The sequence below is a fragment of the Streptomyces sp. NPDC058469 genome (genome assembly GCF_042721125.1).
GTDB lineage: Bacteria > Actinomycetota > Actinomycetes > Streptomycetales > Streptomycetaceae > Streptomyces.
Genome location: NZ_JBHXME010000072.1, coordinates 1 through 49,876, shown reverse-complemented (window position 1 = coordinate 49,876; position 49,876 = coordinate 1). Strand labels below are relative to the sequence as shown.

Below are 49,876 nucleotides of genomic sequence, written 5' to 3'. Positions count from 1 at the left end.
CGGTGGGCCCCGGTGCCCAGGGTACCTCGGAGAACTGACGGCGGGGGACCTCGCACAGTGTTAACCGGATCGGCGCCGGGCGACGTACTGTCGCCCGGGGCCGTTCCGTTCGGCGTCGGCGCCTTACTCCTCGGCTCCCGCCGCCAGTGCCGTCTGGATGAGGGACGGCTTGCGGCGGACGATGTGGAGCGCTCGGCCCGGGGGGAGGACGCGGGGTTTGACGTTGCCGAAGACGTAGCCCTCGGACGGGGAGCAGGACATCAGGATGCCCGGGGTGTTGACCTCGTCCATGCGGCGCAGGAGCTGGTCGTTCAGGCCGCGACCCGCGCCCGTGGCCGAGCGGGCGACGACCACGTGGAGGCCCAACTCGTGGCCCAGGGCGAGGTGTTCGAAGAGCGGGGCGAAGGGGTGGTCCATGACCGTGCCGCCGCCGACCATGTCGTAGTCGTCGACGAGGACGAACAGACGGGGGCCCGTCCACCAGTCGGCCTGCCGCATGCGGGCCGGGGTGATCTCCTGGCCGGGCACGCGGGTGCGCAGAGCCTTCGCGGAGCCGCCGACCAGTTGCTTGAGGGCTTCCAGGGCGACCGCGTGGCCGAGGCGGTACTCCTCGGGGACCGCGTCGACCAGGCCGCGGCGGTAGTCGACGACGAGGATGCGGGCCTCGGCGGGGGTGTAGCGGGCGACGACGGAGTCCGCGACCAGCCGCAGGAGGTTGGTCTTGCCGCTCTCCGTGTCGCCGACGGCGACCAGGTGCGGGGTGCGGGAGAAGTCGTGCCAGACGGTGCCGAGGGTCTCCTCGTCCTGGCCGAGCGCGATCTTGAGGCTGAGTCCGTCGCCGAGTTCGGGCTCGGACAGGTCGGCCGCGGGCAGCCGGTGCGGCAGCATCCGGACCTGCGGGGCGCGCGGCCCGTGCCAGGCCGAGGCGATCCGGTCGACCAGGTCCGCGACGCCCTCGCTGAGCGTCTCCGGGTCGGTGGAACCGTCGCCCCGGGGCAGCGCGGACAGGAAGTGCAGCTTGGTCTCGACGGTGAGACCCCGGCCCGGGATCTGGGGCACGGCGCTCGCCTTGCGGATGTCCACGACCGAGTCCATCGTGTCGCCGAGCCGGAGTTCGAGCCGGGTCGCGGACTGGTCGCGGACCGGAGCGGTGAGTTCCAGCCAGCGGGCGGTCGCGACGATCAGGTGGATGCCGTAGTTGAGGCCGCTGGTCGCGATCTGGTTGAACGTGGGGATGAACTGGTCGAAGGTCTGCCGGACCGCCGACCAGCCGTCGATCACCAGGAAGACATCGCCGTGCGGTTCGTCGGGGAACTCTCCGGCCGCCCGGCGGCGCCGGTAGGTGGACATCGAGTCGATGCCGTTGTCGAGGAAGAACTGCTCGCGCTGGGTGAGGACGGCGGTGACCTCGGCGACCGTACGGCTGATCCGCTCGGTGTCGAGGCGGGCCGCGACCCCGCCGACGTGCGGCAGCCCGGTGAGCTGGGAGAGCGTGCCGCCGCCGAAGTCGAGGCAGTAGAACTGTACTTCGCGCGGGGTGTGGGTGAGCGCGAGCGCCATGATGAGGCTGCGCAGCACCGTCGACTTGCCGCTCTGCGAACCGCCCGCGACGGCGACATGGCCGCCGGCCCCGGCGAGGTCCACCACGAGCGGGTCACGGCGCTGGTCGAACGGCTTGTCGACCAGACCGACCGGAACCCGCAGCTTCCCGGCGCCCGTCCAGCGGGACGCGGTCAGACCGCGGTCCGGGTCCTCGCCGAGACCGCCGAGCAGCACGTCGAGCGGGGACGCGGTGTCCAGCGGCGGCAGCCACACCCGGTGCGCGGGCGGCCCGGAGTCACGCAGCCGGTCCAGCGCCACCGCCAGCAGGCTCTCGGCGGTCTCCTCCGCCTCGGGCTCCGGCACGATCGCGGCCGGCGCGGGAGCGCGCGGCACGATGTACCCGGTCGACCAGGGCACCACCTGGGTGGCGACCCGGGCCTGCGCGACGGCACCGCCGCGCCTGCGGTAGGGCCCCGAGACATAGGCGGCGCGGAACCGGGTGAGGGCCTCGATACCGGACTTGAGGTAGCCGCTGCCGGGCTGCGAGGGCAGTTCGTACGCGTCGGGGACACCGAGGACACCCCGCGACTCCATCGCGGAGAACGTGCGCAGACCGATCCGGTACGACAGGTGCGACTCCAACTGGTGCATACGGCCCTCGTCGAGGCGCTGCGAGGCGAGCAGCAGATGCACGCCCAGGGACCGGCCGAGGCGGCCGATCATCACGAACAGCTCCATGAACTCCCGGTGCGAGGCGAGGAGTTCGCTGAACTCGTCGACGACCACGAACAGGCTGGGCAGCGGGGCGAGATCGGTTCCGCCGGCCCGTGCCTTCTCGTACTCCAGCGCAGACGTGTAGTTGCCCGCGGACCGGAGCAGCTCCTGGCGGCGGATCAGTTCACCGTGCAGCGCGTCCTGCATGCGCTCCACCAGGGCGGCCTCGTCGGCGAGGTTGGTGATGACGGCGGAGGTGTGCGGGAGTTCGTCCAGACCGAGGAAGGTCGCGCCGCCCTTGAAGTCCACGAGGACGAAGTTGAGGGTCTCGGAGGAGTTGGTGAGCGCGAGACCGAGGACGAGGGTACGCAGCAGTTCGGACTTGCCGGAGCCGGTGGCGCCGATCAGCATGCCGTGCGGCCCCATGCCGCCCTGCGCGGACTCCTTGATGTCCAGCTCCACGGGCCGGCCGTCCGCACCGACCGCGACCGGGACGCGCAGCCGGCCGGAGCCGGTGTGCCGCCGCCACAGCGTGTCGGGGTCGAGCCGGTGCAGGTCGGCGATGCCGAGCAGCGTGGTCAACTCCGTGTCGTTCGAGAGCGGTTCGACCGCGTCCGAGGTGAGACTCATCCGGTACGGCGCGATCAGCCGGGCCAGCGCCTCGGCGGCGACCGGACCGACCCGGTCGGGGCGGCCCAGGACGGTGGCCTGTTCCTTGCGGCTGCGGTCGGTGCGGACCAGGGAGACCGCGTCCGGGGCGACGTCGAGACGCAGGGTGGTGCGGCCGGGCCGCCAGGTGAGGCTGTCGGAGAGGTCGAGGACGACGGCGTTGCGGTAACCGGGCCCGTCGAAGCGGTGTCCCGCCGGGATGCCCGCGCCGTCCACCACGACCACCACCAGCGGCTCGTCACGGCCGGGCACGGCGTCGGGGTCGAACGCGGGCCGCTCGGAGAACTCGCTGCCGAGCTGGTCCTCCAGATCGGTGAAGGCGGAGGCCACCATGCGCAACGGACCGGCGCCGTCGGTCTCCTGGGGGTGCTGGTTGTGCGGCAGCCACTTCACCCACTCCCACTCGGCGCGCACCTCGTCACCGGCGCAGACCGCGATCCACAGCTCCTCCGGCGGGTGGAACAGGGCCAGTTGGGACAGCGCGGCGCGCAGCATCCCGCGGGCGGCGTCGTGGTCGCCGTGCACCAACACCCGTGACCAGGACCGCAGATACAGCGCGATGGGCTGGCCGGGAACGGTGCTGTAGGCGCGGATGAAGCGGCGCAGGGCGTGCGCGCACAGCGGCTCCAGGTCCTCGACCGGCTTGCTGGAGACCGGAGTCAGCCGCATCGCGAGCTGCTGGTCGCCGACCGCTATCCGCACCTCGCCGAAGTCGTCGTCCTTGACCCGGCGCTCCCACAGCCGCGTGGTGCGGACCATGGTGCGCAGGGCCTTGGGCTCGGGATGCCGCCAGGCGAGGGCGAGCTGCTGCTCGACCACGGCACGCTGCACGGTACGGCGGCTCTGCGCCAAGTAGCGCAGATAGTCACGGCGTTCGCCGCGCAGCCGCTGCTTGCGGTCGCCGGCCTTGCGCATGACCTGACCGATCATCATCGCGCCGGCGGCCATCACCATCATGCCGAGCGCGATGTACATGAAGACACCGCTGGACTGCCCGCCCGACCGCAGGAACAGCATCATCATCGAGACCGACATCATCGCCATCGGCAGATACGTCCACACCGCGGACGTGTCCGGGACGGTCTCCATGAGGGTCGGCGGCTCCTGGAGGACCAACTCGCCGGCGGGCATGTCGGGTCCGCGACGGCGGGCCGGACGACGGAACAGGACCACGCTCAACGCTTGGGGCTCCTAACGGACTTCGCGCACCGCGGCGGTACGTGGGGGGCGTGCACCGGATCAGGCCTCGGCACGGGCACGGTGGAGGACGCTGTCAACACCGTTGGTGGGGACTCCCGTTGACACGAGTCGTAGGGAGTGTCAGTAGTGTGCACCCCGTCAACTCTGTACGTCCATGTCACCCCCTGCTTCACCGGCACGCTGTTTCCCTTAGTTCCCCCCACCCCGCACGCCGCGCCGCGTGCCCCCGTTTCGATGTCCAGGAGACGTGAGCCCCGGTATGACCGACACTTCCGTGACCGGCCTGTGCCATCTGACCGTGCGCGCCCCGGCCCGCACCATCGACCTCGCCGTGCCGTCCGACGTGCCCGTCGCCGACCTGCTGCCCACCGTGCTGCGGTACGCGGGGGAGGAGGCCGAGGAGACCGGTCTCGAACACGACGGCTGGGTACTCCAGCGCCTCGGCGGCCGGCCGCTCGACGACGAGGCGACCCTCGCCTCGCTCGGGCTGACCGACGGCGAGGCGCTCCATCTCCGCCCGCGCACCGAGGCGTTGCCCGAGGTACGGCTGGACGATCTGGTCGACGGCATCGCCGCGGTCACCCGGGACCGGCTGCACGGCTGGAGCCCCGAGGCGGCCCGGCGACTGCTGCGCGGCCTGGTCGCGGCCGCGGTACTGGCCGGGCTGGTCCTGCTGGCCCTGCCGGGCGCTCCGGCGTCGCTGCGCGCGGCCACCGCCGTAGGCGCCGGTCTGCTGCTCCTGGCCGGCGCCGCCTCGGCGAGCCGGGCGGTCGACGACCCGATGACCGGCACGGTCCTCGGCCTGCTCGCCTCCCCGGCACTCGCGCTCGCGGGCTGGCTGGTGCCGGGCGGTGAGCTGAGCGGTCCACAGGCCCACCAGGTGCTGGGGGCACGTCTGTTGGGGGCGGCGGCGGCCTGGGCGGGCGGCGCGGTCCTCGCCCTCGCGGCCTCCGCGGCCCGCACCCCGCTGTTCCTGGCGTCGGCGCTGGTGGCGCTCGCGACAGCGGTGGGCGGCGCCCTGATGACGGTGTTCGACGTACGCGTGGCGGGCGCGGCCGGTGTGGTCGCCGCGCTCACGGTGCTGCTCGGCGGTCTGGTGCCCGCGCTGTCGTTCAAGTTCGCGGGGATGCGCATGCCCGCCCTGCCCACCAACGCGGAACAGCTGCAGGAGGGCATCGACCCCTACCGGGGCAACGACGTGGCCGTGCGCACCGAGCTGGCCGGCGAGTGGATGACCGCGCTCTACGGCGCGACGGGCGTGCTCTCGTCGGCCTGCCTGGTGGCGCTGGCCCGCCGCCCGAGCCTCCCGGCGCTGCTGGTCGCGCTGGTCCTGTCGCTGCTGCTGCTCCTGCACGGCCGGGGTCTGGTGAACACCGCGCAGCGGCTGGTGCTGGTGCTGCCGGGCGCGTGGGGTCTGCTGCTGCTGGCGTTCGGCTGGGGGCTGCGGCTGTCCGGCTCCGGGCGGACGCTGCTGGTCGTGGGCCTGCTCGCGGTGGCGGCGGCGCTCACGGTCGCGGTGTGGACCGTACCGGGACGGCGCCTGGTCCCGTACTGGGGGCGCGCGGCGGAGATCCTGCACTCCCTCCTGGCGATCGCACTTTTGCCGCTGACCCTGTGGCTGCTGGGCGTCTTCGGCACCCTCCGCGGCATTTTCGGCTGACCGCCCGCGAGGGCCGACCCGACCAGAACCTGAACGACCGAGCAGGAGGAAAGCGTGCGGTCGAAGCGCGACCAGGTGCAAGCGCACACGTTCATGATGGGCCGCCTGACCTCGGGCATGCTGCTGGCCGACCCGGACGCACCGGAGAGCCCACTGGGCCGTACCAGCCGGGGCGCACTGGTCGGCCTGATCGTCGCCGTGCTGTTCAGCGCGGGAGCGCTGGTGTTCGGGCTGCTCAGGCCCGGCGGCAACGACGCCTGGCGGAGCAGCGACACCTTGATCGTCAACAAGGACACCGGCGCCCGCTACCTGTACGCCGACGGCAGGCTGCGCCCGGTGCGCAACTACGCGTCGGCCGTGCTGATCGGCGGCGCCGACCTGAAGACCACGTCGGTCGGCTCGAAGTCGCTCGCGGGCACCCCGGTCGGCAGGCCGGTCGGGATCACCGGCGCCCCCGACTCCGTGCCGGGCACCGGCGATCTGGAGTCCTCGCCGTGGGAGGTCTGCTCGACGGGCTCCGGCCTCCGGACGACCCTCGTACCGGGCGCCCCGGTGGAGACGGACCCGGTCGGCGTGAAGTCGGCGCTGGTGGTGAAGGGCCCCGACAAACACATGTACCTGGTGTGGCAGGGCAGCCGCCTTGAGCTGGACGAGGACTCGGGCGCCGCGGAGTCCCTCGGCTACGCGCCTGTGACACCCCGCCCGGTGTCGGCCGCCTTCCTGGACGCCCTGGTGACCGGCCCCGAGCTGGCCACCCCGAAGGTCGACGGCCGCGGCACGACCGGGCCCGAGCTCGGCGGCCGGGCCACCCGGATCGGGCAGGTGTTCCGCGTGGTGGCGGGCTCCGGCAACCAGGAGTACCTCCTGCAGAAGGACGGCCTGCACCCGGTGACGGACACCCAGTCGGCGCTGCTGCTCGGCGATCCGGGCACCCGCAAGGAGGCCTACGACGGAGGGGCGCCGAACGTCGCCACCATCGACGTCTCCGACCTGCGGGCCCATCAGGCACCGGGGTCGGCCGGCACGGACCCGTCGGTCGCCGGGCTCCCGGACACTCCGCCGAGCGCGCTGGCGCCGGCGGCGGGGGAGTCGGTGTGCGCCCAGGTCGACCCGGCCGACGGGCAGGTGCGGGTGACCTCGGTACAGGTCGCGGAGACCGCGCTGTCCCCGGCGGCACAGGCGGACCCGACGGCGCTGACCGCGGCCTGCGTGACGGTGGACCAGATCGTGACGCGGCCCGGACACGGCACGCTGGTACGGGCGTTGGGGGCGGCCGGTGAGACCGTCGGCGACACCACGTTCCTGGTCGGCGACGACGGTGTGAAGTACCGCATCCCGGACGCCAACGCGCTCGCCGCCCTCGGCTACGGCGGGGCGACACCGGTACGGGTGCCGTCCACGCTGCTGTCGATGCTGCCGACCGGGCCCGAACTCAGCGCCCGGGCGGCGTCGTCGGACTCGGGCTCGGTGGGCGGAGCCGCGGGCGGCGCGGCGGCGCAGTGCGGCACGGGAGACGGCGTCGGCGGACGGTCCGGGATCGAGGCTGGCCTGCCCGCGGTCGCCGGGCAGGTCCCGGCGGGCGGTTCCGGTTCCGCCGCCGTACCGCCGTCGGGCTCGAACGCGAACCCCGACTCGAAGGCGGACCCGGCCGTGAACTCGGCCTCGGGAGCGGCGAGCTGACGCATTCACGCCGATGGAGATCGTGTTCACGCCAAACCGGGTTCGCCCCAGAACCGCCGTCCGCGGAAGCGCGTGTTCCGGTCAAGTTGCCTACCGGTAAAAGCCTTTGAATGGAACCGGTCGGCAACCTCAGATCTTCCTCAGTTCGTTGTCAGCGCAACTTCCGTCAATCTAGGCTCAGTTGCACTCGTACCTTAGATCGACTTACGAAAGGTGGGACGATGGCAGGAGACGGCCAGCAGTCAAGCGAAGGTTCGACCCGGAACGGAATCCAGGCCCTGGAGAGCGCCTTCAGCGGCATCGTGAAGATCCGTCAGGACGTCGACGGCACCCGTTCCACTCTGGGCAGCGGCTACCAGGGCAGCGACGGCGGTCAGTACGGCCAGCTGCTCACCCAGTGGGACGACCAGTGCAACGTCATCCTCAAGAACCTCGAGGACGTCATCGACCGGCTGAACCAGAGCCTCGTGGAACACAACAAGACCCAGGGTTCCTCGAACGACTCCATCAACCAGGCGTACAACGCGGCGCAGTCGGCCTTCGACCAGCTGGCCGGCTGACCGACGCCCCGCTTCCCCGTGACCTCGCGGTCACGTCCGATCCCCACATCGCGTAAGAGAGGCAAGCTGTGGCAGACAACCTGACCGACGGTGTCATCTACGTCAGCTACAACCACATGTCGAACGCCGCGGACGACATGGTGGCGCAGACCAAGGCGATCGCCCAGACGCTGTCCAGCCTTGAGCAGGAACTCGGCGAGCTGTCCAAGACCTGGTACGGCAACGACGCCGACACCTACCGCCAGAAGCAGGCGGCCTGGGACGGCGCGGTGCAGAACATGGAGACGCTGCTCACCTCGCACTCGCAGCTCCTCAACGAGATCTCGGACGGCTACAAGTACAGCGAGAACTCGCTCAGTCAGATGTGGTCCGAGGTCACCATCGGCCGCTGAGCCGGCCGGCCCCACCGCACCGACCGGTCTCCTCGTGGTCGGTGCGGTCCAGGCTCCTTCCCGTTCCGTCGCCGCGCCGTACGCCAGGGTCGGCGCGTTCCGCCCGCGGAGGCACCCATGGCAGATCTGACCCACCTCGACTCGACCGCGCTGAAGAACTTCAAGAACAACGACGTCGCCGACTTCATCAGTGATCTGGTGGCCATCCGCAAGGACAACGCAGGCGTCCGGTCCCTGAAGAACCTGATCGCGGAGACCGGTGCCGGCTCGGCCGCGGGCCTCGCCAAGATTCTGCGGATCGGCCTGATGAACGGCGGCGACAGCAAGGACCCGGTCGGCGGGTCCACGCTCGTGACGGCGCTCAAGGACCAGGCGACCGCGCTGGACAAGATCCTCACGAACCAGAAGACGCTCTTCGACGACATCGACGACGCGCTGGACGAGACGATCACCACCCTGCTGAAGACACAGGGCGACAGCCTCGACTCGATCGACGGCGAGAAGCTGCTGGACATCTTCGACACCGTCGACGGCGACATGAGCGGCGGCAGCGACTCCGGCAACTCCTGAGGCAGGTGCGCGGCCCGCAGGCTCCCGCTGAGCCGCGGGCCCCGCACCCCGCTCTCCCTCCGTCCTCGCCCCCACCTCCCCAGCAGCGGAGTTCCGCCCCATGGCCGACAGCACTCCTTCCCCCGGGACCGCCAACTACGACCCGGACGACTACTTCGCCCAGGCCGTCACCGACTTCACCGGCTACACGATCCCGACCCGGTCGAGCCTGTTCACCAAGCTCAGCAGCTCGAACAGCGACGACTTCGCCGACCTCAAGCTGTTCCGGATGGACATCCAGGGCATCGACATGCGGTCGGTGACCGAGGCCGACTACTCGGCGATCGGCGGCTGGCAGGTCAACAAGGGCGAGGACTACGACCTGGCCTTCTACGACGCCGGCGGGGACGGCGCGCACGACAGCGTGAGCATGAAGAAGGCCCGGATCGTGATGATCGGCGTCACCGTCGACGAGAACGGCCGCGCCACGCTCTGGGGCGGCGGCGAGGTCACCGGCGGCGGCGAGTTCGAGGGCTCGTACTCGCACGTCCAGTGGGACTCGGGGCCGATGGCCCAGTACATCTCGGGCAGCAAGCTGGTCCTCGACCACCTGCTGGCGTCGCCGTACACGACGCAGGGCTTCGAGTACAGCGGACTGTCGGTCATCGACGACAACGCCGTCGACATGCTCTCCTTCGAGAACACCGGGCAGTCCTTCGACCGGGTGGTGCAGTTCTTCAAGGACCACTCGGACATCGTGAACCAGTGGATGACCTCGCTCGGCGAGGACCAGGCGGCCTGGAAGGGAAAGGCGGCCAGCCTCTTCTGGCATCTCCTGGACGAGCTGAAGACCAACTACGACGGCTACGTCTCGCAGTTGGGCGGCAGCGACTACACGGCGACCAACAGCACGCTCGGCGGCTACGTCCCGAAGTCGAAGCTGAGCGACGCGCTGGCCGCCGCGCAACTGGCCCTGAAGGACGCGGTCACCGCGCTGCAGGCCGCGTGGAACGACTGGGCCTCGGACGGCCAGCACGACCCGCACTACCACGTGAAGAAGATCCTCGACGAGATCAGTCAGTGGGTCATCAACAACAACATCAACCACGTGCTGTCGTCGACGCAGTCCACGTACAGCGAGTACGGAGGCGGCGACTACACCTCCTACTCCACCGACGCCAACTTCAAGCAGAGCGTCCCCGAGTACGGCGACCTCACCCAGCACACCACCTGGTCGAAGGTCGCCGACGCCGCCGTCAAGAGCTGGTCGGACCACGCGGACTCCAAGCTCAAGCAGCCGTCCATCGACGCGCTCAGCGCCGTGAAGAACGCCTGGGCCGACGTGCAGGACGCCTTCGACAACGAGATCACGAACAAGAACAACGAGACACTCTCCGAGGTCCTCCAGAAGGAGGAGAACGAGATCGCCGAGGACGAGGCGAAGAAGAACAACGACAAGCTCAACGACAACCTCAACAACCTCGGCGACAACCTCAACAACCTCGACGACAACTTCAACAATCTCAACGACAACCTGAACGACAACCTCAACAACCTCGGGGACAACCTCAACAACCTCAACGACGGCCTGAACGACAACCTGAACAACATCGGTGACGGCCTCAACAACCTCGGCACGAACCTCAACACCAACCTGAACGACAGCCTCAACAACATTGGTGACGGCCTGAATTCGAGCCTCAACAACCTGAACGACGATCTCGGCAACAGCCTGAACAACGTCGGCAGCGGGCTCGACGACCTCAACAGCAACAGCCTGCTGAACAACGACGGTTCGAACGGCAACGACCTGAGCAACCTCGCCAACACCGCGCTGAACACCCTCGGCCCGTCGCTCCTGAACAACGGCAACGACCCCACCAAGAGCGGCTCGACCGCGCTCAACTCCCCGACCGGGGGCAGCACCCAGCTCAACGGCGACGGCAGCCTCACCACGACGTTCCCGGACGGCTCCACCCAGACCATCGACCCGTCGACCGGCCTCGTCACCACCACCAACCCGGACGGCACCACCTCGGTCTCGCAGCTCAACCCGGGCAGCACCATCACCAACCCGGACGGCTCGACCACCACGCTGAACGACGACGGCACCCTCACCACCAAGTTCCCGGACGGCACGAGCCAGACCCTCAACCCGGACACCGGCCAGGTCACCACCACGAACCCGGACGGCACCGTCAGCACGTCGACGCTCAACCCGACCGACGGCTCCTTCACCACCCCGGACGGCTCGACGGCCCAGCTGAACGACAACGGCACGCTGACCACGAAGTTCCCGGACGGCTCCACCGAGACGCTCAACCCGGACACCGGCCAGGTCACCGACACCGACCCCTCGGGCCACACGACCACCACCGACATCGACGGCACCGGCCTCCCCTCGTCCTCGATCGACACCAGCGGGCTCAACACCAGCGGTCTCGACACGAGTGGCCTCGACACGAGCGGGCTGAACAACGGCAACAGCCTCGACACGAGCGGCCTGAACACGACCGGCCTCAACAGCGGTGGCCTCAGCAGCGGTGGGCTCAACACGTCCGGCGGCGGCCTGGATTCGGGCCTCGACGGCGGCTACGACGACTACGACAGCACCCCCTACACCGGCGGCGCGCTGCGCTCCGACGCCCTCGACACCGCCGCTCTCGACGCGTCCACCTCGGCACAGGCGTCGAGCGGCACCCCGCTCAACCCGATGGGGATGGGCGGCATGGGAGGCATGGGCGGCGGCGGTATGGGCGGTGGCGGCGGCGGTGGCCAGGGCGGCCCCAGCGAGCGCACCCGGGCCGTCCTCACCGACCCGTCCAACAGCGCCACCCGGCGCGGCCGGGGCAACCGGGCCGCGTCCGTCGACGAGGACGAGGACGTCGTGTACACCCGGCCCACCACGTCCAGCGCCCCGTACCCGGTGGGCGGCGCGCCCGGTGGCGCCGGCCAGGACGGCCGCTCCACGGAGAGCGGCGACCGCACCCGCGAGGCGTGGCTCACCGAGGACGAGGACGTCTGGGGCACGGACGAGGGCGGTTCGCCGGCGGTGATCGGCCGATGAGCAGCGAGTCGATCGAGCAGCGGCTGGCCAAGGCGGTGGCCGAACTGGAGGCCACCGAGGCCGCGGTGGCGCGCGCGGAGGGCGAACTCGCCCACGCGGAGAGCACGGTGCGCTCGGCGGACCGCGCGGTCGAGGTGACCGTCACCGCGCAGGGAGACCTGCGCGCGCTGACCTTCCTGGACGACAAGTACCGCACGATGCCCGCGGGCCAGCTCGCCGCGAGCGTGCTGGAGGCGGTGCAGGAGGCACGGGCGCGGATGGCCCGGCACGTCATGGCCACCTTCGAACCCTTCACCAAGGCCAACCCCGAGGCACCCGAGATCACCGGCTTCGACGTGGACTGGAACAAGATCTTCGGGCCCGGTGTCCTGGAGGGCCCCAAGGGCGGCCGACGGCGCGGGGCCGGCCGGCTCCGCGACGAGATCAGCGAAGACCCGGAGGACTGAGAAGACGATGTCGTCGAACGCCTACTCCGCAAGCCCGCCCGCGCTCGTCGCCGGCACCCGGCAGATCGAGCAGATCAGCCGGCTGGCCAATGAGATGATCAACGAGTTCATCACGGACGTGTCGTCCACCTCCGGCTGGCCCGGACACGACGACAGCTACGCCAAGCAGATGCTGCCGCAGGAGAAGGAACAACGGGAGGGCTCCATCAAGACCGGCTCGTCCCTGTCCGAGGCGATCGTCAGCGTCGGCGACGGCACCCTCACCAACCTGAAGAGCGTGCTGGGCACCCAGAGCGGCGCACTCGACGCCATCCACGACTCGAACATCAACACGGGCGACACCGACGGTGGTTCGCACGGCGGAAAGCACTGACGCAGCGGATCGCCCCTGATGACCATCCACGCGTCGCCCCAGCTGAACAACCTCATGTTCGTGCTCATCGGCGAGAAGTTCCTCCAGGCCGACGAGGACATGGCCTTCGCCAACGGCAAGCCGTACCAGCGGCTGGGCCGGCGTATGCGTGACCTCTCGGACCTGATCGAGCAGACCACCGGTGGGGTCGGGCGCGCGCTGCCGCCGCAGGTCGGGAACAACTATGTGCGGGCGATGCACATGTTCCTCGACAGCGGCGGCGTCAACTACCTGCGGGACTTCGCCGACCAGCTCGACGGCATCGGGCAGTCCCGCACCAAGTCCTCCATGGACATCATGGAGTCGAAGTGGCAGATCATCGCCGAACTGGTCCGGCTGCTCATCGAGTTGCTGGTCATCGCGGTGCTGTCCGCCTTCACCGGAGGTTCCGCCTCCAGCCAGGCCGCGGTGGCGAAGGCCCGCAGCCGGGTCGCCATTCTCACGCTGATGGAATGGCTGATGAAGAAGACGCATCTGATGCCCAGCGTCACCGAGGCGATCGAAGAGGCGTTCACGACCTTCGCGGTACGGCTGGCCATGATGCTGGGCGCGCCCAAGGGCCGCCGGCCCAACGGGTTCGACTGGTCGCAGATCATCCAGGACGGTGTCTTCGGCGCGTTCACCGGCCTGTTCCACGGCTTGCTCTCGGACCTCGGCAAGGGCCTGAAGAACAACTTCAAGAACATCTTCAACACGCACAACCCGTTCAAGGACATCAGCGGCAACGGGAAGAAGTTCGACAACCACAAGTTCGACAACCCCGACGTCAACACCAAGCCGAACCCGAAGCCGACGCCGACCCCGAACCCGAAGACCACGCCCACCCCGACGCCGACCCCGCACCTCACGCCGACCCCGCACCTCACGCCGACCCCGACTCCGACGCCCACGCCCACGCCGAAGCCGAAGACCTTCGGCGACAAGGTGAAGCACGAACTCGGCGAGGACTTCGAGCACTTCATCACCGAGGGCGGCGCGGAGACACTCGGCGAGATCGCCACGGCGTCCATCTTCGGCTTCCCCATCGACCCTCTGAACACCTTCCTCGGCAGCGGCCTCAGCGCGATGAGCGAACGCCACCTGGGCCAGGGCGCGGGCGCGATCGGCAACAAGTTCAACTTCACCACCCCGCCACCGGTGAACACCCTCGGCACGGCGGACATCCCGGACGACTCCACCACCGATTCCAGCTCCAACACCGACTTCAACTCGGACTCCTCGACGAACGGCCCGTCGTCCAACTCGTCCACGTCCGACGACAACTCGACGACCACGTCGGGCCCCGGCCCCGTCAACACGTCCTCGAACAACGGCAGTTCGTCGACCAGCACCACCCCCCAGCGCACGTCCACGAACACCCCGCCGACCGAGTCCACCGACACCCACTTCGACGACGTGAAGGTCGACGGGGGAGACCTCCAGAGCAACGTCCCGCACGGGACGACGGGCACGTCCGGTGGGGGCAACTCGTCGTCGGGTACGCCTACGAGCCATACACCGACGAGTAACTCGCCCACGAGCAGTACGCCCACGAGCAATACGCCCACGAGGTCGCCGGAACAGGTCGACACAAGCGGCACCGACGAGGCGCAGGGGACCGGTCAGCAGAGCGACACCTCGGACACCGGCGGCAGCCCGCACACCACCGGCTCGGGAACTCCGGCGCCCGTGCGGACGGTTCAACAGCAGCCGCACAACACCGGTGACGGTCAGCAGATGGACGGTACCGACGAGGCGCAGGGGACCGGTCAGCAGAGCGACACCTCGGACACCGGCGGCAGCCCGCACACCACCGGCTCGGGAGCTCCGGCGCCCGTGCGGACGGTTCAGCAGCAGCCGCACAACACCGGTGACGGTCAGCAGACGGACGGCACCGACGAGGCGCAGGGGACCGGTCAGCAGAACGACACCTCGGACACCTCGACCACCTCGGACACCTCGACCACCTCGGACACCTCGACCACCTCGGACACCTCAACTCCGGCGCCCTCAGCAGACGTTCCGGTCACGAGCGGGTCCGACACCACCGTCGTGCCGCCGACCACGAGTACGGGCACGGGCACGACCGGGTCCGGTGTCCCCGCTTCGAGCGGGACGAACACGGGCAACTCGACGTCCGGTTCCGGTACGCCCTCGCACAGCGGCGGCAACCCGCGCACCACGACAACGGGGCGCCCGGAGGACACGACGTCCAACGGCACGGACACCACGAGCACGGAGGGCACCGACACCTCCCACTCAGATTCCGGCGCCGACAGCAACATCGATACGAACACCGGGACCGACAGCAACACCAGCACCAACACGAACACCGATCCCGCCCCCCTCCCCACCCCGAGCGACACGCACACCGGCACCGACCTGCCCACCCCCGTCGCCACCACCAGCAACAGCGCGCCGCCTACGACCAGTTCGACACCGGACACGACTCCCGCGCCGGAGACGACCCAGCCGTCCCACTCCGGTACTGCCACCCCGGCGCCGACACCGGCCCCCGTCCACACATCCTCGGACCTCTCGTCCAGCCCCGCACCGGACAGCACGCCCACACCCGACAGCACGCCCACGCCCATCCCCGAGCCCGTAGTGCTCACCCCCTCCGAGACGCCCAACACCGCGCCGGAGCCCGGGAGTTACGCGGACGCGCGGGCCGGGGTGACGCCCTCGGAGCGCAGCCACACCTGGGTCGATCCGGTCTCCCGGCCGCTCGGGGCGGACGGCACGCGCACCCAGTACGTCGTGCGGGCCGGGTTCGCCGTACGGCGTTTCACCCACGACGGTGGGCCGGTCACCGATCTCACCGTCACCTACCGGCTCACCGGCAACCCGCGCCTGGGGCCGCAGGTCGACGGCGTTCAACAGCGGCTGACGGACGGTGTGCAGCGGGTCTTCAACGCCCCGGGCCACCGGCTGGGGGACGGGAGCCTGTTGCACGTCACCGTCGTGCCGGCCGCTCCTGGCGAGACGGCGCACCTCGACGTCACTCTCACCGACCCGACGGACGGGACTCCGGCGACTCATCACTCGTGGCCGGCCGACATCTCCGACTCCGACCTGGCCCACGAGGTCGGCCACCAGCTCGGGCTGCGCGACGAGAGCGGCTTCGACTCGGCGGCTCCGCACCGTGGCGGTACGGCCAGCCTGATGGGCGACCCCACGCGGTTCACGCCCGCGTCGGACCCGGCGTACCAGCCGGGTGGGCTGAGGCCCCGTCACCTCGCGCTGATCGGCACCCTGGTCGGCGATCCCGCGGACGACCACCGGGGTGCCGGGGACGGCCGGCGTGGCACCGGCCCTCGGGGATCGCTCGCGGGCGCGCCGGGCGCGGACCCGCCCGCCCCGCTCACCCCCACCGTCGATCAGGTCGATCAGGCCGACACCGCACCGACCCCGGTGGCCACCACGTCCACGCCCCTGACGGTGTCCCACGACACGGACACGGTGGACATCGACCCGGCGGAGACGGAGACGGAGACCGAGACCGTCCTCGCGGTCGTGCCGGTTCCGGACATCACCCTGACCTCCCCGGAGGGCGACACTACCGAGCCGACCGAAGTGGTGGCCGGCGGCGGACGCCGTACCTCCTACCTCGGTGGCTACGGGCGGCGGCACGACGGGCAGTTGGGACTCGTGCACGTGGAGCCGTTCGCGCCGGACGTGGTCGACGGGCTGCACCGCCAGGTGCTCACGGCGCTCGGCAGGCCCGCTCCGGGACCGGACGACCCCGTGCTCGCGCAGCTCCGGGACGTGCTGTCGGCGGAGCAGATGGCGCTGAACCTGCCGTATCTGCGCAGTCTCGGCGGTCACCGGATCGTCCTGGACGTCGACGGCGTCGACCGGGACGTGGACGTACGGCTGTCGCTCGACAACAAGCGGCCGTCCGTACGGCAGGGCGCGCTCGACGCGAGCGATCCCGACAAGCACGTGGAGCGGCGCGGGCAGGGCACCCGGGAGATCGTCTCCGCGCAGCCGTCCGGCACGTTCTCGACGATTCCGGTGCCGTGGACGGGTTCGGTACCGATCACGGCGGCGGGTCCGGTCCGCGGGGTGGACATCGCGCTGGGCGCGACCATCACCCACAACCAGGCGGACGGTTCGACCACCGTCACCCAGATCGTGCAGACCACCAGCGCCCAGCGCAGCAACGAGCCCTCCCGGGCCTACGACTTCACAGACAACTGGCAGGTGCGCGTGGACGCGCCGGCCCCGGGCACGGACGTAGCGGATACGACCGATACAACGGATACGACCGATACAACAGGCGTGACGGATACGGCTGTTGTCGTCGCGAACCCCGATCCCGCGCGCGACTGGAGTCCGGCCGAGCAGCACGGGTCGGTCACCATCTGGTTCCCGCAGCACCTCGTGGACGCCGACACCGATCCCGGTCAGGAACTGCCCGCCCCCGCCGACATCAGGCAACTGCCGATCTACGGCGTGGACTCGGTGCTGAATCCGCGGCGGCTGTACGAGGGGGCCGCGGAGAACTTCCGCGACGACCTGGACGACACGTCGTCGGTCCAACTCGCGGACTTCCTGGGCGAACCGATACTGCGGGGCACGTTGCCGATGCAGGTCGAGGGCGGGCTGTACTCGCCGGTGCTCACCGACGCGCGCGGGCGTGCGGTCGGCATGATGCGGCTGGACGCGACGGTCCGGGGCACCACCCCGGTGGCCAAGAGCCTCGACAAGAAGATCAACCTGGAAAGCCACGTCGTCAACTCGGTCAAGAACGACCAGAACACGACGTTCAACAGCGGGGTGACCTTCACCGGCAGCGTCGGTCCGACCTTCACGAACGACCCGCGCGCGGGGCACCCGAACGCCTCCCACGGCATCGGCGGCACCGTCAACGGCAAGGGCACCGCCGGTCTCGCGGCGCAGAACGTGTTCGGCACCAGCGCCCTCGCGGGCACCATGCACGCGGTGCGCACCAACCGCAGCCATCTGCTGACCGAGGCGGACGTCGAGTACACCCTCACCCTGATCCGGCCCGACGGCTCCACCTCCACGTATACGCCCGGTACTTGGACCCACGCTCTCGATCTGCGGGTGCTCAGCGCCGAGGACGCGGCGGGGCACGAACCGAGCCCGGACGAACTGCGCGTGCTGCCGCACGAGTTGGAGACGCTGGAGTCGATCGGGCAGTCCACCGCGCCGCTCGGGGTGGACGAGAACGACGCGGAGCCGCTGTTCGAGGACGCGGAGACCTGGCTCCGGGACCACGGCTTCCTGCCACCGCCGGCGGACGCCCCGCGCCGGAGCCGACTGCCCGACGAGACGCTGGTGCAGGCCCAGTTGAACAATCTGCGGCGGCTGCAGGAGCTGCGCTCCCCGCTCGGGCTGCGCGCGGCGACGGACTCCATGGTGGACGGCGGCCACTCGCTGTTCCTGGAGATCCCCTCGGTGACGGGGCGGCGCCGGGTACGGCTCGAACTGGGCGCGCGGCGCGACCCGAGCCGGCCGGTGGAGCACCGCACGGTGCTGCCCAACATCCAGGTCATGGGCCTGGCGCAGGCGGCGGGCGGCGGCACCGCCCGGCTCGGCAACACCTACAGCCTGGGCGCCGGGTTCGGCGGCGGGCTCACCGTGCCCACGCCGCACGGTGGTGCGTGGACCCTGAGCGGCACCGGCGACTACCAGTACGTCGGCCAGGCCTCGCTCGGCAACACCACCGGCACCACGCTCGGCCACGACCAGTTCTTCATCGGCACCGGGCAGGACACCCACGAGTTCGGGGTACCGGCCCGCCTCACACTCGACCTGTACGAGGGGTCGGGCCAGGAACCCGTGTCCCGGTTCGGCGAGGTGCCGCCGCCCGCCCAACAGGGCCAGGCCGACCTGGAGTTGGGTCTTCAGGCCCCCCACGAGAGGGGAGTCGCGGGCACGATCCGGCTGGCCGTACCGCACGAGCGGACCCTGGCCGACGCGGAGCCCGCGCCGGACGGTGAGCCGTACACCGTACGGCAGGTCAGGCCGGAGGACAGGGACCGCCTGGCCATGACGGACCCGGCCACCGGCGCGCCGCACCCGGACGTGGTCCGCGTCCCGGACGACGCCCTGATCGACGTGGTGCGCGGTTCGGGGGCGCTTCAGGACGCCTTCCGGCGGATCGTCACGGGTGTTGGCGTCGACACCCACGACGGTGACGCCAACACCGGTGATGACAACAACGCCGGAGACGCCAACGACGCCGGTGACGATCCGGCCGTCCCTCCCGGCCGCGTCGCCCGGCTGGTGGACGGCTTCACCGGGTTCCTGAGCAGTTCGCTGGTCGGGAGTCCGTTCGCCGACACCACCACGGTGAGCGCCGAGTCCCGTACCACCGCGCTCTCGCCCGGTTCGCTGGTCGGCCGGGGGCACCAGATCTTCAGCGGCACCTACGTGGTGGAGGGGCTGACGCTCCCCGGACTCGGTGCCGACGGGCAGCTCGCGATCGAGATCGAGGCCGTCGCCCACACGCCCCGGCTGACGCAGAGCGTGAACCAGTACCTGGAGACCGGCATCTCCGCCGCCGACTCGGCGCAGCAGCTCAAGGGCCTTGGAAAAACGCACCAGTTCGGGGTGGGCGGCTCGGCGACGCAGAACAACCCGCCGAGTTCCACCGTGAGTTCGCAGCCCGCCGGCTCCCCGGCACCCACGCCGTCCCGCTTCAACCCGTCCGGGCGCTACCAGTACGACCGCAAGAGTGACAAGTCCGACACCCTCATCAGCGGCACCGGCACCAACCGGACGCCCACCCAGTCGGGCCTCCAGCACCGGGTCACGGCCGACGTCACCTACCTGATCACCGTACGGTCCGGGCATCGCAACGTGGTCGCCAACTCGCTCGGTTTCGGGCCGGGGGAGACCGTCACGCTCGCCGTGGACGTGCCGCGCGGGCTCCAGTTCCTGATGACGGAGAGTCAACTGCGGCGCGACGGACGGTGGATGGGCGCCCTGCCCGACCGCCCGTCCGACCCGTCGACGGCCGATCTGACGAGCCCGTCCCTGCCGGACCGGTACATCCACGACGGCACCCTCGGCCTGGCCGCGGTCAACTCGGTCACCGAGTTCTCCGACCAGGGAACGGGCCCGACGGCGACCCCGCAGATCGAGCAGCGCTCCCGATTCCACAACGACGTACGGCAGTTGGTGGACCGCTACGCCCCCGGTGCGACCACCCCCGGTCACGCCTCCTACCTGCCCGGTGTCGCCGCGCTGATCGCCGACAACACGGGTGTCGCCGGGAAGCGGGCGCTGATCGGGCGCGGCGGCGGACAGACGAGGTTCAGCTTCCGGCACCACCGGTTCGGCGGCGCGGCCCTGGTCGAGGTGACGTTCTCGGCCCGCCCCACGAGCACCGCCGCGGACCGGGGCGCGGTGCGGGGCACCGCCGTGCCGGGCGACAAGTCCGGTATCGAGCAGTGGGGTTCGCACACGGCGGAGGGGCGTTCGCTCTCCTCCTCGGTGGGCCGGACGCACCGTCTCACCGGCAACCCGACGGCCCGGTTCAGCCGCCCCGACACCGACGACCGTACGGACCGGCTCGGCCCCTCCGCCACTGTGGTCTCCTCGTCCAGCAAGGTCGACAAGCAGGGGCGCACGGCCGAGGACCGGTTCTGGCTGCGCACCGACAGCGCCGCCGACTTCGACGGCCTGGACTACGAGTTGGTCGCCACCGTCCGCTCCACCCTGGTCACCGACTGGCCGCCCAACGTGCTGGGCGCGCTGGTGCAGCGCGGGGTCATCGCCTGGGACGACGCCGACGCGCAAACCCGCTCCTGGCTCAGCCGCACCCTCTCCGGCGAACTCGGCGGCCAGGTCCGGGTACCGGCCCAGGTGAGCCTGCGCTTCACCGGCAGCGAGACCGACAGCACCCGACCCCCGCTGCCCGCGCCCCCGCCGCCTTCGCTGTCCCGCGTCGACCCCCGCCAACTGTCCGGCACACAACCCGCGTTGCGGGACGCGGACCTGTTCCACCCGACCGGCTCCGTCCCGGTCTACGGCTTCGACGCCTGGAGCCAGCTGTACACGGCCCTCGACCAGGTGGCCCCGGACACCGGGAGCGGTTGGCGTTCCGTACCGGCCTCGGCCTCCGACGAGAACGCGTCGGTACGGCTCGGCGAACTCATCCAGGCCGGCACGCTGTCGCTGGACACGCCCCGTCAGGTCGGCGGCATGCTGGAGTCGATGCCGGGCGCGTTCCCGTTGCGGAACGCCCCGGACCAACGGCCCACCCTCACCGTCTCGTTGTACCGGCCGAGGGCGGTCACCGACGGCGGCGACGTGACCCTCGACCGGCTGCGGATCAGCACGCAGAGCAGCAGCACGGTCTCCGGCGGCGACACCACCACCGGGCTGTCGCTGCCGTTCGTCATGAGCGCCGACGACCCCGACCGCAACCTCCTCGGCGCGACCCCGCCGGTGCTCCAACGGCCCGTGGACGCAAGCAACTTCGGTAGCGGAGTCTCCGGCGGCCGCCGCGACTGGCTCAAGACCGGCAGCACCAGCCTGCCCGCCGAGGGCCGCGGCACCCGCAGCTACGAGGTGCAGGCCGACGTCCACATCGAGGTCACCGGCCCCGAGGGCGTACGCCATGTCACCGGTACGGCCACGATCCGCATCGAGGAGCGCGACGCCCTCGGCCACGGCATCACCGAGCCCAATCCGGTGCCCCAGGTCTACGACCTCCCGGCCCTGCTCACCGAGGGCACCGGCACCGCACCGCAGGACTGGGCGACGACCCGGTTGCGGGACGTACGGAACAACCTGAACGCGGGCGTCGACCTCACCGACGACGGCTTCCAGCTCTGGGTGGCCACCGGCCCCGACCCGGACGGCTCCCGCCTGACCCTGGCCCTCTACGCGGCGTCGCGGGCGGCCCGGGACAACGGACGCCCGGTGGAACTGGTCACCCGGGGCCCGGAGGGCCTGCGCATCTGGTCCTTCGACCCGGACGGCACGCTGACGGCGCCGCCGACGGGGAGGCCGGGTACGGGGGATGTGGCACCGGGCACAGGCAATACGGCGCCGGGTTCCACCACCGGTGTCGCGTCCCTGGACCAGGCATGGGCGAACTTCGAGCGCGCCGCCGCCGCGTTCGACCAGGCCGAGGACGACCACGCCACCGCGCTCAACGACGAACACGAGCAGCGGGAGTCGCGGCCCGACGCGCAGGACGCCCTGAACGAGGCGGTCACCGCGCTGACGGACGCGGCGAACGAGGCTCACCGGACCGACACGGCCGCGACCACCGCCGAGCAGGAGGCGGACCGGGCCGAACAGGACCTCGATGACCTCGTCAACCGCGAGAAGACCCTGACCGGCGGGATCTCCGGGGCCCGCCGCGCGATCGGCCCGCTCACCGACGCGGTCTCGGAGGGCGAGCGCCAGGAGCTGCGTCTCAGCGCCCAGATCAAGACCGCCCGCCGCCAACTGGCCGACCTCACGGCCCGCGCCGCCGCGGCCTCGACGACAAAGGCCTCCGGCTCCGGCGACACGGAGAACGCTCCGGTGCCGGGCCCGTCCGGCACGGATGGCGCTACGACGGTCGAGAGCGCGACGCCGGGTACGGTCCCGCAGGACTCGGAGACGCCGGGCCCGATCACGTCGGGCACCGTCGCGCCGGACACGGTCGTGGAACCCGCGCCGGACACGGTCGTGGAACCCGCGCCGGACACGGTCGGAGGACCGCCGGTCGGGGACGACACCACCGCCCCCGCCCCCGCCGTAGACCCCCGTCTCACCCAGCAGATCGACGAAGTCACCGCCCAGGTCGGCAAGTTGGACGCCGATCTCGGCGGGGTGCGGGCCGGGCTTGAGCGGGACCGTGCCGCGCTCCAGGACACGCAGGCCGGCCTGGACCGTGACGTGGCGGCCCTGGACGAGGCGCGGGCGCAACTCCCGGGCGCCAAGGCCACGGCCGGCACCCGGCGTTCGGACGCCGACACGGCTCGCGGGCATGCCGAGGACGCGGCCCTGGTCCACGAGGACGCGCTTGAGAACCATGGGCGGGCGGCGCAGACGCTCGGCGAGATCGACGCCCGGATCGGCAACGCCCTCGGCAGGCGCGACGACGCCGCGGCCCGCCGGGCGTCGGCGGAGACCGCGCTGTCCGGCGCGACCGGCCCGGTGCTGGCCGCCGGCCCCTCGACGCTGCCCACATCACGCACGACGCTGGCTTCGGTCAGCCCGCGCCGGCCTGGCTCGGGCCGCCCCCGCACGGCGGGTCCCTCCACCGACAACACCCCGCTCCCGGGCGACGACAGCATCTCCGAGAGCGACAACTCGACCACCGGGAACGAGGATTCGGGGGACGAGGATTCAGGGGGAGACGACGGTTCGGACGCGAACACCGAACTGACCACTCCCGATCCGACGTCTCTCGTCCCGCCGAAGGACACCCCAGCGACCGGCGGCAACGACACCACCGGCGGGGACCAAGGCAGCACGTCCGGAGACCCCGGCACGACCTCCGCCCAGGACAGCGCGTTCGACGCCCTGGTCGGTAACACCACCACCACGTCCACCGACCTGCACGGCGCACCGGCGGACACGGACACGGACGCGGCGCCCCTCACCCAGGACGAGACGGACGAAGCCAAGGCCAAGACTGAAGCCAAGGGCAAGGGCAAGGCCCCTGCACAGGACGACACCAACGACACGTCGCCCGACCCCACTTCATCCGACCCGACGGCCCCCAACCTCACCGCACCCCAGCCCGCCGCCTTCCAAGTGCGGGCGCCGCGAGGCAATTTGGTGCCGACACGCGGTGACGGCCGATGCATCCTCTACACGTTCATCGGCACCGACCCGGCGCGGGTCCGCGACCGGTTGCCCCAACTGCGGACCCAGGCTCCGGAGACCTATGCCTGGCTGGGCGACCCGAATCAAGTCCGTGCCGGGCTGGCCCAGTTCACCCGGTGGCGGCCGGGCACCCCGATGCCCCGGGCCGGCCACCACCTGATGCTCGCGGCCGACCAACTGCGCATCCTCGCCGAGGACCGACTGCTCACCGCGCGCAGCGAACGCCCGTTGCCGCACGAGGTGGTGGGCCAGGTACGGCAGACGCTTGCGGGCTGGTTCCAGGGGCGCACCGCGACCATGAACCAGCCCGAACTCCTGGCGAGCCTCGGCGAGTACGGCATCACAGGGGTGACAGAGCCGGACCAGTTGGAGCGGGACGATCTCGACACGCTCTACATCGAGGCGCTGACCGGTAACGAGGCGACCGGCCCGGCGCAGCCCAGCGTTCGCGACATGTTCGCGTACCTGCGCGACACCGACCAGCTGCCCACGCTGGACCGCCTCACCGACGACCAGCTCCGCAGGCTGCTCGGGCACGGTTACACCGTCAGCGACGCACAGTTCACCGACGCCGAACTGGCCCACGCGCTCAACGCCGTCCAGAACTGGTCCACGGCATACGAGAGCAACCAGGGCGAGTTGTTCCTCCCGCTGCTGGCGGACACCCTGGACGTGGCCGTCGAGGTACTGCGGCCGGACCCGTCGACCGGCCGCGGCAGCGTCACCCGCGTCGGCTCGCCCACCGCCACCCGGGTCCTGGAGGTCCACTACACGGGCCTGAACCACTACAACGCCACCGACGCCGGCCCGCTCACCGTCGACCCGACGACCATCACCCCGGCGCCGGCGCCCAGGGGCCCCGGGGACGCCAACAGCGTTCAGCCGAACGGCCGTTACCGTCCCGCGCCGACCCGTGACGCCGATGACGACCTGCCTGCGTCCCGTGTCGCCGATCCCGCTCCCAAGGACACCTGGCACGGCTTGCGTCCGCATGCCCGTCCCGCTGTTCACTCCACGGAGCGGTTCGATCCGCACGCGGACCAGTCCAACTCGCCCCGCCCCGGGGCCCTCAGCGGCGCGACGACTCTCGTCCGGACCAACATCCGTCGTATCCAGGCGCCCAACGGTCAGTGGATACGGGACTACACGCTCAACCTCCCGGTCACCACCGCGAACCCGGACCTCACCCAACAGCTCAACGAGCGCATCACGGGTCTCCTGGACACGCACCTCAACTCCGGTCTCGCGCTGCCCAGTTCGGGCGACCAGCTCCACATCAACCTCAACCTGATCGCCGACTCCGATCACCCCGAGACGATCACTCTCACGGACACCGAGAATCCGGGCCGCGCCGACCAACTCCACCTGGATGCCAACCACTCGGACGAGGACCTCCTCCACGAGGTCCTGCACTACCTCGGTCTGCCGGACGAGCAGCGCGACAACGACTTCCTTCTCCGCAACCACGCGAACAGCACCGCCGTCCGAACCACCGGCCTCATGGCCACCACCCAGACGCCCGTCCACATTCCCCGCAGGTATCTCCGCACGATCGAGAACGTCACGTCCGCGGGCCCTCAACTCCATGACCACACAGGCCAGAACGAGACGACCCCGCCCCAAGACCCCGACACCACCCCCATCCCCACCGACACGCCCCTCACCTGGCCCACCTCCCAGGCCCCGACCGCACAGCCGCCCGCACACGGCCGACTCCCGTCGAGTTACGTGAACTCCTACGGCGCGCTCCCGGACGGGACCGTCGGGCTCGTGTACATGGAGCCCTTCTCCGACGAGGTGATGCAGGGGCTGCACGGGCAGGTCTACGAGGCGCTCGGGCTGGATGTCGACAACCCGCCCGAGTCGGTGCGCGAACAGGTGCAGGACGCGCTGAGCCGGGAGAACCTCGCGCTCCAACTGCCCTATCTGCGCTCGAACGGCGGTCACCGCATCACCGTCCAGGTCGGCGGACGCGATCGCACCGTCGACGTACAGCTGACGCTTTCCGACGCGCGGGCCTCGTTGCGGCAGGGGCGCTTCGACCCGCGTGACCCCGACAAGCATGTCGAGCGGCGCGGGTTCGGCACGCGGGAGAACTTCTCCAGCCAGCCGTCGGGGACGTACCGCACGATCCAGGCGCCGTGGACCGGTACGTTCCCGATCACCGCGCCGACGCCGGTGCGGGCGGTGGACGGGTCGGTGACGCTGTCCATCACGCACAACCAGGCCAGTGACGCGACGACCGTCACCCAGGCCGTCCAGACGACGTCCGCCCAGCGCTCCAACGAGCCTTCTGATCCGGTGGAGTTCACCACCCACTGGCGCGTGCGCGTGGACGCCCCCGCGGTCACCGCGGCACCCACCGCGCCGACCGCGCCCGCCACCGCCCCGGCGACGGACGGGTGGCGTGGGCCGGTGTCGCACGGTTCCACCACGATCTGGTTCCCGCGGCACCTCACCACCGCCGACCCGGCGCCGGGTGGGCTGCCCGCGCCTGCCGCGCCGACCGATCTCCCGCTCTACGGCGTCGACTCCGTGATCGACCCCCGGGCGCTGTACGAGCACGTCCACCAGACATTCCATGCCGATCTCGACGACACCGCCGCCGGGCAGGTCGCGGACTTCCTCTCCGAGCAGGTGCTGCGCGGCACGCTGCCGATGCAGATCCACGGCGGGCTCTACTCGCCCGTGATCACCGACGCCGACGGCAACGCGGTCGGCATGCTGCGCCTGGTCACCACGCCGGGGACCAGCACCCCGCAGCGGCAGAGCACCGCGGGCCAGATCAACCTTGAGAGCCATCTGGTCAACACCGCGAAGGTGGACCTCTCCTCGAAGTACACCAGCGGGATCGGCGTCAGTGGCACCGCCGCCGTCGCCCTCACCGGCGACCACAGTCAGGGTCATCCGGACGCGTCGAGCATGATCGGCGGCAGCCTCGGTCTGCGCGTGCAGGGGCAGGCGACCGTCACCAACACGTACAGCGCGAGCAGTTCCGCCGGCACGATGCACGCCATCCGCACCAACCAGAGCCATCTGCTCGCCCCCACCGCGGTCACCTACCGGGTCACCCTGATCCAGCCGGACGGCAACGAGCTGCACGCGCCCGTGCTTCCCCGGACGCACGGCATGGATCTACGGCTCCTGAGCGGGACGACCGCCGCCGGGCACACGCCGACCGCCGCCGAGACGCGTGAACTCCCGCACTCCCTGGAGCGGTTGGACGGCATCGGGCTGAGCGCGGCCCCGCTCGACGTCGCCGGCACGGACGGGCTGTTCGACGAGGCCGAGGCGTGGCTGCGCCGCGAGGGTTTCCTGCCGCCCGCCCTAACGGCCCCGGCCCCCACCGGAGTTGGTGGCCGGGTGAAGCAGGCGGTGCGCAGCCACGAGCCCGAGCACCAGATCCGGCTGCACGCCCAGCTCAACAACTTGCGCCGGCTGAACGAGGCCCGTTCCCGCACCGGGCTGCGTGCCGCGACCGACGCAATGGTCGACGGCGGACATGCCCTGCACTTCGAGGTGCCCAACAGCACTGACACGGGCGTCCGTCGGGTCCGCCTGCTGCTCACCGCCGAACGGGACACCGGGCAGGCCAGCACTCATCACCTGGTCCTGCCGGGCATCCAGGTCATGGGCCTGGCCCAGATGGCGGGCAGCGACGCCGAGCAGCGCGGTGAGTCGTACAGCGGTGCGTTCGGAGCGTTGGGCAGTGTCGGCGGGCCGTTGCGCAGCTGGGGGTCCATCGCGTTCGGGGGCGACTACCAGCACGGCCGGCAGATCACGCACGGCGACACCGTGGGCGGCGCCACCGGCCACGACCAGTTCTTCATCGCCACCGGCCAGGACAGCCACGCGTTCGACGTGCCGGTGCGACTGGCCCTGGACCTGTACGCGGACGACGGGGTCGAGCCGAGCGAGCGGTTCGGGCGGAACCTGAACCAGGCCGCCGCCCCGGCACCGGCCGCCGTACCTGCCCCAACTGCCGCCGGTGCGCCGCCCGTTGCCCCCGTACCGCCCGTCGCACCGACGGTCACCGGCTCGCTGCGGCTTGCGGTGCCGCACGGCCGTACCCACGCACCCGCGACCACCCCCGCGCCGCCCGCACGCGCCGACGGGGCGCCGCGTCCGGTCGCCGCGACCGACACGGACCGTCTCGCCGCGACCGACAACCGGGGCACCCCGCGGCCGGGACTGGTGCGCGTACCGGACGACGCGCTGATCGACACCGTGCGCGGCTCCGCGGCCATCGAGTCGGTCTTCCGGCGGGCCGCCCGGGAGATCCGCCACCAGGCACAGCAGGCGACGCCCGCCATCCCGGCCACCGGCCCGATCCTCCCGGTCACCGCCCCCGGCACGGCACCCGCCCCCGCCGCGCCGCAGCGCGCGAGCCTCTTCCCGCTCGCCGGGCGCGGGCTGATGGACAGCACGACGCGTGCCGCCGAGACCCGGCACGCGGCGATCACGCCGGGCAGTCTCGTCGCGCATGGCCACGAACTGTTCAAGAACTCCTACGTAGTCGAGGGTCTGAGCCTGCCGGGGACGATGGCGGACGGCCAGTACTCGCTGGAGATCCAGGCCGTCGCGCACCGGCCCCGCCTGCTCGACACCACCCGGCAGTATCTGGAGACGGGCGTCTCGGCCACCGACAGCGCCCAGCAGCTCAAGTCCCTCGGAAAATCGAACCAGTTCGGCGGCACCGGGTCGGCCACCCAGAACTCGACCACACCGGTGGCGCAGGGCAACACCGGTACCGAGCCGGACGGTTCGCCCTCCACCGGCCAGAGCACCACCAAGCCGAACAAGAACCAGCTCAGCCCGGCGGTACGGCTCAACAAGGTGTCCCGCACCGACACCTCCGACACGCTCGCCGCCAGCACGGGCGTCAACCGCACTCCCACCGAGAGCGGCAACCTGCACCGGGTGGTCGCCGACGTCACCTATGTGGTCACGGTCCGGGCCGGCTCCCGCACGCTGGGCAACGGGATCCGTGACCTCGGCACGATCGACCCCGTCATTTTCGCGGTGGACGTCCCCGACGGGCTCCAGTTCCTCATGACCCAGGGCCAACTCGACCGTGACGCACGGTGGATGGGCTCGGTGACCGGGCTCACCCCGGCGCCCGTCCAGGGCCAGGCTCCGCTGCCGGCGGCGTACGTGCGCAACCGGCAACTGGGCCTCGGCGGCGTCCTCTCGGTCAGCGAGTACGAGACCGTCCCCGCCCCCGCACCCGCCGCGGCCCCCGCACCCGGCGCCAACGCCCCGATCCCGTTGGTGCAGCTCAACAACGAGGTGGAGCGGCGCGGCCAGGTCGGGCGCCGGCTGCGGGCCCTGGTCGAGACCGAGGCACCCGGAGTGTTCACCCCGGGGCACGCCGGCCACCAGCCCGGTGTGCTCGGCCGGATCGCCCAGCTCACCTCCACCGCCGGACTGCGCTCACTGCCCGGACGCGGCCCGGACGGCACCCCGCACCCGGCCACCACCCGTTTCCACTTCCGGCACCACGGTTACGGCGGTGAGCGGCTGGTCGAGGTCATGCTGCGGGCGAGGCCCCGGGCGGCCCAGAACCTGGCCGGTGTCCGAGGCACCTCCACCCCCGGCTCGGGCCTCGAACAGTGGCAGTCGCACACCGCCGCGGGCCGCAGCGTCACCCGCGCCTCGGTCGGGCAGGCGCAGCTCCCGGTCACGCCGGCGGTCCGCTATCTCCGTCCGGACCAGGGTCCCGATCCCCTGACGACGGACCGCGCGGAGCTGGGGTTCACCCCGCAGTCGGCCAGCAGCATCTCGGCCCGGCGGGCGACCACGGCCGACAACCGGTTCTGGCTGCGCACGGACAACGGTGCCGACTTCGACAACCTGCAGTACGACTACGAGCTGACGGTCCGTTCCGCGCTGGTCGTCGACTGGCCGCCCAACGTCATCGGCGGTCTCATCCAGCACGGTGTCATCGCCTGGTCCGACGCGGACGGGGACGTACGCCAGTGGATCGACAGGCTGCTGGCGGGCGGCAACGTGCGCACCGACACCGTCCCGGTCCGGCTGGCGCTGCGGTTCACCGGTACCGAGACCAACGTGCCCGTACCGACGGCCACGGTGACAGCCGCGTCCGCCGAGTCCGGCGCCGACCCGCGCAACACCGCGCTGCGCGACCTCGCCCGCACCCCGTATCTCGCCGACGCGCAGATGTTCCATCCGGTGGGCCCGACCCCGGCGTTCCACTTCGACGGCTGGGCACATCTGGAGACGGCGCTGAACAACGTCGCGCCGCGCCGCCCAGGAGGTTGGCACGCGCAGATCACCTCCGTGTCGGTGGAGGGACAGGCCGTCCGGCTCGGCCAGTTGATCCAGGCCGGACGGGTCAGCCTCGACCGTCCCCGGCTGGCCGCCGACCTCACCCGCACCATGCCCGGCACCCAGCCCTTCGAAGGGGCACCCGACCAGGCCCCGTCGATCGCGGTGACGCTGTACAACCCGCGCCGTTCCACCAACGCCGACGACGTCACCCTCGACCAGCTCCACAACACCACCGACACGGTGAGCACCGCCGCCGGCGCGGACCACTCCCTCGCGACCTCGCTCACATACCGCCTGAGCGGTGAGGACAACAATCGCCAGCTCGGCGGGATCAACGTCCCGCTCGCGCAACGGCAGACCCAGCCCTCGGCCTTCGGCGGCAGCACCACCGGCAGCCGCCGTGACTGGCTGAAGTCCGGCAGCACCGCCGCACCCGCCAACGGGGCGCGCGGGACGCGGAGTTACGTCGTCGATGTCGACGCGCATCTGCTCGTAGAGGGACCGCAGGGCACCCGCCACGTCACCGGCACCGTCACCCTCCGCATCGAGGAACGTGACCTGCTCGGCCACGGTCTGCTCGCCCCGGCCGAGACCCCGCCGAACCTCCACGACCTGCCCGCGCTCGTCCCCGACTGGGCCACCGTAGAACCGCACACGTTGCCCGAACGCCTCAACTCCGCGATCCCCGCGGGCAGTCACGGCGTCCAGCTCTGGGTGGCCCTCGGCGCCGACCCGCAGGGCACGCGGCTCGGTCAGGCGCTCTACGGGGCCTCGCGTGCGGCCGTGCTCGGCAATCGCCCGTTGGAGCTGATGACCCGTGACCCGCAGGGCATCCGCCGCTGGGAGTTCAACCCTGACGGTGCCCTCGTCACCGCCGACCCCGACCTGACCGTCGCGTGGGACGCCTTCGACGCCCAGGCCGAACTCCTGTACACCGCCACGGACACGCTCGCCGACACCCCGCAGCTGCTGAGCCTCCGCTTCGCCGCCCGCCGGGAGGCCAACCAGGCGTACACGGAAGCCGTGGAAACCCACGAGGCGACGCAGCGCGCGGTCACGGACGCGACCACCGCCCATACCCGGGCGAGGAAGACGGCCGCCGTCTCCGCCAGGGCCGCGCGCCAGGCGGAGGCACTGCTCGCACGGCTGAAGCGGGACCTCGCGGAGGCCCGACGGACCGCCACGACACTGCCGCCGGTCATCAGGCAGCACGAGCGGGACGAGACCAAGGGCCACCGCGATCTTCAGGCGGCCCTGGCCGCGCTGACGCAGGCCGAGAACGCCGCACGGGCCGCCGCCCAACAGGCCGCGACGAACGGGCAGTCGAGCGCCACTCCCGCCCCGGCCCCTGCCGCATCCGGCGCCCCGCGTCTCCACACCCCCGCGCCCGATGTCGCCGACGACCCCCGCGTCCAGGCCGTGCTCCCGGCGATCGCCGCCGCCGACAACGCGATCCAGCGGGCCACCGCGGCGCTCACCGCCGCCCGGCCGGTGCTGGCACGGGCTGAGCACATCGTCGAGGTCGGACCGGACCGCATCAGCGAGGAGGAGGACAATCACGAGCGGGCCGTGGCGAAGGAGCGGGAGGACGCGGAGGCCGAGGCCGACGCGGCCCACGACCTCCAGCTCGCCACGGAGAAGGAGACCGACGCCCGGCGCGAGGTGGCCGAGGCCGCGGACGAAGTCACCGACCGCGACGGGGAGATCGTCGCCGCCGTCACCGCGCAGTTGCAGGCCGCCGCCGACCAGGTGGCGGCGACCGCCGCACTGCCCGGCCTGTCGAGTGACGTCCAGGACAGCGCGCCGACCCCCGAACAGTCCCTGCGGACGACCTTCGCCACCACCTCGCCCCGCTGGCCCACGCCCGACGGCCCGGCCACCCCCCTCCCGGCCGGCGGCCAGACCCACACCCCGCCCGCCGCCGTCACCGGCAGCACCAACGCCGGGACCGGCACCACGGGGACGAACCCCACGAACCCCACGACGACCACGACACCCACGCCGAAGCCAAAGCCGAAGCCGAAGAAGAGCGGGCCGTCCAAGTCCGGTACGAGCAACGCCAAGACGGACAAGGGCAAGGACAACAAGGGCAAGAAGCCTGCCACCGGCAAGAGCACGGCCCTCGACAAGGGCAAGGGCAAGGCCAAGCCCCCGCTCGTCCAGTCGCCCTCGCTCCCCGGCACGAGCCCGGCCGCCCCGCAGTCTCCCTATGCGGCCCCCTCCGGCCGCGTCGTCGCGACCCCCGGCGACGGCTACTGCCTCCTCTACGCCGTCATCGGCAGCGCGCCGGACCTGGTCCGCACCCGCCTGCGGCAGGCCGACCCGGCCTTCTCCCCGGGCACCGCCGCCTGGCTCGCAAGCCCCGACGACGTACGGGACACCCTCAGGACACTCACGGGGCAGCCGCAGACCACCAACCGGGGAACAGGCCATCTGCGGGCCGCGCAGCGGGGGTTGCAGAACCTGGTCCGGGCCCGGCTGGCAGCGGCACGCGACGGCAGTCGTCCGCTCCCGCCGCAGGTGCTCGGCCAGCTCCGGGGCGTCCTCGCCGGCGAGTTCGCGAGGCTGGTGGGGAGTGCGTCCGACGCCGCTGTCGACAACCAACTGGTCGTGTACGGCATCCAGGGCGTCACCCACACCGAGGACCTGGACCCGATCGACCTCCAGATCCGCTACACACAGGCCATCACGGCACCCAACGCACCGCCCCCGCTGACCGGCAACCCACCGAGCAACCGGCGGATGTTCGCCTATCTGCGGTCGATGGGCGTGCTGCCGACGCCCGCCACCATGACCACGGACGAACGCCGGTGGCTGCTGACCGCCGGCTATCACCGGAGCACCGTCCCCCTCACCCAGGGCGAGGCGCGCCTGCTCGACAGCGCGGTGGACAACTGGTCGGACTCGTGGGCGGACCCGGTCGGCGACACCTTCCTGCCGCTGCTCGCCGACACCCTCGAAGCCCCGATCCACGTCTTCGAACCGGTGACCAACACAACCGCCGGCCCTCGTGGCATCGTGCTGCGCTACGGCCCGACGAACACCAACACCCCAGCGCTGGAGGTCCGTTACACGGGCCTGAACCACTACAGCGCGAGCGACGCGAACCCGGATGCCACCCCGGCGGACATCACCACGTCGAAGGCACCCCGGGGTCCCGAGGACGCCAACAGCGTTCAGCCGAACGGCCGTTACCGTCCCGCGCCGATCCGTGACGCCGATGACGACCTGCCTGCGTCCCGTGTCGCCGATCCCGCGCCCAAGGACACCTGGCACGGCTTGCGTCCGCACGCCCGCGCCGCCGTTCACAGCACGGAGCGGTTCGATCCGCACGCGGGCCAGTCCAACTCGCCCCGCCCTGGGGTTCTCAGCGGTGCTACGACTCTCATCCGGACGCAGGTCCGTCGTATCCAGGCGCCCAACGGCCAGTGGATACGGGACTACACGCTCAACCTCCCGGTCGCCACGGCCAACCCGGACCTCGCTCAGCAGCTCAACGAGCGCATCACACGTCTCCTGGACACGCACCTCAACTCCGGTCTGGCGCTGCCCAGTTCGGGCGATCAGCTCCACATCAACCTCAACCTGATCGCCGACCCGGCCCACCCCGAGACGATCACTCTCACGGACATCGCGAACCCGGGCCGGGCCGACCAACTCCACCTGGACGCCGGCCATTCCGACGAGGACCTCCTGCACGAGGTCCTGCACTACCTCGGTCTGCCGGACGAGCAGCGCGACAACGACTTCCTGTTGCGCAACCACGCGAACAGCACCACGGTCCACACCACCGGCCTCATGGCCGGCACACAGACCCCCGTCCACATCCCGCACCGCTACCTCCGCACCATCGAGAACGTCACCGCGGCCGGCCCCCAACTCCACGACCACGCGGGCCAGGACGAGACGACGCCTGTCCGCGACCCCGACGCCACGCCCATCCCCACGGACGCCCCCCTCACCTGGCCCGCTTCGAACGCCCCGACCGCACAGCCGCCCGCGCAGGTCCAACTGCCGTCGAGCTACGTGAACTCCTACGGCGCGGTCCCGGACGGGACCGTCGGGCTCGTGTACGCGGAGCCGTTCTCCGACGAGGTGATCGAAGGGCTGCACGGGCAGGTCTACGAGGCGCTCGGGCTGGATGTCGACAACCCGCCCGACTCGGTGCGAGAGCAGGTGCGGGGCGAGCTGAGCCGGGAGAACCTCGCGCTCCAACTGCCGTATCTGCGCTCGAACGGCGGTCTCCGCATCACCGTCCAGGTCGGCGGCCGTGATCACACGGTCGACGTTCAGCTGACGCTCTCCGATGCCCGGGCCTCGTTGCGGCAGGGGCGCTTCGACCCGCGTGATCCGGACAAGCATGTCGAGCGGCGCGGGTTCGGCACGCGGGAGAACTTCTCCAGCCAGCCGTCCGGGACGTACCGAACGTTCCAGGTGCCGTGGACCGGGTCCTGGCCGATCACCGCGCCTACCGCGGTGCGGGCGGTGGACGGATCGCTGACGGCGGCGATCACCCACAACCAGGCGAGCGATGCGACGACCGTCACCCAGGCCGTGCAGACCACGTCCTCCCAGCGCTCCAACGAGCCTTCTGATCCTGTGGAGTTCAGCACCCGGTGGCGAGTGCGTGTCGACGCGCCCGCCGTCACCGCGCCCACCACCACGACCGCCCCGGCACCGGACGGGTGGGGCACGGCGGAGTCCCACGGCCCCACCACGATCTGGTTCCCCCGGCACCTCACCACCGCCGACCCGGCGCCGGGTTCGCTGCCCGCCCCCGCCGCGATGGCCGATCTCCCCCTCTACGGCGTCGACTCGGTGATCGACCCGAGGGCCCTGTACGAGCACGTCCACCAGACATTCCATGCCGATCTCGACGACACCGCCGCCGGGCAGGTCGCGGACTTCCTCTCCGAGCAGGTGCTGCGGGGCACGTTGCCCATGCAGGTGGACGGCGGGATCTACTCGCCCGTGATCACCGACGCCGACGGCAACGCGGTCGGCATGCTGCACCTGGTCACCACGCCCGCTGTCGGCACCCCGCTGCGGCAGAGCACCGCGGGCCAGATCAACCTTGAGAGCCATCTGGTCAACACCGCGAAGGTGGACCTCTCTTCGAAGTACACCAGCGGGATCGGGGTCAGCGGGAGTGGTGCCGCCGCTCTCACCGGTGATCACAGCCAGGGTCATCCGGACGCCTCCAGCACCGTCGGTGGCAGCCTCGGCCTGCGCGGGCAGACCCAGGCGACCGTCACCAACACCTACAGCGCGAGCAGTTCCGCCGGCACGATGCACGCCATCCGCACCAACCGCGGCCACCTCCTCACCCCCTCCGGCGTCACCTACCAGGTCACCCTGATCCGGCCCGACGGCACCGAGACGCAGGCCCCGGCGCTCACCCGGACGCACGGCATGGACCTACGGGTCCTGAGCAAGGCGGACGCCACAGGGCACACGCCGACCGCCGCCGAGACGCGTGAACTCCCGGACTCCTTGGAGCGGTTGGACGGCATCGGGCTGAGCGCGGCGCCGCTCGACGTCACCGGTACGGACGGGCTGTTCAACGAGGCCGAGGCGTGGCTGCGCCGCGAGGGTTTCCTGCCGCCCGCCCCAACGGCCCCGGCCCCCACCGGAGTTGGCGCGCGGCTGAAGCAGGCGCTGCGCAACCACGAGCCCGAGCACCAGATCCGGCTGCACGCCCAGCTGAACAACCTGCGCCGACTGAGGGAGACGCGTTCCCGTACGGGGCTGCGTGCCGCGACCGACGCGATGGTCGACGGCGGGCACTCCCTGCACTTCGAGGTGCCCAACAGCACCGACACGGGCGTCCGTCGGGTCAGGCTGCTGCTGACCGCCGAACGGGACACCGGGCAGGCCAGCACCCACGACCTGGTTCTGCCGGGCATCCAGGTCATGGGTCTGGCTCAGATGGCCGGCAGCGACGCCGAGCAGCGCGGTGAGTCGTACGGCGGCGCGCTCGGGCCGATGGCCAGTGTCAGCGGGCCGCTGGGGAGTTGGGGGTCCATCGGGTTCGGGGGCGACTACCAGTACGGCCACCAGGTCACCCACGGCGACACCGTGGGCGGCGCGACCTCGCACGATCAGTTCTACATCGGCACCGGCCAGGACAGCCACGCGTTCGACGTGCCGGTGCGACTGGCCCTGGACCTGTACGCGGACGACAGCGACCGGCCCAGCGAGCGGTTCGGGCGGAACGTGAACCAGGCCGCCGCACCGGTACCGGGCGCCGTACCGGCCCCAACTGTCCCCGGTGCGCCGCCCGTTGCCCCGGCGCCGCCCGTCGTCCCTTCGTCGACGGTCACCGGTTCGCTGCGGCTTGCGGTGCCGGACGGCCGTACCCACGCGCCCTCGGCGACTCCCGCGCCGCCCGCCGCACGGGCCGACGGGGCGCCGCGTCGACCCAACGCGGTCGACAGGGCACGGCTCGACGCGACCGACGCCACCGGCACCCCGCGTCCGGGTCTGGTGCGGATACCGGACGACGCGTTGATCGACACCGTGCGCGGCTCGGCGGCCATCGAGTCCGTCTTCCAGCGGGCCGCCACGGTCATCCGCCACCAGGCCCAGCCGACGCCACCCGCCACCGCCGCCACGGGCCCGATCCTCCCGGTCACCGCCCCCGCGACCACCGGTACCGCCCCCGCCCCGACCGCCGCCCCGCCGCGGCGCGACGGCATCTCCCCGCTCGCCGGGCGCGGGCTCACGGACAGCACGACGCGTGCCGCCGAGACCCGGCACGCGGCGATCACCCCGGGCAGTCTCGTCGCGCATGGCCACGAACTGTTCAAGAATTCCTACGTAGTCGAGGGTCTGAGCCTGCCGGGGACGATGGCGGACGGCCAGTACTCGCTGGAGATCCAGGCCGTCGCGCACCAGCCCCGCCTGCTGGACACCACCCGGCAGTACCTGGAGACCGGCGTCTCGGCCACCGACAGTGCCCAGCAGCTCAAGTCCCTCGGAAAGTCGCACCAGTTCGGTGGCAGCGGGGTGGTCACCCAGAACCCGCCCCCGCAGCCGGCGGGGCAGGGCGACACCGGTCCGGAGTCGGACGGTTCGGTCTCCACCAGCCAGACCAGCGGCAAGTCGTACAAGGGCCTCTTCAACCCCTCGGCACGGCTCGGCTATGTCGCCCGCACCGATACCGCCGACACCCTCTCCGCCAGTACGGGTGTCAACCGCACCCCCACCGAGAGCGGCACCCTGCACCGCGTGGTCGCCGACGTCACCTACTTCGTCACGGTCCGCGCGGGCTCCCGCACCCTGTTCAACGGCGTCGGCGAGCCCGGCACGATCGACCCCGTCACCTTCGCGGTGGACGTCCCGGACGGCCTCCAGTTCCTCATGACCCAGGGCCAACTCGCCCGCGACGCACGGTGGATGGGCTCGGTGCGGGGGCTCACCCCGGCGCCCGCCCCGGCCCTGACGGCGGCCCTCCCGGCGCCGTACACCCGCAACCGCGAACTGGGCCTCGGCGGCGTCCTCTCGGTCATCGAGTACGACCGGCCCGTTGCCGCCCCCGTCCCCACGACCGGGCCCGCCGCCGGGCAGATCCCGCTGGGGCCGGTCAACCCGAGGGAGCGGCGCGGGCAGATCAGGCGCGAGCTGCTGGCGCTGGTCGAGGCCGAGGCGCCCGGAGCGGTCACCCCCGGGCACTCCGGCTACCAGCAGGGTGTGCACAGCCGTATCGCCCAGCTCACCTCGTCGGCAGGACTGCGCTCGCTGCCCGGACGCGGCCCGGACGGCACCCCGCGCCGGGCCACCACCCGTTTCCACTTCCGCCACCACGGCCACGGCGGTGAGCGGCTGGTCGAGGTCACGCTCACGGCACGGCCCCGGCGGACCCAGAACCTGGCCGGTGTCCGGGGTTCCTCGACGCCCGGCTCGGGCCTCGAACAGTGGCAGTCGCACACCTCTGCGGGCCGCACCACCACCCGCGCCTCCGTCCGGCAGAAGCAGCTCCCGGTCACGCTGACGACCCGCTACCTCCGCCCCAACCAGGGCCCCGACCCGTCCAAGACGGACCGCGCGGCGCCCGTGTTCACCCCGCAGTCGGCCACCAGCATCTCCGCCCGGCGGGCCACCACCGCCGACAACCGCTTCTGGCTGCGCACGGACAACGGCGCCGACTTCGACGGCCTCCAGTACGACTACGAGCTGTCCGTCCGCTCCGCGCTGGTCGCCGACTGGCCGCCGAACGTCATCGGCGGTCTCATCCAGAACGGTGTCATCGCGTGGTCCGACGCGGACAGGGACGTACGCCGGTGGATGGACGAACTGATGGCCCGGGGCAACCCGCGCACCAGCACCGTCCCGGTCCGGCTGACCCTGCGCTTCACCGGCACCGAGACCGCCCTGCCCGGCGCAGGCGGCCCGGCTCCGGTGAACGCCCCGTCCGTCGTCTCAGGCGCCGACCCGCGCAACACCGTGCGGCCGGCCGGCCCCGCCGCCGGGCCGTATCTCGCCGACGCGCAGATGTTCCACCCGGTGGGGCCGACCCCGGCGTTCCACTTCGACGGCTGGGCACACTTGGAGACGGCGCTCAACGACGTGGCGCCGCGCGGCGGACGCGGCTGGCATTCGCAGATCACCTCCGTGTCGGTGGAGGGACAGGCGGTGCGGCTGGGCCAGTTGATCCAGGCCGGGCGGGTCTCCCTCGACCGTCCCCGGCTGGCCGCCGACCTCACCCGCAAGATGCCCGGCACCGCGCCCTTCGAAGGGGCACCCGATCACGCTCCGTCGATCGCGGTGACGCTGTACAACCCGCGCCGTTCCACCAACGCCGACGACGTCACCCTCGACCAGCTCCACAACACCACCGACACGGTGAGCACCGCCGCCGGCGCGGACCACTCCCTCGCGACCTCGTTCACGGAACTCCTGAGCGGTGACGACGACAACCACGAGATCGCCGGGATCAGCGTCCCGCTCGCGCAGCGGCAGACCCAGCCGTCCACTTTCGGTGGCACCACCACCGGTAGTCGCCGCGACTGGCTCAAGTCCGGCAGCACCGCCGCGCCCGCCAACGGGGCGCGCGGAACCCGTAGTTACGTCGTCGACGCGGATGTGCATCTGCTCGTCGAGGGACCTGAAGGCACCCGTCACGTCACCGGCACTGTCACCCTCCGTATCGAGGAGCGCGACCTTCTCGGCCACGGTCTGCTCGCCCCGGCCGAGACCCCGCCGAACCTCCACGACCTGCCCGCGCTCGTCCCCGACTGGGCCACCGTAGAACCGCACACCCTGCCCGAACGCCTCAACTCCGCGATCCCCGCGGGCAGTCACGGCGTGCAGGTCTGGGTGGCCCTCGGCGCCGACCCGCGGGGCGAGCACCTCGGCCAGGCCCTCTACGCCGCGTCCCGCACCGCCGTGCTCGGCAACCGGCCGCTGGAACTCATGACCCGCGACCCGCAGGGCATCCGCCGCTGGGAGTTCAACCCCGCGGGCGCCCTCGTCACCGCCGACCCCGACCTGGCCACCGCGTGGGACGCCTTCGACGCCCAGGCCGAACTCCTGCACACCGCCACCGAAACCCTCGCCGACACCCCGCAGCGGCTGAACCGCCTCACCGCCTCCCTCCAGCAGGCCAACCGGGCGCACACGGCCGCCGTAGAAGCCCACGGGAAGGCGCAACTCGCGGTCAAGAACGCGACCGACGCCCACACGGACGCGAAGAAGGTGGCCGCCGACGCCGCCGAGGCCGCGCGCAAGGCCGAGGCGCTGGTCGCACGGCTGAAGCGGGACCTCGCGGAGGCCCGGAACACCGTCACCACCTTGCCGTCGGTCATCGAGCGGCACGAGCGGGACGAGACCAAGGGTCGCCACGACCTTCAGACGGCCCTGGCCGCGTTGACGCGGGCCGAGAACACCGTGCGCGAAGAGCGCGCCGCCGCAGCACGGGCCGCCGCCCAACAGGCCGCGAAGAACGGGCAGTCGAGTACGGCCCCTGCCCCCGCTCCCGTACCGGCTCCTGTCGCACCCGGCACCCCGCGCCTCCACACTCCCGCGGCCGATGTCGCCGACGACCCTCGCGTCCAGGCCGTGCTCCCGGCGGTCACCACCGCCGACAACGCGATCCAGCGGGCCACCGCCGCGCTCACCGCCGCCCGGCCGGTGCTGGAGCGGGCGGAGCACATCGTCGAGGTCGGCCCGGACCGCATCAGAGCGGAGGAGGAGAACCACGAGGAGGCCGTGGAGAAGGCGGAGGAGGCCGCGACAGCCGAGGCCGACGCGGCTGCCGACGTGCAGCTCGCCACGCGGGACGAGACCGTCGCCCGGGGCCGGGTGACCGCGGCCGAGGCTGAAGTCGCCCGCCGCAACGGGCTCGTCGTCGCCGCCGTCACCGCGCAATTGCAGGCCGCCGCCGACCAGGTGGCGGCGACCGCCGCGCTGCCCGGCCTGTCGAGTGACGTTCAGGACAGCGCTCCGACTCCCGAGCAGTCCCCGCGGACGACCTTCGCCACCACCCCGCCCCGCTGGCCTGCCCCTGACGGCCGCGCCGCGGCCCTCCCGGCGGGCGGTCAGACGCACACTCCGGCGCCCGCGACGACCACCGGTACCACCACGAATGCCGGGACCACGGGGACGAACCCCACGACGACCACGCCGAAGTCGGCGCAACCGCAGCCGAAGAAGAGCGGGCCGCCCAAGTCCGGTACGAGCAACGCCAAGACGGACAAGACGGGTAAGGGCGACAAGACCGGCAAGGACAAGAAGCCGGCCACCGACAAGACCACGAGCAAGAGCACCGGCACCGGCAAGACCACGGCCAAGGACACCGGCAAGAGCACGGGTGTCGACAAGGGCAAGGGCAAGGCCACGACCCCGCCGCCCGCCACAACGCCCGCCGCCCCCCTGACCCCCTACGTCGACCCCACCGGCAACGCCGTCCAGACCCCCGGCGACGGCAACTGCCTCCTCTACGCAGTCATCGGCAGCGCACCCCACCTGGTCCGCACCCGCCTCCAGCAGGCCGCCGCCACCGGCACCACCCAGGCCCTCGCCCCGGGCACCGCCGCCTGGCTCGCCCGGCCCGACGACGTACAACGTGCCCTCACGACGATGGCGCGGAACCCGCAGGCCGGCGACCGGGGATCCAATCAACTACGGGCCGCACGGCAGGAGTTGCGGAACCTGGTCCTGGCCCGGCTGGCGGCCGCACACAACGGCAGCCGCCCGCTCCCGCCGCAGGTGCTCGGCCAGCTCCGGGGCGTCCTCGTCACCCCCTTCACCGCGGCGGTCCAGAACATGCCCGCCGCCCAGATCGACAACGAACTGGTCCGCTACGGCATCCAGGGCGTGACCCACGCCGAGGACCTGGACCCGGTCGACCTCCAGACCCGCTATCTGCAAGCGGTCTCCATGCCGGGCGCACCGCCCGCACTTACCGGCGCCGCGCCGAGCAACCGCCGTATGTTCGCCTATCTGCGTGCGGTGAACGGCCTGCCGACCCTCGCCGCCATGACCACGGACGAGCGCCGGTCGCTGCTGATCGCCGGTTACCACCGCAGCACCGCCGCACTCAGCCAGGACGAGGCGAACATGCTCGGCAGCGCGGTGGGCAACTGGTCGGCCGCGTGGGCGAACCCGATCGGCGACACCTTCCTGCCCCTCCTCGCCGACACCCTCGACGCCCCGATCCACGTCTTCCAGCCGATGCCCGCCCCACTCGCCGGCACCACCGCGACCGGCGGCCCCCGCGGCATCGTGCTGCGCTACGGCCCGACCACCAACACCCCCGCGCTGGAGGTCCACTACACGGGCCTGAACCACTACAGCGCGAGCGCCGCGAACGCCGGTACCACTCCGGCGACCGCCACCCCGGCGAACATCACCACGTCGCAGGCGCCTCGGGGCCCCGGGGACGCCAACAGCGTTCAGCCGAACGGCCGTTACCGTCCCGCGCCGACCCGCGACGCCGACGACGAGCGGCCCGCGTCCCGTGTCGCCGACCCCGCGCCAAAGGACTCCTGGTTCGGCCTGCGCCCGCATGCCCGCCCGGCTGTCCACTCCACCGAGCGGTTCGATCCGCACGCGGATCAGTCCAAGTCGCCCCGCCCCGGAGTCCTCAGCGGCGCGACGACGCTCGTCCGCACCCGTGTCCGTCGTATCCAGGCGCCCAACGGCCAGTGGATACGGGACTACACGCTCAACCTCCCGGTCACCACGACGAACCCGGACCTCACCCGGCAGCTCAACGAGCGCATCACGGTTCTCCTGGACAGGCACCTCAACTCCGGTCTGGCGCTGCCCAGTTCGGGCGACCAGCTCCACATCAACCTGAACCTGATCGCCGACTCCGATCACCCCGAGACGATCACTCTCACCGACTCCGCGAACCCGGGCCGCGCCGACCAACTCCACCTCGACGCCAACCACTCCGACGAGGACCTCCTCCACGAGGTCCTGCACTACCTCGGTCTGCCGGACGAGCAGCGCGACAACGACTTCCTGTTGCGCAACCACGCGAACAGCACCACGGTCCACACCACCGGCCTCATGGCCACCACCCAGAGCCCCGTCCACATCCCCCGCCGCTACCTCCGCACGATCGAGAAGGTCACCTCCGCGGGGCCCCAACTCCACGACCACGCAGGCCAGGACGAGACCACCCCGGCCCTGGACCCCGACACCACCCCCATCCCCGCCGACGCCCCCCTCACCTGGCCCACCTCCAACGCACCGGTCGCGGCGCCTTCTTCGACGTACGTCCTCGCCTACGGGTCTCAACGGGACGGCAACGTAGGCCTGGTGTACCTCGAACCGCTGTCGGCGGCCGTCGTGAACGGGCTGCACCAGCAGGTGATGGCGGCGCTCGGGCTGGCGAACGCGCCGGACACGCATCCGGTACGGGAGCAGTTGCGGACGGTGGCGAGCGCCGAGACGCTGGTGCTCAACCTGCCGTATCTGCGCGGGAGTCTGGGTTTCCGGATCACGTTGCGCGTGGACGGCCGGGACCGGGACGTGGACCTGCGGATGCGGCTCACGAACCCGGTGGCGGCGGCCCGGTACGGGCAGGCCGAGGGCGCCGAGCGGGACGTACGGGTGGAGCGGCGCGGCATCGGTAGCCAGGAGTCGGTGTCGTCGGAGGCGTCCGGCAACATCCGTACGCTGATGCTGCCTTGGACCGCGCTGTTCCCGGTGAGCCGGGCGATCCCGGTGCGCGGTGTCGATGTCGCGCTGACCCTCGCGCTGACGTTGAACCAGCTCTCCTCGACCTCGTCGGTGACCACGGTGGTGCAGTCGACGACGGCGCAGCGCAGCAACGAGCCTTCGGAGCCGTACGACTTCACCGCCGAGTGGGACGTACGGATCGACACTCCGGCGCTGGCCGCGCCCGTCACCTGGGGGGTGCCGCAGTCGCACGGGCCGGTGACCTTCTGGTTCCCGCAGCATCTGGCGCGGGACGAGGACGGGGAGTTGCCTCAGGCGGCGGATCTGGACGATCTGCCGGTGTGGGGCGTGGACACGGTGGCGGAGCCGGGGCGGCTGCTCGCGGAGGCGTTGCAGCACTTCGACGCGCGGCTGCGGTCGTTGGGCAAGGACTCCCTGGCGGAGCTGGAGACGTTCCTGTCGGAGCCGTTGCTGCGGGGCACCCTGCCGATGCAGCGGGACCGGGGTGTCTTCTCGCCGGTGCTGCTCGACAGTTCGGGGCGCGCGGTCGGCATGTTCCAGTTGCTGACCGAGGTGGAGGTGGGGGAGCCGCTGCGGCGGAGTGTCCCCGGGAAGATCAACCTGGAGAGCCACCTCACGCAGGTGGTGAAGATCGAGGCCCAGTCGAGGTTCAGCAGCGGCGTGTCCCTGTCCGGGAGTGCCGGTCCGGCGCTCACCGGTGACCACGGCGAGGGTCACCCGGACGCGTCGCGGCGGGTCGGCGGCGGTGTGCTGGGGCGGGTCTCGGCCCAGGCCGTGACGAACGACGCGCTGGCGCAGAGCGCCGGCGCGGCCCTGATGCACGCGGTGCGCACCAACCGCAGTCATCTGCTGGCCCCGGCCCAGGTGCGGCACACCCTGGTCCTGCATCTGCCGGGCGGCGGACGGGTCGCCTTCGAGCCGGGCGACTGGCCGCGCGGCATGCATCTGCGGCTGCTGACCGCCGAGGACGCCCAGGGCCATGCCCCGACGGCGGAGGAACTGCGGCGGCTCCCGGCGGAGTTGGAGCATCTGCGGTCGATCGGCACCACGGCGACACCCCTGGGCGTGGACGGCGCCGAACCCCTCTTCGTGCACGCCGAGAACTGGCTGCGCCGCGAGGGATTCCTGCCCGGCGACACCACCGCGCGCAACCGCGTGCTGCCCGACGAGGCGCTGGTGCAGGCCCAGTTGAACAACCTGCGCAGGTTCGAGCAGACCCGGTCGCAGGTCGGGCAGCGGGCCGCGACGGACGCCATGCTGGACGGCGGCCACTCGCTCTTCCTGGAGATCCCGACCGTGAGCGGCACGCGCCGGGTGCGGCTGGTGCTCGGCGCGGTGCGCGGCGACGGCGAGAGCACCCACACCACGGTGCTGCCGGACGTACAGGGCATCGGCCTGGCCTCGCTGTCGACGGTCGCCACCGACCAGAACGGCTCGCAGTACGGGGTGTCGTACGGCGGCGGCGGTTCGTTCGGCGTGCCGGTGCGCGGTGGCGCGTGGACCCTCGGCGGCACCGGCGACCATGTGCGCTCCCACCAGGTGCAGCACGACAACAGCGTGCAGGTGTCCCTCGGGCACGACCAGCAGTTCATCGGCAGCGGGGCGGGACAGCGCAGCGAGGTGTTCGAGGTGCCGGCCGACCTGGCGCTCGATCTGTACGAGGGACCGGGGGAGGAGCCCCTGGTGCGGTTCGCGCACGAGACGGTCCAGGAGCCGTACGTCCCGCACGGCGCCCCGCCGCCCGGCCCGAACGACCCGCCGCCGCCTCCGCCGCCGGACCGGGTGCCCGGGGTGCTGCGGCTGTCGGTGCCGACGCACCGTACGCTGCCCGCCGACGAGCCCGCCCCGGCGGCGCCCGCCGCGCACACCGTGCGGGCCGCCGTCGCCGCCGACCGCACGGCGCTCGAACTGACCGACGCGAACGGCGGCCCGCTGCCCGACTCGGTACCGCTGCCGGACGACGCGATGGTGGAGGTGTTCCAGGCGTCGGCCGCGCTGGACGACGCGTTCCGCGCGGTGCTCGGCAACACCTACCAGGGGCATCCGGCGCGCGGCCTGCTGGACGGCGTACGGGACGCGGTCGCGGAGCGAACTCCCGCTCCGGTGGCCCGCGTTGGACGCGCCGTCGGCGAGTCGCTGGCCGGCGCCGCGGCCACCGACCCGACCACGGTGACGGCGGAGATGCTCAGCGCCGCCCGCAGCCCCGCCGCACTGCTCGCCCGCGGCCACCAGGTGTTCAAGGGCGCCTATGTGATCGAGGGGCTCACCCTGCCGGGGCTCGCCGCGGACGAGGTGCTGTCGGTGGAGATCCAGGGCGCCCTGCTCCGGCCGCGGGCGTCGGGCGAGATCACCCAGTACTTCGAGACCGGGCTCAGCGCCGCCGACGGCGCCGGGCAACAGCGCGGGGTGGCCGGCGCCGCCCAGTGGGCGGGCGGTCTCACCGCGGTCCGCAACAACTCCTCGGCCCAGACCCCGAGTTCCGACCAGGCCGCGGGCAACGACAGCGACATCGGTGGCCTCGGCGACGGCGGCACGATGCAACGCCGCGCCGACGACCCGGAACAGCAACAAGGCGGCGGTACGTCCACGTCCGCACCCCGCGCGGCGAGCCTCAACCCCTCGGCCCGCTACACCCGCACCGCCCGCAGCGACCGGTCACGGGCGCTCGCCTCCTCGACGGTCGTGAACCGCACCGCCACCGAGAGCGGCGCCCAGCACCGCATCACGGCCGACGCGCTCCTGCTGGTCACGTTCCGGCGCGGCCGCCGCAACGCGGTGGGCAACGCGTTCGGGCAGGGCGAGGGCCGCGCCGTGACGGTGGCGATCGAACTGCCGGACGCCGTACGGTTTTTGGCCACCCCGGCACAACTCCGGCGCCACGCCGCCTGGTTCATGACCGTGCCCGGTCTCACCGTGCCCGCACCGGTGCCGGGCTCCGTGCCGCTGCCGCGCCGCTTCATCGCCTCCCGCGAGGTGGGCCTCGGCAGCGTCCAGGCGATGGACCAGTACACCGACGCCACCCGCACCGTGCAACGCCCCGACCGACTGCGGCAGCAACTCCTCCCCCTCATCAAGGAGGAGGCCCCCGGCACGACCCGCCCGGGCCACGCGTCGTACCTCTCCGGCGTCGACACCCGCATCGCCGACCTCACCTCCACGGCGGGCCTGCGCACCCTGGCCGGCCGCGGCCCCGGCCACGTGCAACGCTTCCGGTTCCGCCATGTCGGCTACGGCGGCGCCCGCCTCGTCGAGGTCACGCTCGCGGCTGAGCCGGACGCCGACGACCACGCGCTACGGCTGCTGCGCGGCCACCCGGCGGCAGCGGGCTCCGGCATCGAGCAGTACCACGGCCACACCCCGTCCTCGGTGACCGACCGGACCGCCGACAGCACCCGGCACTCGGGGTTCCTCCAGCTCCAGACCCGGATCCCGAGGCTCACCGGCGGCCCCCGCACCGACCGGGCGGGCGCACTGCTCGGCGCCGACACCGTGCGCGGCAACTCGGCACGGGTGACCCGGGCCGCCGAGGACCGGCACTGGCTGCGCACCGACAACGTCGCCGACTTCGACGGCGTCCCGTACCGGATCGTCGCCACCGTACGGTCGACGCCGACCGCAGACTGGCTGGTGGACCTGCCGGGCAGTCTGTTCCAGCACGGCGTGCTCAGCCTGACCGACGCGGACACCCCGCTCGCCCACCGCATCGCCCACCTCTTCCTCGGCCGGCCGGCGCGGAGCGTCACGGTGCACGCTGCCGCCGCGCTGCGCTTCACCGGCAGCGAGACCGCCGAACCCGCCCCGCCCGAGGCGCGGTTGACGGCGGGCCACTCGGTGCGCCGGCCGACCGCGACCGGACGCCGTTTCACACCGGGCGGCCCCGCACCGGTCTTCTCCTTCGACGCGGGCAGCGAACTCGCCACCGCGCTCGGCGAGGTGGCCCCGGCCCTCACCCGCTCCTGGCGCGCGCTCGCCGCCTCCGACTCCGCGGACGCCACCGCCGTACGGATCGGCGAACTCCTGCAGGCGGGCACGATCTCGCTGGACCACCCGCGCGGCCCCGCGGGCATCACCACCACGATGCCGGGCGCCTACCCGTTCCAGAGCCCTCCCGGCACCCCGCCCCGGCTCACCGTGGAGCTGTTCCGGCCGCGCCGGGAGACCGACACCGGGGACGTGACGATCGACCGGGTACGGCTCAGCACGGTCAGCGCGGGCTCCGCCTCGCACGCGGGCCTCACCGGCAGCCTCGCGGCACAGGGCGCCTTCAGCCTCCACGACTCCAACCGCCAACTCCTCGGCTTCACCGCGCCGGTACTGGCCCGCCAGGCCCAGGACCCCGGTTCGGGCGCCGCCGTCGCCGGCACCCGCCGCGAGTGGCTCAAGCACGGCAACACCTCCGCCCCGGCGGATTCTCGCGGCACCCGCAGCCACGAGATCCTCGCCGACGCCCTCGTCACCGTCCACGGCCCGAACGGCACCCGGTACGTCTCCGGCACGGTCCGGCTGCGCCCCCTGGAGCGCGACCTCCTGGGCCACGGCGTCACTACGGCCCTCACGGACCCGGGCGTCTACGACGGCGCGTCCCTGATCCGCGAAGCGGCCGACGCACAGGCGCCGACCGCCCCCGCGGACGAGGCCCTCCGCGACTGGCGCAGGGTGTCCTTCCGCGACCTCCCGACCCTGCTGGTCGATGGCATCCGGGCGCACCCGGACCCGGCCGGTGACGACATACTCCAGTTGTGGCTGGCCACCGACGGCAGCCCGAACCAGACGGCCCGCGCCCTGTACGCCGCTTCGGGCACAGCCGCGTTGCTACGGCGGCCTGTTGAGCTCGCGCTGCGTGACGGCGAGGGCGTGCGGTTCCGGCGGTTCGATGGGAACGGGGACCCGGAGGGAACGCTGAGGGCGGGGGAGCGGGGCGGCGACGAGCGGGATGGCGGGGGTCCGGATGATGCGGGCCCGAGCAGCGCGGTGCAGGGTGGCTCGGGTCTGGGAGGTGTGCGTCGGCGTGGCGTGGGCCAGGGAGAAGCGGGCCCGAGCGGCGTGAGTCGGAACGACGCGGTCCACGACGCCGGTTGGGCGGCCGTGCGGGATCAGGTGCGCACACTGGAGGAGGCCGCGCAGGCGGAGCACGCCGCGAACACGCAGGAGCGCCGGCTCCAGGACCAAATGCCGGATGCCCGACGCGTGTTGGACGAGGCGGAGCCGCCGGTGGGACAGGCGGAGCTGGACCGGGACGCCGCCCGCGCCGCCGCGGACACCGCGGCCGCCGAACTCGCCGCCGCCGAGCGGGCCGTCCCGGTCGCCGAGCACACCGATCAGGAACGGCGCACCCTCGTAACGCAGTTGACCACGGATCTCCAGGGCCAGACCGAGCGCGTGATGGACGCGACCCGGGCGGCGGAGGAGTACCACGACGCGGTCCGTACGGCGGAGGACGAACTGGCGGTGGCTGAGGAGGCCATACGAGAGGCGGAGGGGGCCGCGCGGCAGCGGCCTGCCAACTCGTCGCCCCAGGGCGGGAGTTCGCGTCGAGATGAGGGCAACTCCTCCTCGGGCGGCCCCGATGCGCCCGCCCGCCGTGAGTCGCGCCGGAACCGGGCCCGTACCACGCTGGACCAGGCACGGATCGAGGCCGCGGCAGCCGACCGCGCCGTCGAAACCGCCCGGCACGCCTCCAACGACACCAGGCGCCGGCTCGGCCTGGCCGAGGACGTGGCACGCCACGCCGCCGACGTCCTGGCCCGCGCCCGGAACACGGCCGCGACGGCGACCGCGACGCACGGCACAGCCGAGGCGGCGCTCACCGCTGCCACGGCACACTACGACCAGATGGTCGCCGCGCGGGACGAGGCCCAGGACGCGTTCGACGCCCTCCGGCGCGAGATCGCCGACTCCCTTGCCGTGCAGGCCGGGCAGGCGGCCCGGCAGCGCCACGCCGAGCGGGATCTCGCCGATGTCGTCACCGTCTTGGAGACCCAGCGAGCGGCGGTGGGCGACGGCACGGCCCTCCTGCCGACCGGCTCCCTGGCCGCCACCCCGGCCACGTGGCCCCGCCGCACCCCTCGCCCGACACCGACCCGCATCGCCGCGGAACCGGCGACCGCCGAACCGGTGGAGGACCCGCAGGAAGAACCCGAGGACGAGCCTCAAGTAGTCCCCCAGCAACCGGAGTTCCTGCCGGGCGGAGCCGGTAACGACACCGACGAGGAATCTGAAGCCGACGAGGACGACGGCGACGACGAGCACGAGGACGATCAGGCCGGCCAGCATGGGCAGGGCGGTCAGCACGGTGAGGACGGAGACGACGGTGAGGACGGAGATGACGGAGATGACGGAGATGACGGCAGCGGGTCCGGCGAAGACGAGTCGGACGACGAGGACAGCGACGACGAAGCCGACGACGACAATGACGAGGCCGGCCGGCACGGGCAGGGCGGCCAGCAGGGCCAGCAGGGCCGGCACGGGGACGGCGTAGACGAAGACGACTCGGACTCGGACTCGGACGACGGCGGTGAGTCCGACGAAGACGAGTCCGACGACGAGGAAAGCGCCGACGACGAAGACGACGACGCCGCGCACGGCCAGCGCGGTGAAGGATCCGGCGGTGCCCGCCACCGCCCCGTCGTATCGCGGGCGCAGCGCCCCGAGACGTTCGCCCGTTCCCTGGCCCGGCTGCTCGCAGCCCCCGGCACCACCACCTCCGCCGATGTCACCCCCGCCCCCGCCCCCACCTGGACCCGAACCCCCGACC

General features: G+C 72.0%; 10 protein-coding genes. 9 read left to right on the top strand and 1 reads right to left on the bottom strand.

Going from position 1 to position 49,876, the window contains the following annotated elements; translation table 11 throughout:
* Positions 1–123: 123 nt before the first annotated feature.
* Positions 124–4,056, bottom strand: coding sequence for a type VII secretion protein EccCa (gene eccCa, locus ACFWP5_RS27720; RefSeq protein ID WP_384162061.1), 3,933 nt, complete (start codon positions 4,054–4,056; stop codon positions 124–126).
* Positions 4,057–4,384: 328 nt separating this feature from the next.
* Between eccCa and eccD the strand changes: the two genes are divergently transcribed.
* The 9 genes from eccD to ACFWP5_RS27675 all read left to right on the top strand — a co-directional run.
* On the top strand, positions 4,385–5,785 hold the full coding sequence (gene eccD, locus ACFWP5_RS27715) for a type VII secretion integral membrane protein EccD (RefSeq protein WP_384162058.1): 1,401 nt from the start codon (positions 4,385–4,387) through the stop codon (positions 5,783–5,785).
* A 54-nt stretch (positions 5,786–5,839) separates the two neighbouring features.
* Entirely contained in the window at positions 5,840–7,465 is a 1,626-nt protein-coding gene (eccB, locus tag ACFWP5_RS27710) for a type VII secretion protein EccB (protein WP_384162055.1), read from the top strand.
* Between the two features lie 221 nt (positions 7,466–7,686).
* Positions 7,687–8,025 (top strand): hypothetical protein, encoded by a 339-nt coding sequence (locus ACFWP5_RS27705; protein WP_384162053.1) that lies wholly within the window; start codon positions 7,687–7,689, stop codon positions 8,023–8,025.
* Positions 8,026–8,093: 68 nt separating this feature from the next.
* Positions 8,094–8,417: a WXG100 family type VII secretion target gene (locus tag ACFWP5_RS27700; RefSeq protein ID WP_384162050.1), complete on the top strand. Its 324-nt coding sequence runs from the start codon at positions 8,094–8,096 to the stop codon at positions 8,415–8,417.
* A gap of 117 nt (positions 8,418–8,534) precedes the next feature.
* A complete protein-coding gene (locus ACFWP5_RS27695; RefSeq protein WP_384162047.1) occupies positions 8,535–8,987 on the top strand; it encodes a type VII secretion system-associated protein in 453 nt (150 codons plus the stop codon).
* 100 nt (positions 8,988–9,087) lie between these two features.
* Positions 9,088–12,033, top strand: coding sequence for an AAWKG family protein (locus ACFWP5_RS27690; RefSeq protein ID WP_384162044.1), 2,946 nt, complete (start codon positions 9,088–9,090; stop codon positions 12,031–12,033).
* A complete protein-coding gene (locus ACFWP5_RS27685; protein ID WP_384162041.1) occupies positions 12,030–12,479 on the top strand; it encodes a YbaB/EbfC family nucleoid-associated protein in 450 nt (149 codons plus the stop codon). The genes ACFWP5_RS27690 and ACFWP5_RS27685 overlap by 4 nt, the downstream gene beginning before the upstream one ends.
* Positions 12,480–12,486: 7 nt before the next feature.
* Entirely contained in the window at positions 12,487–12,852 is a 366-nt protein-coding gene (locus ACFWP5_RS27680) for a hypothetical protein (RefSeq protein ID WP_384162038.1), read from the top strand.
* Between the two features lie 18 nt (positions 12,853–12,870).
* Positions 12,871–49,876, top strand: a 37,006-nt coding sequence (locus ACFWP5_RS27675) for a hypothetical protein (RefSeq protein ID WP_384162035.1), incomplete at its 3' end; no start/stop codon positions are given.

Excerpts from the sequence above, each read along its gene's own strand:
- eccCa (WP_384162061.1), bottom strand. The coding sequence starts at position 4,056 with ATGCCCGCCGGCGAGTTGGTCCTCCAGGAGCCGCCGACCCTCATGGAG.
- eccD (WP_384162058.1), top strand. The coding sequence starts at position 4,385 with ATGACCGACACTTCCGTGACCGGCCTGTGCCATCTGACCGTGCGCGCC.
- ACFWP5_RS27705 (WP_384162053.1), top strand. The coding sequence starts at position 7,687 with ATGGCAGGAGACGGCCAGCAGTCAAGCGAAGGTTCGACCCGGAACGGA.
- ACFWP5_RS27695 (WP_384162047.1), top strand. The coding sequence starts at position 8,535 with ATGGCAGATCTGACCCACCTCGACTCGACCGCGCTGAAGAACTTCAAG.
- ACFWP5_RS27690 (WP_384162044.1), top strand. The coding sequence starts at position 9,088 with ATGGCCGACAGCACTCCTTCCCCCGGGACCGCCAACTACGACCCGGAC.
- ACFWP5_RS27685 (WP_384162041.1), top strand. The coding sequence starts at position 12,030 with ATGAGCAGCGAGTCGATCGAGCAGCGGCTGGCCAAGGCGGTGGCCGAA.
- ACFWP5_RS27680 (WP_384162038.1), top strand. The coding sequence starts at position 12,487 with ATGTCGTCGAACGCCTACTCCGCAAGCCCGCCCGCGCTCGTCGCCGGC.